This is a genomic window from Streptomyces sp. NPDC012769 (assembly GCF_042901205.1).
In the GTDB taxonomy this organism is placed as follows: Bacteria; Actinomycetota; Actinomycetes; order Streptomycetales; family Streptomycetaceae; genus Streptomyces.
Genome location: NZ_JBIBCP010000005.1, coordinates 589,074 through 643,791, shown reverse-complemented (window position 1 = coordinate 643,791; position 54,718 = coordinate 589,074). Strand labels below are relative to the sequence as shown.

General features: G+C 73.1%; 56 protein-coding genes (2 of these 56 only partly in view). 23 read left to right on the top strand and 33 right to left on the bottom strand.

Annotation, left to right across the window (positions count from 1 at the left end; genetic code table 11):
• Positions 1-837 carry the 5' portion of a sensor histidine kinase gene (locus tag ACFY7C_RS28220; RefSeq protein ID WP_389655558.1) on the bottom strand. It extends 369 nt beyond the left edge of the window, so only the first 837 of its 1,206 coding nucleotides appear in the window; its start codon is at positions 835-837; its stop codon lies off the left edge, out of view.
• A gap of 139 nt (positions 838-976) precedes the next feature.
• Here ACFY7C_RS28220 and ACFY7C_RS28215 point away from each other — a divergent pair, with 139 nt between their 5' ends.
• Positions 977-2,023, top strand: a complete 1,047-nt coding sequence (locus ACFY7C_RS28215; protein ID WP_389655556.1) for an SAM-dependent methyltransferase — start codon at positions 977-979, stop codon at positions 2,021-2,023.
• A 67-nt stretch (positions 2,024-2,090) separates the two neighbouring features.
• A complete protein-coding gene (locus ACFY7C_RS28210; protein ID WP_389655554.1) occupies positions 2,091-3,233 on the top strand; it encodes an NADH-quinone oxidoreductase subunit D in 1,143 nt (380 codons plus the stop codon).
• Between the two features lie 70 nt (positions 3,234-3,303).
• On the opposite strand, the gene ACFY7C_RS28205 is transcribed toward ACFY7C_RS28210, so the two are convergent.
• From ACFY7C_RS28205 to ACFY7C_RS28190, 4 genes are all read right to left on the bottom strand, one after another.
• The gene (locus tag ACFY7C_RS28205) at positions 3,304-4,326 is read right to left on the bottom strand and encodes a hypothetical protein (protein WP_389655552.1); all 1,023 of its coding nucleotides are present in this window, start codon (positions 4,324-4,326) and stop codon (positions 3,304-3,306) included.
• 131 nt (positions 4,327-4,457) lie between these two features.
• Positions 4,458-5,435 carry an ABC transporter substrate-binding protein gene (locus tag ACFY7C_RS28200; RefSeq protein WP_389655550.1) on the bottom strand — a complete coding sequence of 326 codons (978 nt, stop codon included), beginning with the start codon at positions 5,433-5,435 and terminating at the stop codon, positions 4,458-4,460.
• A 4-nt stretch (positions 5,436-5,439) separates the two neighbouring features.
• A complete protein-coding gene (locus ACFY7C_RS28195; protein WP_389655548.1) occupies positions 5,440-6,111 on the bottom strand; it encodes an ABC transporter permease in 672 nt (223 codons plus the stop codon).
• A gap of 1 nt (position 6,112) precedes the next feature.
• Positions 6,113-6,802 (bottom strand): ABC transporter permease, encoded by a 690-nt coding sequence (locus tag ACFY7C_RS28190; RefSeq protein ID WP_389655546.1) that lies wholly within the window; start codon positions 6,800-6,802, stop codon positions 6,113-6,115.
• A gap of 152 nt (positions 6,803-6,954) precedes the next feature.
• Here ACFY7C_RS28190 and ACFY7C_RS28185 point away from each other — a divergent pair, with 152 nt between their 5' ends.
• Positions 6,955-7,953: an ABC transporter ATP-binding protein gene (locus tag ACFY7C_RS28185; protein ID WP_389655544.1), complete on the top strand. Its 999-nt coding sequence runs from the start codon at positions 6,955-6,957 to the stop codon at positions 7,951-7,953.
• Here ACFY7C_RS28185 and ACFY7C_RS28180 read toward each other — a convergent pair.
• Entirely contained in the window at positions 7,940-9,052 is a 1,113-nt protein-coding gene (locus ACFY7C_RS28180; RefSeq protein ID WP_389655542.1) for an alpha/beta hydrolase, read from the bottom strand. The genes ACFY7C_RS28185 and ACFY7C_RS28180 overlap by 14 nt on opposite strands.
• A gap of 172 nt (positions 9,053-9,224) precedes the next feature.
• On the opposite strand from ACFY7C_RS28180, the gene ACFY7C_RS28175 reads away from it, so the two are divergent.
• The 6 genes from ACFY7C_RS28175 (at position 9,225) to ACFY7C_RS28150 (ending at position 14,082) form a co-directional block, all read left to right on the top strand.
• Positions 9,225-11,084 (top strand): phosphatidylglycerol lysyltransferase domain-containing protein, encoded by a 1,860-nt coding sequence (locus ACFY7C_RS28175; RefSeq protein ID WP_389655540.1) that lies wholly within the window; start codon positions 9,225-9,227, stop codon positions 11,082-11,084.
• Between the two features lie 38 nt (positions 11,085-11,122).
• Positions 11,123-11,983, top strand: a complete 861-nt coding sequence (gene folP, locus ACFY7C_RS28170; RefSeq protein WP_389655538.1) for a dihydropteroate synthase — start codon at positions 11,123-11,125, stop codon at positions 11,981-11,983.
• On the top strand, positions 11,980-12,447 hold the full coding sequence (locus tag ACFY7C_RS28165; RefSeq protein WP_389655536.1) for a nuclear transport factor 2 family protein: 468 nt from the start codon (positions 11,980-11,982) through the stop codon (positions 12,445-12,447). The genes folP and ACFY7C_RS28165 overlap by 4 nt, the downstream gene beginning before the upstream one ends.
• Before the next feature lie 132 nt (positions 12,448-12,579).
• Positions 12,580-12,939: a dihydroneopterin aldolase gene (folB, locus tag ACFY7C_RS28160; RefSeq protein ID WP_356698728.1), complete on the top strand. Its 360-nt coding sequence runs from the start codon at positions 12,580-12,582 to the stop codon at positions 12,937-12,939.
• Positions 12,936-13,535 carry a 2-amino-4-hydroxy-6-hydroxymethyldihydropteridine diphosphokinase gene (gene folK / locus ACFY7C_RS28155; RefSeq protein WP_389655533.1) on the top strand — a complete coding sequence of 200 codons (600 nt, stop codon included), beginning with the start codon at positions 12,936-12,938 and terminating at the stop codon, positions 13,533-13,535. Before folB ends, folK begins: the two co-directional genes overlap by 4 nt.
• A 58-nt stretch (positions 13,536-13,593) precedes the next feature.
• The gene (locus tag ACFY7C_RS28150) at positions 13,594-14,082 is read left to right on the top strand and encodes a DUF3180 domain-containing protein (protein WP_389655531.1); all 489 of its coding nucleotides are present in this window, start codon (positions 13,594-13,596) and stop codon (positions 14,080-14,082) included.
• A 16-nt stretch (positions 14,083-14,098) separates the two neighbouring features.
• On the opposite strand, the gene folE is transcribed toward ACFY7C_RS28150, so the two are convergent.
• From folE to dacB, 6 genes are all read right to left on the bottom strand, one after another.
• Positions 14,099-14,704: a GTP cyclohydrolase I FolE gene (gene folE, locus ACFY7C_RS28145; RefSeq protein WP_389655529.1), complete on the bottom strand. Its 606-nt coding sequence runs from the start codon at positions 14,702-14,704 to the stop codon at positions 14,099-14,101.
• A gap of 110 nt (positions 14,705-14,814) precedes the next feature.
• On the bottom strand, positions 14,815-16,839 hold the full coding sequence (gene ftsH, locus ACFY7C_RS28140; protein ID WP_389655527.1) for an ATP-dependent zinc metalloprotease FtsH: 2,025 nt from the start codon (positions 16,837-16,839) through the stop codon (positions 14,815-14,817).
• Positions 16,840-16,994: 155 nt separating this feature from the next.
• A complete protein-coding gene (gene hpt, locus ACFY7C_RS28135; RefSeq protein WP_132917781.1) occupies positions 16,995-17,534 on the bottom strand; it encodes a hypoxanthine phosphoribosyltransferase in 540 nt (179 codons plus the stop codon).
• A 42-nt stretch (positions 17,535-17,576) separates the two neighbouring features.
• Positions 17,577-18,617 carry a tRNA lysidine(34) synthetase TilS gene (gene tilS / locus ACFY7C_RS28130; protein ID WP_389655525.1) on the bottom strand — a complete coding sequence of 347 codons (1,041 nt, stop codon included), beginning with the start codon at positions 18,615-18,617 and terminating at the stop codon, positions 17,577-17,579.
• A 197-nt stretch (positions 18,618-18,814) separates the two neighbouring features.
• Positions 18,815-19,954 (bottom strand): zinc-dependent metalloprotease, encoded by a 1,140-nt coding sequence (locus tag ACFY7C_RS28125; RefSeq protein WP_389655523.1) that lies wholly within the window; start codon positions 19,952-19,954, stop codon positions 18,815-18,817.
• 32 nt (positions 19,955-19,986) lie between these two features.
• On the bottom strand, positions 19,987-21,423 hold the full coding sequence (dacB, locus tag ACFY7C_RS28120) for a D-alanyl-D-alanine carboxypeptidase/D-alanyl-D-alanine-endopeptidase (protein ID WP_389655521.1): 1,437 nt from the start codon (positions 21,421-21,423) through the stop codon (positions 19,987-19,989).
• A 105-nt stretch (positions 21,424-21,528) separates the two neighbouring features.
• On the opposite strand from dacB, the gene ACFY7C_RS28115 reads away from it, so the two are divergent.
• Positions 21,529-22,020 (top strand): inorganic diphosphatase, encoded by a 492-nt coding sequence (locus ACFY7C_RS28115; RefSeq protein ID WP_389655519.1) that lies wholly within the window; start codon positions 21,529-21,531, stop codon positions 22,018-22,020.
• Between the two features lie 136 nt (positions 22,021-22,156).
• Complete coding sequence (locus ACFY7C_RS28110; protein ID WP_389655684.1) at positions 22,157-23,815, top strand: threonine/serine exporter ThrE family protein; 1,659 nt, start codon at positions 22,157-22,159, stop codon at positions 23,813-23,815.
• 32 nt (positions 23,816-23,847) lie between these two features.
• Here the strand turns inward: ACFY7C_RS28110 and ACFY7C_RS28105 are convergent, their stop codons facing one another.
• The gene (locus tag ACFY7C_RS28105) at positions 23,848-24,546 is read right to left on the bottom strand and encodes a DedA family protein (RefSeq protein ID WP_389655517.1); all 699 of its coding nucleotides are present in this window, start codon (positions 24,544-24,546) and stop codon (positions 23,848-23,850) included.
• Between the two features lie 196 nt (positions 24,547-24,742).
• Between ACFY7C_RS28105 and ACFY7C_RS28100 the strand changes: the two genes are divergently transcribed.
• From ACFY7C_RS28100 to ACFY7C_RS28090, 3 genes are read left to right on the top strand one after another with little or no spacing between them, the layout of a single operon-like run.
• Positions 24,743-25,111, top strand: coding sequence for a YbjQ family protein (locus ACFY7C_RS28100; RefSeq protein ID WP_389655515.1), 369 nt, complete (start codon positions 24,743-24,745; stop codon positions 25,109-25,111).
• A 9-nt stretch (positions 25,112-25,120) separates the two neighbouring features.
• Positions 25,121-26,389, top strand: a complete 1,269-nt coding sequence (locus tag ACFY7C_RS28095; RefSeq protein ID WP_389655513.1) for an ion channel protein — start codon at positions 25,121-25,123, stop codon at positions 26,387-26,389.
• A gap of 32 nt (positions 26,390-26,421) precedes the next feature.
• Positions 26,422-27,837 carry a glutamate decarboxylase gene (locus tag ACFY7C_RS28090; RefSeq protein WP_389655511.1) on the top strand — a complete coding sequence of 472 codons (1,416 nt, stop codon included), beginning with the start codon at positions 26,422-26,424 and terminating at the stop codon, positions 27,835-27,837.
• A 35-nt stretch (positions 27,838-27,872) separates the two neighbouring features.
• Here the strand turns inward: ACFY7C_RS28090 and ACFY7C_RS28085 are convergent, their stop codons facing one another.
• From ACFY7C_RS28085 to ACFY7C_RS28055, 7 genes are all read right to left on the bottom strand, one after another.
• The gene (locus tag ACFY7C_RS28085; RefSeq protein ID WP_389655509.1) at positions 27,873-29,126 is read right to left on the bottom strand and encodes a WD40/YVTN/BNR-like repeat-containing protein; all 1,254 of its coding nucleotides are present in this window, start codon (positions 29,124-29,126) and stop codon (positions 27,873-27,875) included.
• Between the two features lie 141 nt (positions 29,127-29,267).
• Complete coding sequence (locus ACFY7C_RS28080) at positions 29,268-30,032, bottom strand: ABC transporter permease (protein WP_389655507.1); 765 nt, start codon at positions 30,030-30,032, stop codon at positions 29,268-29,270.
• Positions 30,029-30,991 (bottom strand): ATP-binding cassette domain-containing protein, encoded by a 963-nt coding sequence (locus ACFY7C_RS28075; protein ID WP_389655505.1) that lies wholly within the window; start codon positions 30,989-30,991, stop codon positions 30,029-30,031. Before ACFY7C_RS28075 ends, ACFY7C_RS28080 begins: the two co-directional genes overlap by 4 nt.
• A gap of 89 nt (positions 30,992-31,080) precedes the next feature.
• On the bottom strand, positions 31,081-31,719 hold the full coding sequence (locus tag ACFY7C_RS28070; RefSeq protein ID WP_389655503.1) for a PadR family transcriptional regulator: 639 nt from the start codon (positions 31,717-31,719) through the stop codon (positions 31,081-31,083).
• Positions 31,720-31,819: 100 nt separating this feature from the next.
• The gene (locus ACFY7C_RS28065; RefSeq protein WP_389655501.1) at positions 31,820-32,368 is read right to left on the bottom strand and encodes a DinB family protein; all 549 of its coding nucleotides are present in this window, start codon (positions 32,366-32,368) and stop codon (positions 31,820-31,822) included.
• A 79-nt stretch (positions 32,369-32,447) separates the two neighbouring features.
• Positions 32,448-33,926 (bottom strand): aldehyde dehydrogenase family protein, encoded by a 1,479-nt coding sequence (locus tag ACFY7C_RS28060; RefSeq protein ID WP_389655499.1) that lies wholly within the window; start codon positions 33,924-33,926, stop codon positions 32,448-32,450.
• Positions 33,927-34,140: 214 nt separating this feature from the next.
• The gene (locus ACFY7C_RS28055) at positions 34,141-35,013 is read right to left on the bottom strand and encodes a helix-turn-helix domain-containing protein (protein WP_389655497.1); all 873 of its coding nucleotides are present in this window, start codon (positions 35,011-35,013) and stop codon (positions 34,141-34,143) included.
• Between the two features lie 347 nt (positions 35,014-35,360).
• Here ACFY7C_RS28055 and ACFY7C_RS28050 point away from each other — a divergent pair, with 347 nt between their 5' ends.
• A complete protein-coding gene (locus ACFY7C_RS28050; protein ID WP_389655495.1) occupies positions 35,361-35,900 on the top strand; it encodes an ATP-binding protein in 540 nt (179 codons plus the stop codon).
• Between the two features lie 138 nt (positions 35,901-36,038).
• Here ACFY7C_RS28050 and ACFY7C_RS28045 read toward each other — a convergent pair whose 3' ends face one another.
• From ACFY7C_RS28045 to rpmG, 5 genes are all read right to left on the bottom strand, one after another.
• Complete coding sequence (locus tag ACFY7C_RS28045) at positions 36,039-36,251, bottom strand: DUF397 domain-containing protein (RefSeq protein WP_356698790.1); 213 nt, start codon at positions 36,249-36,251, stop codon at positions 36,039-36,041.
• Between the two features lie 159 nt (positions 36,252-36,410).
• On the bottom strand, positions 36,411-36,602 hold the full coding sequence (gene rpsR / locus ACFY7C_RS28040) for a 30S ribosomal protein S18 (protein ID WP_352077289.1): 192 nt from the start codon (positions 36,600-36,602) through the stop codon (positions 36,411-36,413).
• Positions 36,603-36,689: 87 nt separating this feature from the next.
• Positions 36,690-37,871: a CobW family GTP-binding protein gene (locus tag ACFY7C_RS28035; RefSeq protein WP_389655493.1), complete on the bottom strand. Its 1,182-nt coding sequence runs from the start codon at positions 37,869-37,871 to the stop codon at positions 36,690-36,692.
• Positions 37,871-38,125 (bottom strand): type B 50S ribosomal protein L31, encoded by a 255-nt coding sequence (locus tag ACFY7C_RS28030; protein WP_389655491.1) that lies wholly within the window; start codon positions 38,123-38,125, stop codon positions 37,871-37,873. Before ACFY7C_RS28030 ends, ACFY7C_RS28035 begins: the two co-directional genes overlap by 1 nt.
• A 3-nt stretch (positions 38,126-38,128) precedes the next feature.
• Positions 38,129-38,293 carry a 50S ribosomal protein L33 gene (gene rpmG / locus ACFY7C_RS28025; RefSeq protein WP_009192555.1) on the bottom strand — a complete coding sequence of 55 codons (165 nt, stop codon included), beginning with the start codon at positions 38,291-38,293 and terminating at the stop codon, positions 38,129-38,131.
• Positions 38,294-38,368: 75 nt separating this feature from the next.
• Between rpmG and rpmB the strand changes: the two genes are divergently transcribed.
• Complete coding sequence (gene rpmB / locus ACFY7C_RS28020; protein ID WP_389655489.1) at positions 38,369-38,605, top strand: 50S ribosomal protein L28; 237 nt, start codon at positions 38,369-38,371, stop codon at positions 38,603-38,605.
• Positions 38,605-38,910 carry a 30S ribosomal protein S14 gene (rpsN, locus tag ACFY7C_RS28015; protein ID WP_389655487.1) on the top strand — a complete coding sequence of 102 codons (306 nt, stop codon included), beginning with the start codon at positions 38,605-38,607 and terminating at the stop codon, positions 38,908-38,910. The genes rpmB and rpsN overlap by 1 nt, the downstream gene beginning before the upstream one ends.
• A 45-nt stretch (positions 38,911-38,955) precedes the next feature.
• On the opposite strand, the gene ACFY7C_RS28010 is transcribed toward rpsN, so the two are convergent.
• The 6 genes from ACFY7C_RS28010 to ACFY7C_RS27985 all read right to left on the bottom strand — a co-directional run bounded on the left by ACFY7C_RS28010 (position 38,956) and on the right by ACFY7C_RS27985 (position 45,807).
• Complete coding sequence (locus ACFY7C_RS28010) at positions 38,956-39,855, bottom strand: hypothetical protein (protein WP_389655485.1); 900 nt, start codon at positions 39,853-39,855, stop codon at positions 38,956-38,958.
• Complete coding sequence (locus ACFY7C_RS28005; RefSeq protein ID WP_389655483.1) at positions 39,852-40,436, bottom strand: SigE family RNA polymerase sigma factor; 585 nt, start codon at positions 40,434-40,436, stop codon at positions 39,852-39,854. The genes ACFY7C_RS28010 and ACFY7C_RS28005 overlap by 4 nt, the downstream gene beginning before the upstream one ends.
• Positions 40,437-40,520: 84 nt before the next feature.
• Complete coding sequence (locus tag ACFY7C_RS28000) at positions 40,521-41,090, bottom strand: hypothetical protein (RefSeq protein ID WP_389655481.1); 570 nt, start codon at positions 41,088-41,090, stop codon at positions 40,521-40,523.
• A 126-nt stretch (positions 41,091-41,216) separates the two neighbouring features.
• On the bottom strand, positions 41,217-43,343 hold the full coding sequence (locus tag ACFY7C_RS27995; protein ID WP_389655479.1) for an FUSC family protein: 2,127 nt from the start codon (positions 43,341-43,343) through the stop codon (positions 41,217-41,219).
• An 887-nt stretch (positions 43,344-44,230) separates the two neighbouring features.
• A complete protein-coding gene (locus tag ACFY7C_RS27990) occupies positions 44,231-45,376 on the bottom strand; it encodes a DUF2786 domain-containing protein (protein ID WP_389655477.1) in 1,146 nt (381 codons plus the stop codon).
• Positions 45,373-45,807 carry a winged helix-turn-helix transcriptional regulator gene (locus ACFY7C_RS27985; RefSeq protein ID WP_389655475.1) on the bottom strand — a complete coding sequence of 145 codons (435 nt, stop codon included), beginning with the start codon at positions 45,805-45,807 and terminating at the stop codon, positions 45,373-45,375. Before ACFY7C_RS27985 ends, ACFY7C_RS27990 begins: the two co-directional genes overlap by 4 nt.
• Positions 45,808-45,893: 86 nt before the next feature.
• Here ACFY7C_RS27985 and ACFY7C_RS27980 point away from each other — a divergent pair, with 86 nt between their 5' ends.
• The 4 genes from ACFY7C_RS27980 (at position 45,894) to ACFY7C_RS27965 (ending at position 51,211) form a co-directional block, all read left to right on the top strand.
• Complete coding sequence (locus ACFY7C_RS27980; RefSeq protein ID WP_389655473.1) at positions 45,894-46,730, top strand: NAD(P)H-binding protein; 837 nt, start codon at positions 45,894-45,896, stop codon at positions 46,728-46,730.
• A 205-nt stretch (positions 46,731-46,935) separates the two neighbouring features.
• The gene (locus ACFY7C_RS27975; protein ID WP_389655471.1) at positions 46,936-47,823 is read left to right on the top strand and encodes an ABC transporter ATP-binding protein; all 888 of its coding nucleotides are present in this window, start codon (positions 46,936-46,938) and stop codon (positions 47,821-47,823) included.
• On the top strand, positions 47,817-50,153 hold the full coding sequence (locus ACFY7C_RS27970) for an FtsX-like permease family protein (RefSeq protein WP_389655469.1): 2,337 nt from the start codon (positions 47,817-47,819) through the stop codon (positions 50,151-50,153). The genes ACFY7C_RS27975 and ACFY7C_RS27970 overlap by 7 nt, the downstream gene beginning before the upstream one ends.
• Before the next feature lie 437 nt (positions 50,154-50,590).
• Positions 50,591-51,211: a hypothetical protein gene (locus tag ACFY7C_RS27965; RefSeq protein ID WP_389655467.1), complete on the top strand. Its 621-nt coding sequence runs from the start codon at positions 50,591-50,593 to the stop codon at positions 51,209-51,211.
• A 68-nt stretch (positions 51,212-51,279) separates the two neighbouring features.
• Here ACFY7C_RS27965 and ACFY7C_RS27960 read toward each other — a convergent pair whose 3' ends face one another.
• On the bottom strand, positions 51,280-51,807 hold the full coding sequence (locus tag ACFY7C_RS27960; protein WP_389655465.1) for a DUF4265 domain-containing protein: 528 nt from the start codon (positions 51,805-51,807) through the stop codon (positions 51,280-51,282).
• A gap of 119 nt (positions 51,808-51,926) precedes the next feature.
• Entirely contained in the window at positions 51,927-52,844 is a 918-nt protein-coding gene (locus ACFY7C_RS27955; RefSeq protein WP_389655463.1) for an NADP-dependent oxidoreductase, read from the bottom strand.
• A 212-nt stretch (positions 52,845-53,056) separates the two neighbouring features.
• Here ACFY7C_RS27955 and ACFY7C_RS27950 point away from each other — a divergent pair, with 212 nt between their 5' ends.
• Entirely contained in the window at positions 53,057-54,319 is a 1,263-nt protein-coding gene (locus tag ACFY7C_RS27950) for a LuxR C-terminal-related transcriptional regulator (protein WP_389655461.1), read from the top strand.
• A gap of 85 nt (positions 54,320-54,404) precedes the next feature.
• Positions 54,405-54,718 carry the 5' end (the start) of a bifunctional 3'-5' exonuclease/DNA polymerase gene (locus tag ACFY7C_RS27945; RefSeq protein WP_389655459.1) on the top strand. The gene runs 1,423 nt beyond the window's last position, so only the first 314 of its 1,737 coding nucleotides appear in the window; it begins with the start codon at positions 54,405-54,407; its stop codon lies off the right edge, out of view.

The following is a 54,718-nucleotide window of genomic DNA, read 5'->3' as shown; positions in this document are numbered from 1 at the left end:
GACCTGCTCGACCAGGTCCTCGATCTGCTGGACGTCGGGCTGCGGCACGTACTCGCCGGCCTCCTGGTGTTCGCCGGTGCGGAGGATGCCGAGCAGCCGCCGCATCTCGGCGAGGGCCTGGCGGCCGGTGCCGGAGATGGTCTCCAGGGCCTGCTTGGCGGTCTCCGGCGAGGAGTCCATGACGTAGGCGGCGCCGTCGGCCTGCACCACCATCACGGAGACGTTGTGGGCGACGACGTCGTGCAGCTCGCGGGCGATCCGGGCGCGTTCGGCGGCGACGGCGACCTTGGCCTGCGCCTCGCGTTCCTTCTCCAGGCGGGAGGCGCGTTCCTCCAGCTGGGCGAAGTAGGCGCGGCGGGTGCGCAGGGAGTCGCCGAGGACCCAGGCGAGCGCGAAGGGCACGGCCATCATGATCGTGAAGAAGATCTTGGCGGCGAGCGAGTCGCTGCCCTCCTGCACCGGCCAGCGCAGCTGGGAGAGCGTGCTGGCACTCAGCCCGCCGACGAGGGCGAGCCGGGAGGCCCAGCGCGGCCCGTCGTGCGCGGCGACGGTGTAGATGATCACGAGCATGGCGAAGTCCGCCATGAAGGGGATGATCCCGAAGGCGAGCTGGGCGAGGCCGAGAGCGACCGTGAGCAGCAGCATCTTCTCGGGCATGCGCCGCCGCAGGGCGACGACCAGGGAGAACAGCGCGCCGACGACCGCGTAGGGGACGGGCTCGACGACCGCCGGGACGGACGAGGCCACCCACAGCAGGGAGAACCCGAAGAGGACGACGGCCCAGAAGGTGTCGACGCCCGTCGGGTGTCTGCGGAGGAAGTCGTAGAGGCGCTGCACGTGACCCAGCGTAGGGAAAGGGGATAGGTGCAGGGGTCAACCGTGGGGTCGATCCTTCCCTCGAGGCCCGTACTCCCCAAGGTGGAGACTGGGGCACGTGACGGATGAGACGTGTCAATGGCAGGGCTGGCGGGACGCCATGGAGCGGGCACTGTACGGCCCGGGGGGCTTCTTCCTGCGACCGGAGGGGCCGGCCGGCCACTTCCGTACGTCGGTGCACGCGTCACCGCTGTTCGCCGGCGCGGTGGCGCGGCTCCTGGTGCGGACGGCGCGGGAGCTGGGCACGGACGAGGTCGCGTTCGTGGATGTGGGCGCGGGGCGGGGCGAGCTGCTGACCGGCGTGCTGGCGGCGGTCCCCGCGGGTCTGCGGGTCCGTCCGTACGGGGTGGAGCGCGCGGCCCGCCCGGAGGGCCTGGACCCGGCGATCAGCTGGACGGAGCGGGTGCCTGAAGGTGAGCGGGGGCTGCTGTTCGCGAACGAGTGGCTGGACAACGTGCCGGTGGAGGTGGCGCAGGTCGACGAGGCGGGCACGGTGCGCTACGTGGAGGTGGACGGGGCCGGTCGTGAGCGGCTGGGCGGGGCCGTGTCGGGGCCGGACGCGCGGTGGCTCGAGCGGTGGTGGCCGCTGCGGGAGCCGGGCGAACGCGCGGAGATCGGCCGCCCCCGGGACGCGGCCTGGGCGACGGCGGTGACGTCGCTGGCGGCCGGCACGGCGGTGGCCGTCGACTACGCCCACCTCGCCTCCGCCCGCCCCCTCTTCGGCACCCTCACCGGCTTCCGCTCCGGCCGCGAGGTCCCCCCGGTCCCCGACGGCACCTGTGACCTGACGGCCCACGTGGCCCTGGACGCGTGCGCGGCGGCGGCCACCGGGCCGACGGCCACGGCCGGGACCGAGGACGCCGGAGCCACGAGCGCCGGGACCGGCACCGGGACGGCGCCCGACTCCGGCGGCACCGGGGCGGCCCGCACCAGGGCCGGTCGGCCGCCCCGGCCCGCGCCCGAGCTGCTCACCCAGCGGGAGGCGCTGCGGGGACTCGGCGTGTCCGGCGAACGGCCGCCCCTGGCCCTGGCCTCGACCGACCCCGCCGGGTACGTCCGCGCGCTCGCCTCCGCCGGGGAGGCCGCGGAACTGACCGCACCGGGCGGTCTCGGGGACTTCCTCTGGCTGGTCCAGCGCGTGGGCTGACCGGCCACCGCGCCGCCGGGTGCCGCCCACGCCCACCGCCCGGGGCACGCGAGGGATACTGTCCGGCATGACGGAGACGACGGTCGGCATCGGTGGCGCGGCGGAGAGCACCGACATGGTGCTCAACATCGGGCCGCAGCATCCCTCCACGCACGGTGTGCTCCGGTTGCGGCTCGTGCTCGACGGCGAGGTGATCCGGGAGGCCGAGCCGGTCGTCGGGTACATGCACCGGGGTGCCGAGAAGCTGTTCGAGGCACGGGACTACCGGCAGATCATCATGCTGGCCAACCGGCACGACTGGCTGTCCGCGTTCTCCAACGAGCTCGGTGTCGTCATGGCCGTCGAGCGGATGCTCGGCATGGAGGTCCCGGAGCGGGCCGTGTGGACGCGGACGCTGCTCGCCGAGCTGAACCGGGTGCTCAACCACCTGATGTTCCTCGGCTCGTATCCGCTGGAGCTCGGCGGCATCACCCCCGTCTTCCACGCCTTCCGCGAGCGCGAGGAGCTCCAGGCCGTCATGGAGGAGGTCTCCGGCGGCCGGATGCACTACATGTTCAACCGGGTCGGCGGCCTCAAGGAGGACCTGCCCGCCGGGTGGCTGGGCCGGGCCCGGCAGGCCGTCGCCGACGTGCGGTCGCGGATGGACGTGTACGACCGGCTGGTGCTCGGCAACGAGATCTTCCGGGGCCGCACCCGCGGGGTCGGCGTCCTGTCCCAGGAGACCGCGCACGCGTACGGGGTGTCGGGACCCATCGCCCGTGCCTCGGGGGTGGACTTCGACCTGCGCCGGGACGAGCCGTATCTCGCGTACGGGGAGCTGCGGGACACCCTGCGGGTGGTGACCCGGACCGAGGGCGACTGCCTGGCCCGCTTCGAGTGCCTCCTCGATCAGACGCACAACTCCCTGGAGCTCGCCGACGCCTGCCTTGACCGGATCGACGAGCTGCCGCAGGGGCCCATCAACCAGCGGCTGCCGAAGGTCCTCAAGGCACCGGAGGGACACACCTACGCCTGGACCGAGAACCCGCTCGGCATCAACGGCTACTACCTGGTCTCCAAGGGCGAGAAGACCCCGTACCGGCTCAAGCTGCGCTCGGCCTCGTACAACAACATCCAGGCGCTGACCGAGCTGCTGCCGGGGACGCTGGTCGCCGACATGGTGGCGATCCTCGGCTCGCTCTTCTTCGTGGTCGGCGACATCGACAAGTGACCCCACGACGCGGGAAGGCGCCGGCGGATCGTGTCCGCCGGCGCCTTCCGCGTATACCTCGGGGTGTGCCCTACGAGTTGACCGCGCCGCGCAGCTCGGCCACGTCGAGCTGCTCGGTCTCGTCGTGCGCGGTCAGGTCGATGACCTGGCCGATCGCCCGCTGCTCGGGGGCGGCCGGCTTGGCGGCGTCGGCGAGGACCTCCTCGCCCACGACGTCGGCGAGGTCGGCGTCCTGCACGGCCTCGATCGCGGCGGCCGCCTTCTTGGCGCCCAGCGCGGCCCGCGTGCCGGACGTGCCCTGCGTACCGAAGTAGTCGAAACCACCCGTGGGTCGCTGGACGGGCCGGCGGGCGGCGTAGGGGGCGATCGCCGCGGCGGCGGGCACGGTGCGCAGGGCGGCGGCGCCGGTGGTCTTCGTGTGCTGCTCGTTCTCCTCGTCCCGCTCGTTCCGCTCGTTCCGAGCCGCCTCCGCCTCCGCCTCGGACTCGGCCCCGGGCGCCGGCTCGGGCTCCGCGTCCTCCTCGGCCTCGCCTCCCGCCTTCGCCGCGAGGTTGCGCAGGGCCTCCGCGGCCCTGCGGTACGCCTCCGGGGTCGGGGTGGAGCCGGCCGCGGGCAGGGCCTTCGTCCCGGTGGACGCGCTCGTCTCCAGGGCGAGGACGCGGCGGCCCTCCAGCGCGCTGGCCCGCTCGGTCTCGGCGGTGGCGTAGCGGCGCAGGAGGTCGGCGTGCTCGCTGCGGAGCCCGGCCAGCTCGACCCGCTTGGCGCGCAGCTTGGCGTCGAGGCGGGCGCGCAGCTCGCGCGACTCCTCGAGGTCGGACTCCAGCTCGGCGATCCGCTCCTCGGTCTTCCACTGGTCGGCGGTGCGGGCCCGGTTCAGCTCGGCGACCTGACGGCCGGCGCTGCGGTCCCAACTGCGCATGAGAACGGCGCCGGTGACGGCGGCGGCCGCCGCGGCGGCCACGAGCAGCCGCAGCACCAGGGGATCACCGAGCAGCCAGGCGCCCGCGGCACAGACGACCGAAGCCCCGGCGACCGCGGAAGGCGGCAGAAGCTTGTGCAGAGGTGGGGAATGGCGGTGACGTCCACGTGGCATGGCCTGAAATTTACCGTGCGTAGGCGCCGTATGGGGGGTCGGCCCGGCAATCTCTTGGCGAGTTCTCGCCGTCACCGGTCCGGGCCGTCCCCATTCCCGGACGGCCCCGCCCGACTCCCCTTACCGGGCGCCTACTTCTTGAGCAGCCCCTTCGACTCCAGATAGGCCTTCGCCACGTCCTCGGGCTTCGCCCGCTCGGCGTCGACCTTACGGTTGAGTTCGGCGAGATCCGCCGTCGTCAGCACCTTGGTGATCTTGTCCAGGGCGGCGGCTATCTCCGGGGAACCGGCGTCCTTCGCATGGACCACGGGCAGCACGTTGTCCGCGTTCTGGAGCTTCTTGTCGTCCTCGAGGAAGACCAGTCCGAAGGACTCGACGGTCGCGTCCGTGGTCGTGGTGAGGACGAGCTGGTCCACCCCGTCCTTCACGGCCTGCTTGGCCTGCGGGGTGCCGACTCCCTTGGGGTCCACGCCGATGACGTCGATCCCGTAGGTCTTCTTCAGGCCCGGCGCGCAGAAGGGGCGGATCTCGCATTCGTCGCCGGCCGCGATCTTCACCTTCAGCTTGGCGCGGCCGAGATCGGAAAGCGTCCGCAGCTTGTTCTTCTCCGCGAATTCCCTGCTCACGGCGAAGGCGTTCTGGTCGACGGCGGCGCCGAAGGCGAGCACCTTCAGTCCGCGCGGTTCGGCGAGCTTCTTCAGCGCCTCGGTGGTGGCGACCGGGTCACCGGAGGCGACCGGCTTCTCCTCGGGCGCCTTGGGGCCGTTCGCCTTCGCGTTGAGGAATTCCGCGAGCGTCGCCGCGTATTCCGGTACGACGTCGATCTCGCCCTTCTCCAGGGACGGTTCGTACAGCTCGCGATTCTTCACCGTGGTGACGCTCGCGGAGTATCCGGCGTCGTCGAGGATCCCGGCGTAGAGCTCGGCGAGGACCTTCGACTCGGTGAACGCGGCGGCGCCGACGACGATCGAGCCCTTGCCTCCGCCCCCGTCCGGGGCCGCGCCCGGCTTCGTCTTCTCCAGGCTGTCGCCGCCTGCGCACGCGGTCAGCGAGACGGCGAGTGCCGCCGCGCCCAGTGCCGCACCCGTGATGCGCGAGGTCCTGACCACAAGATCATCCCTTCAGTCGTCCGCCGCGGCCGACGAGCCGGTCCGCGGCCACCAGGAGCGCCTCCACGAGGAGGGCCAGCAGGGCCACGAGCACGGCGCCGGCGACCACCTGCGGTGTGTCGTACGTGTTGAATCCGGCGGTGATGATCCGGCCGAGGCCGCCCTGGCCGACCATGGCGGCGATCGTCGCGGTGGCGACGACCTGCACGGCCGCCGAGCGCAGACCGGCCATCAGCATCGGCCGGGCCAGCGGCAGTTCCACCCCGCGGAAGAGCTGGCCGCCGGACATGCCCATGCCCCGGGCGGCCTCCACGACCGCGCGGTCCACCTCCCGTACGCCCACATAGGCGTGGGTGAGCAGCGGCGGTATCGCGAACAGCACGAGCGCGGCGACGGTCGGCACGTAACCGGCGTTGCGCAGCGGGGAGACCATGAACAGGGCGAGGACGGCGAAGACCGGGATCGCCCGGCCCGCGTTGGACACGTTCACGGCGAGCGCGCCGCCCCTGCCCAGGTGCCCGAGCCACAGGCCGAGCGGCAGGGCGACGGCGCAGGCGAGGAGCAGGGCGGCCCCGCTCACGTACAGGTGCTCGCCCAGCCGGTGCCAGACGCCGCTCTCGCCCGACCAGTTCGCGCCGGTCGCCAGCCAGGACCAGGCATCCACGAGGACACTCATCTCACGCGCCTCCCGCCCGGCCGGGCCGTGTCCGCGCCCAGGGCGTGAGGAGCCGCTGGAGGCCGAGGAGCAGCAGGTCGGCGGTGACGGCGAGCAGCACACACAGGACGGAGGCGGCGAGCACCTGGGCCTTGAAGAAGGTGGGCAGCGCGTCCTCGATGAGGTTGCCGAGGCCGCCGCGGCCGACGATGGAGCCGACCGTGGTCAGCGCGATCGTCGAGACCGTCGCCATCCGTATGCCGGCCATCAGGGCGGGCAGCGCGAGCGGGAGTTCGACCTCCCAGAGGAGCCGGCCCGCCCCGTACCCCATGCCCCGGGCGGCCTCCCGGGTCTCCGCGGGCACGGCCGCGAGCCCGGCGAGGATGCCCCGCACCAGGATGGTCAGCGAATAGAGCACGAGTCCGGTCACCACGAGCGCCGACGACAGCCCGAGGAAGGGCAGGAGCAGCGAGAACATCGCGAGTGACGGGATCGTGTAGAGCAGGGTGGTGAGCCCGAGGACGGGGCCGGCGAACCGCGGCCTGGCCCGCACCAGCAGGGCGAGCGGGAAGGAGACGGCGAGGCCGAGCAGCACCGACACCACGGTGATGCCCGCGTGCTGGAGGGTGGCGTCGGTCAACTCCTGCGAGCGGGTGCGCAGATACTCGCCGCAGATCCAGTCGTTCGTCACCAGGCAGTTCGCCGCGGCCATGCACACACCCCCGTCCTCACCCGTCGTCGAACATCCGTCTGACGACCCTAGCCCGAGCCACCGACAATCGGCCGACGATCACCGAGGAACGCCACGATGTGGAAATACTTCCTTCACACATGACCGGCCGCGGCGGGCCAGAATGGGGAACCATGATCCGGTTCGAGCACGTGACCAAGCGGTACGAGGACGGCACCACCGCCGTCGACGACCTCGCCTTCGACGTCGCCGAAGGCGAACTGGTCACGCTCGTCGGCCCGTCCGGCTGCGGCAAGACGACCACCATGAAGATGGTGAACCGGCTCGTCGAGCCCACCGAGGGCCGGATCCTGCTCGGCGGCGAGGACGTCTCGGCCGTCGACCCCGTCCGGCTGCGCCGCACCATCGGCTACGTCATCCAGCAGGTCGGCCTCTTCCCGCACCGCACCGTCCTCGACAACACGGCCACCGTCCCGGCCCTGCTCGGCTGGAAGAAGGCGAAGGCCCGCGAGCGCGCCGCCGAACTCCTCGACCTGGTCGGCCTCGACCCCACCACCTACGGCCACCGCTACCCCGAGCAGCTCTCCGGCGGCCAGCGCCAGCGCGTCGGCGTGGCCCGCGCCCTCGCCGCCGACCCGCCCGTCCTCCTCATGGACGAGCCCTTCGGCGCCGTCGACCCGGTCGTCCGCGAACGGCTCCAGACGGAGTTCCTGAACCTCCAGGCCACCGTCCGCAAGACGGTGCTGCTCGTCACCCACGACCTGGAGGAGGCGGTCCGGCTCGGCGACCGGATCGCCGTCTACGGCCAGGGTCGCATCGAGCAGTTCGACACCCCCGCCACCGTCCTCGGCGCCCCCGCCACCCCCTACGTCGCCGACTTCGTCGGCGCGGACCGCGGACTCAAGAGGCTCGCCGTCACCCCCGTCACCGAAGCCGACCTGGAACCCGCCGACGGCCCCGCCGGGGCCACCCCCGGGCAGGCCCCCGCGCCCCTCCCCCTCGGCACCTCCCTCAAGGACGCCCTCGCCGTCCTCCTCCAGCACGACTCCGGCCGACTCGCCGTCCACGCCCCCGGCGACCCCGGCCGCGTGCTCGGCACCCTCACGACGGAGGGCGTCCACCGCGCCCTGCGCCGTACGAGCCCCCGGGAAGCACCCGTCAGCTCGCGCTGAGCCGCCCGCTCATCCACACCAGACCCGGCGGGATCTCCCGGTTCCAGGTGTTGAAGTTGTGGCCACCGCTCTCCAGCGTGATGGAGGAGACCCGCGCCGGGGCCTTCACCTTCTTGATGAAGTCACGCGTCCCCTTGAGGTTCCCCTCGCCCTGCTTCGACGTCGTCACCAGGAACGAGGAGTTCCCCTGCGGCAGGTGGTCCAGGCTCCACAGCAGGTCCGCCCGCTTGCGCGCCTTGTCGTCGCCGTGGAACAGATCGCCGGTCGTCACGTCCTCGGCCGCCTTGTAGTACGCGGAGAAGCCCGCGCCCGCCGCGAACCGGTCCGGGTGGTGCAGCGCGATCTTCAGGGCGCAGTAGCCGCCGGTCGAGTTCCCCATGAAGCCCCAGTTCCGCGGCTTGGTACCCACCCGGTACGTCTCCGAGATCGCCTTCGGCAGGTCCTCGGCGAAGAAGGTCTCCGTCTGCGGGCCGCCCGGGATGTTCACGCACTCGGTGTCCCGCGGCGGCGCCACCGTCGGCCGCAGCATCACCAGGATCATCGGCTGCATCTTCTTGTCCTTGGCCTGCTGATAGGCCGTCTTCGGGTACTTCAGCCCCTTCAGCAGGTTCTCCGCCGTACCCGGGTAGCCCGTCAGCACCACCGAGGCGGGAAAGGTGGACTTCGCGTACCGGCCCTGGAAGTACTCCGGCGGCAGGTACACGTACGCCGGCGAGTCGATTCTCGACTTCTCGCCGGCTATGACGACCTTCTGTATCTGCCCGCCGACCGAGGGACGGCCGCCGCCGGGCACGTCCAGCGCCTGCTTGCCGACGACCTTCACGTCCTTGGAGCCGGCCGAGTGGTCCACGACCACACCCAGGTCCTGCTCCTGACCGAACAGGTCGGCCCAGGAACCGTAGAAGAGGAACGAGTTGTTCGCCGCCAGACCGACCGAGGCGAAAAGCGCCAGCTGGGTGGCGAGCAGCAGCCCGATCCGCCCCAGGACGGACTTCCAGCCGCCGCGCGCGAGCCGCGGCCACAGCCAGATCGTGGCGACGAAGAACACCACGGCCAGCACGACCGCCAGAGCGAGGACCTTGTTGCTGGTGAGACCCATGAGACGTCCGAGCTTTCTTCCTGATTTTTCCCTGAAAATTTCCCTGACGGCGAGTGAACCCGCCCCATCGCTGATCCGTCCTAGAAGGCGCAAACCTCCGGTACGCCCGCCCGACCAGCGTGGACCACCGGATCAACGATCTCTTGCGAAGTCACGGGAAGCACGGGAAGCGATGTCTGTCACGGTAGATGGGGACAAAACCGGATCGGTTCCGGATCGCGTACGCCGGATTCTGCGCGGACCGCGCCCCGAGAAAGTCCCCGCGCTCGTCGGAACGGCCTGCACGCTCATCGGCCTGATCGACATCGCCGCGGGCGTCTTCCCGCGCTTCCGCGCCAGCCGCATGCACGCCATCGCCGAGGTCCTCCCCGGCACCCTCGGACCGCTCTCCGCGGCCCTCTCGCTCAGCGCCGGCGTCCTGCTGCTGCTCCTCGCCCACGGCCTCAAGCGCAACAAGCGCCGCGCCTGGCGCGCCGCCGTCGTCCTGCTCCCCCTCGGCGCCGTCGCCCAGTTCGTCTGGCGCCACTCCCTCGCCGGAGCCCTGCTCTCCCTCGCCCTCCTCGCCCTCCTCGTACGCCACCGGGACGAGTTCGCCGCCCTGCCCGACCCCCGCAGCCGCTGGCGCGCGCTCGCCAACTTCGTCGTCATGGGCGCCGGATCCATCGCCCTCGGCCTCGTCATCGTCAGCGCCCACCCGCGCCGCGTCGTCGGCAGCCCCAGCCTCACCGACCGCCTCGAACACGTCCTCTACGGCCTGTTCGGCATCGAAGGCCCCGTCGCCTACACCCGCGGCGTCGACTGGACCGTCGGCTACTCCCTCGGCGCCCTCGGCATGCTCACCGCCCTCACCACCATCTACCTCGCCTTCCGCCCCGAGCACCCCGCCGCCCGACTCACCGAGGACGACGAGACCAGGCTCCGCGCCCTCCTCGACAAGCACGGCGCCCGCGACTCCCTCGGGCACTTCGCCCTCCGCCGCGACAAGGGCGTCGTCTTCTCCCCCAGCGGCAAGGCCGCCGTCTGCTACCGCGTCGTCTCCGGCGTCATGCTCGCCAGCGGCGACCCCATCGGTGACGTCGAAGCCTGGCCCGGCGCCATCGAACGCTTCATGGACGAGGCCAAGGCCCACTCCTGGACCCCCGCCGTCATGGGCTGCTCCGAGACCGGCGGCCAGGTCTGGACCCGCGAGACCGGGCTCGACGCCCTCGAACTCGGCGACGAGGCCATCGTCGACGTCGCCGACTTCTCCCTCTCCGGCCGCGCCATGCGCAACGTACGCCAGATGGTCAAGCGCATCGAACGCAACGGCTACACCACCAAGGTCCGCCGCGTCGCCGACCTCAGCGACGGCGAACTCGAACGCATCCGCCGCGCCGCCGACGACTGGCGCGGCACCGACACCGAACGCGGCTTCTCCATGGCCCTCGGCCGCATCGGCGACCCCGGCGACGGCGAGGCGGTCATAGCCACCGCCCACAAAGAGGACGACCCCGACGCCTCCGGCACCCACTCCCCCTACGGCGACCTGAAGGCGATCATCCACTTCGTCCCCTGGGGCCCCGACGGCATGTCCCTGGAACTCATGCGCCGCGACCGCGCCGCCGACCCCGGCATGAACGAACTGCTGATCGTCGCCGCCCTCCAGAACGCCCCCCGCCTCGGCATCGAACGGGTCTCCCTCAACTTCGCCATGTTCCGCGCCGCCCTCGCCCGCGGCGAGAAGATCGGCGCCGGACCCGTCCTGCGCCTGTGGCGGGGACTCCTCGTCTTCCTCTCCCGCTGGTTCCAGATCGAGTCCCTCTACAAGTTCAACGCAAAATTCCAGCCCCGCTGGGAACCCCGCTTCGTCGTCTACCGCAAAAGCCGCGACCTCCCCCGCATCGGCTTCGCCGCCATGCAGGCCGAAGGCTTCGTGAACCTCTCCCTGCCCCGCCCCCTCGCCCGCCTCACCCGGCGCACCCACACCGCCGCACCCCGCCCCTGCGCCCACATCGTCCCCACCCAGACCGAGCACGAGGTCCGCGCCGCCTGACCCGGGCCGCCCACCAGGCCAGGCCCTAGGCTGGACGCATGAGTACGACGAACGACCGGGGCACGGCGCTCGGCCTGCCGGAGTGGGACCGCTGCGCGGTCATGGGCGTGGTCAACGTGACCCCCGACTCCTTCTCCGACGGCGGCCGCTGGTTCGACACCACGGCCGCCGTCAAACACGGCCTCGACCTCGTCGCCGAAGGCGCCGACCTCGTCGACGTCGGCGGCGAATCCACCCGCCCCGGCGCCAGCCGCGTCGACGAGGACGAAGAACTCCGCCGCGTCATACCCGTCGTCCGCGGACTCGCCGCCGAAGGCGTCACCGTCTCCGTCGACACCATGCGCGCCACCGTCGCCGCCCGCGCCGTCGACGCCGGCGCCCGCCTCGTCAACGACGTCAGCGGCGGCCTCGCCGACCCCGCCATGGTCCCCGCCGTCGCCGCCGCCGAAGTCCCCTTCGTCGTCATGCACTGGCGCGGCTTCAGCAAGGACATGAACAGCCTCGCCGTCTACGACGACGTCGTCCGCGAAGTCGTCACCGAACTGCGCACCCGCATGGAAGCCGTCATCGACGGCGGCATCGCCCCCGAACGCCTCGTCGTCGATCCCGGCCTCGGCTTCGCCAAGCTCGCCCCCCACGACCTCGCCCTCGTCGCCCACCTCCCCGAGCTCCGTGCCCTCGGCCGCCCCCTGCTCGTCGCCGCCTCCCGCAAACGCTTCCTCGGCCACGTCCTCGCCCACGACGGCGCCGCCCCGCCCCCCGCCCGCGAACGCGACGCCGCCACCGCCGCCGTCTCCGCCATCGCCGCCCACGAAGGCGCCTGGGCCGTCCGCGTCCACGAGGTCCGCGCCACCGCCGACGCCGTACGGGTCGCCCGAGCGGTCGAAGGAGCCAGGTGACCCACGCCTCCCGCCGGACCGACCGCACCGCCGTCGAAGCCGCCAACACCGCCTTCTACGAGGCGATGGAACAGGGAGACTTCGACGCCGTCACCGACCTCTGGCTCGACGACGGAGCCACCCCCGTCTCCTGCGTCCACCCCGGCTGGCCCGTCCTCACCGGCCGCGGCGAGGTGCTCCGCTCGTACGCCCTGATCATGGCGAACACCGACTACATCCAGTTCTTCCTCACCGACGTCGAGATCTCCCTCGCCGGCGACGTGGCGGTCGTCACGTGCACCGAGAACATCCTCAGCGGCGGACCCGCCGAGGACGGCGCCGAGCTCGGCCCCCTCGTCGGCGAGCTCGTCGTCGCCACCAACGTGTTCCGCCGCACGTCAGACGGCTGGCGCCTCTGGTCCCACCACGCCTCCCCCGTCCTCCCCGAGAACGACGACAGCGACGCGCCCGACACCGACGACTGACGCCACCGCCCCCACCCCCGAACGGAGGCGCCGCCCCGGCTGTCGGTGCCCGCAGGTAGATTCGATGCTGGACACCCGGCCGTCCGCACCCGGCTGCGTGGCCACCGAACTACGACAGCAGGAGTGATTCGCGTGGATCGTGTCGCGCTGCGCGGCCTCAAGGCCCGAGGACACCACGGCGTCTTCCCCAAGGAACGCGAGGAGGGGCAGACCTTCATCGTCGACCTCACCCTCGGCCTGGACACCCGCGCCGCGGCCGCCGACGACGACCTGACCAAGACCGTCCACTACGGCGTGGTCGCGGAAGAAGTCGTCGACGTCGTCCAGGGCGAGCCGGTCGACCTCATCGAGACGCTCGCCGAGCGCATCGCCCAGCAGTGCCTCAAGCACGCCGGCGTCCAGGAGGTCGAGGTCGTCGTCCACAAGCCGGACGCCCCGATCACCGTCCCCTTCGACGACGTCACCGTCACCATCACCCGGAGCCGCGCATGAAGCCCCAGCACAGCGACCCCACCGTGCAGCCCGTACCGGCCGCGGTGACCGCCGCCGTCGACGCGGCCGACGTCACCCTCTCCAACCCGAAATGGGCCGTCCTCGCCCTCGGCGCCAACCTCGGCAACCGCCTGGAAACCCTCCAGGGCGCCGTCGACGCCCTCGAAGACACCCCCGGCCTGCGCGTCAAGGCCGTCTCCCCCGTCTACGAGACCGAGCCCTGGGGCGTCGACCCCGGCTCCCAGCCCTCGTACCTCAACGCCGTCGTCCTCGTGAAGACCACCCTCCCCCCGGCCTCCCTCCTCGAGCGCGCCCACGCCGTCGAAGAGGCCTTCCACCGGGTCCGCGAAGAGCGATGGGGCGCCCGCACCATCGACGTCGACATCATCACCTACGCCGACGTCGTCTCCGACGACCCCGTCCTCACCCTGCCCCACCCCCGCGCCCACCAGCGCACCTTCGTCCTCGCCCCCTGGCACGACGTGGACCCCGAAGCCCGGCTCCCCGGCCACGGCACCATCGCCGACCTCCTCGCCGGCCTCGGCCACGAAGGCGTCGCGCCGCGCACCGACCTGGAACTCCGACTCCCCGAGTAGTCGTTACGCTCCTTGGAGACAACACGGACAGGCGCTCGGACCACACGAAGGACACCCGGTGAAACAACTGCGGCTCAAGGTGCTCGCCGGACTGTTCATCGCGGCCGGCATCCTCTCCTGGGGCGCCGCCCGACTGTGGGACTCGGTCGGCACGCTGCCCAGCGTGCCGCTCGCCGCCCCCATCGTCCTCGCCGCCATCGCCGCCGTCCTCGCCGCCACGGCCCTCTCGCTGCGCGCCCGCCTCAAGGCCCAGCGCGAGCGCCGCCCCGGCGCCAAGGGCGTCGAACCCCTGATGGCCGCCCGCGCGGTCGTCTTCGGCCAGGCCAGCGCCCTGGTCGCCGCCCTGGTCGCCGGCATGTACGGCGGCGCGGGCGTCTTCCTCCTCGGCTCCCTCGACATCCCGGCCCGCCGCGACCAGGCCGTCTACGCCGCCTTCGCGGTCCTCGCCGCCTTCGCCGTCATCGCCGCCGCCCTCTTCCTGGAACACGTCTGCAAGCTCCCGGAGGACGACGAGAACGGCGAAGGCCCGGGCGCCGCCCGGGCCTGAGACCGTCGGCGCGCGGTCAGTGCGCCATGATCAGGCTCATCGCCTCGGCGCGGGTCGCGGGGTCACGCAGCTGGCCGCGGACCGCCGAGGTGATGGTCTTGGCGCCCGGCTTGCGGATGCCGCGCATCGACATGCACATGTGCTCGCACTCGAAGACCACGATGACGCCCCGGGGCTCCAGGATCTCCATCAGGGAGTCGGCCACCTGGGTGGTGAGTCGTTCCTGCACCTGCGGGCGGCGGGCGTAGACGTCGACCAGCCGGGCCAGCTTCGACAGACCGGTGATCTTTCCCGTGGTGGACGGGATGTACCCGACGTGGGCGACGCCCCGGAACGGGACGAGGTGGTGCTCACATGTCGAGTACACCTCAATGTCCTTGACCAGCACCATCTCGTCGTGGCCCAGGTCGAACGTGGTCGTCAGCACGTCCTCCGGCTCCTGCCACAGGCCCGCGAATATCTCCCTGTACGCCCGCGCCACCCGCGCCGGCGTCTCACGCAGCCCCTCGCGATCAGGGTCCTCGCCGACCGCGATGAGGAGCTCCCGTACGGCGTTCTCGGCGCGCTTCTCGTCGAACTCGCCGATCGTGCCCTCGCCGTCCAGCGTCACCGGGTCGGTCATCTGTGCCTCGTTCCGTCTGTCTGACATGACGCGAAAAAGCCGCGCCCCCACAGGCTAGAACCTGCGGGGGCGCGGCTTCCATTCCGGGCCCGTCGTCGGACCTGCGGAGCCTAAGGCTCCGGGGTGTCCTCGGGGGCGACCTCGATGGCCTTGGTGGTGTCCACCGAGGGGGTCGTCGAGGAGGAGCCGTTGGCGCTGTTGGTCAGGGCCAGCTCCTTCGGGGAGAGGACGGGCGGGCGGGTGGAGGGGGTGCGGCGGGAGGAGCCGGTCCAGGCCGGGCGGGCCGGGCGCTTGACGATGGGGGCGAAGATCTCGGCGATCTCCTCCTTGCCCAGGGTCTCCTTCTCGAGGAGGGCCAGGACGAGGTTGTCGAGGACGTCGCGGTTCTCGACGAGGATCTCCCACGCCTCGTTGTGCGCGGTCTCGATGAGCTTCTTGACCTCTTCGTCGACCAGCGCGGCGACCTCTTCCGAGTAGTCGCGCTGGTGCGCCATCTCGCGGCCGAGGAAGGGCTCGGTGTTGTCGCCGCCGAACTTGATGGCGCCGAGCCGCTCGGTCATGCCGTACTGGGTGACCATCGCGCGGGCCGTGGCGGTGGCCTTCTCGATGTCGTTCGCCGCGCCCGTGGTCGGGTCGTGGAAGACGAGCTCCTCCGCGGCGCGGCCGCCCAGCATGTAGGCCAGCTGGTCGAGCATCTCGTTGCGGGTGGTCGAGTACTTGTCCTCGTCCGGGAGCACCATCGTGTAGCCGAGGGCCCGGCCGCGGGACAGGATGGTGATCTTGTGGACCGGGTCGGAGTTCGGCGAGGCCGCCGCGACGAGGGCGTGGCCGCCCTCGTGGTACGCGGTGATCTTCTTCTCCTTGTCCGACATGATGCGGGTCCGCTTCTGCGGGCCCGCGACCACGCGGTCGATCGCCTCGTCCAGGGAGTGGTTGTCGATCAGCTTCTTGTCCGAGCGGGCGGTGAGGAGCGCCGCCTCGTTCAGGACGTTGGAGAGATCGGCTCCCGTGAAGCCCGGGGTGCGGCGTGCGACCGCGCCGAGGTCGACGTCGGGGGCGACGGGCTTGCCCTTCTGGTGGACCTTGAGGATCTCCAGTCGGCCCTGCATGTCGGGGCGGTCGACGGCGATCTGCCGGTCGAAGCGGCCGGGGCGCAGGAGGGCGGGGTCGAGGATGTCGGGCCGGTTGGTGGCGGCGATCAGGATGACGCCGCCCTTCACGTCGAAGCCGTCCATCTCGACGAGGAGCTGGTTGAGGGTCTGCTCGCGCTCGTCGTGTCCGCCGCCGAGGCCGGCGCCGCGGTGGCGGCCGACCGCGTCGATCTCGTCGACGAAGACGATGGCCGGGGCGTTGGCCTTGGCCTGCTCGAAGAGGTCGCGGACGCGGGAGGCGCCGACGCCGACGAACATCTCGACGAAGTCGGAGCCGGAGATCGAGTAGAACGGCACTCCGGCCTCGCCGGCGACGGCGCGGGCGAGGAGGGTCTTGCCGGTTCCGGGCGGGCCGTAGAGCAGCACGCCCTTGGGGATCTTGGCGCCGACGGCCTGGAACTTGGCCGGCTCCTGGAGGAACTCCTTGATCTCCTGGAGTTCCTCGACCGCCTCGTCGGATCCCGCCACGTCGGCGAAGGTCGTCTTGGGGGTGTCCTTGGTGATGAGCTTGGCCTTGGACTTCCCGAAGTTCATGACGCGGGAGCCGCCGCCCTGCATCTGGTTCATCAGGAAGAGGAAGACGACGACGATCAGGACGAAGGGCAGCAGGGAGAGCAGGACCGAGAGGAACGGGGACTGCTTCTCGGGGGAGACGGTGTAGCCGCCCTCGATCTGGCCGGCCTCGAACTTCTCCTGGAGCTTGTCGGCCAGGTCGGCGCCCTGGGTGCCGATGTAGCTGGCCTGGACCTTGCTGCTCTTGTCGATCTTCTGGCCGTCGACGAGCTCGATCTTGACGACCTGCTCGTCACCGGTGGTGAGTTTTGCGCTTTTGACCTGGTTCTTGTCGATCGCCTGGACGACCTTGCCGGTGTCCACCGTCTTGTAGCCCTCGGACGAGCCGACGACCTGCATCAGCACGACCACGGCGAGGACGGCCAGCACGATCCACATGACCGGCCCGCGGAAGTATCGCTTCACGTCCATCCATACGGGGCGCGCTCGGCGCCCCGTCCCTCCTGCCCGTAGGTAAATGCTGCTGTGTGAGAAAAGAACTGTTCTTCGGACGGTACCCCAGCATTGTCGCCCGCGACCGTCTTCCCTTGCTTCAACGGTGGGAAGACGGTACGGGTTCCCTTGCGTCAGCCGCCGTAGACGTGGGGGGCGAGGGTACCGACGAACGGAAGGTTGCGGTACTTCTCGGCGTAGTCGAGGCCGTATCCGACGACGAACTCGTTGGGGATGTCGAAGCCGATCCACTTGACGTCGATGGCGACCTTGGCGGCGTCCGGCTTGCGCAGGAGGGTGCAGACCTCCAGGGAGGCCGGCTCGCGGGAGCCGAGGTTGGACAGGAGCCAGGACAGGGTCAGGCCCGAGTCGATGATGTCCTCGACGATCAGGACGTGCTTGCCCTTGATGTCGGTGTCGAGGTCCTTGAGGATGCGGACCACTCCGGAGGACTGGGTGCCGGCGCCGTAGGAGGAGACGGCCATCCAGTCCATGGTGACGGGGGTGGACAGCGCGCGCGCCAGGTCCGCCATCACCATCACGGCTCCCTTGAGGACGCCGACGATGAGCAGGTCCTTGCCCGCGTACTCCGCGTCGATCTTCGCGGCCAGCTCGGCCAGCTTCGCGTCGATCTCTTCCTTGGTGATGAGCACCGACTTGAGGTCGGTGCCCATGTCCTTCTCGTTCACCCGGGTCACTTTCGTTGCAGCCTTGCGTCAGCCTTGCCGAATGACCAGTCTGCCACCCTGCCGCCGCGCTTCGACGCGGCCGGGCAGGTTGATGGCTCCCTGGCCGCGCCAGCCGGTGATGAGGCGGTCGAGTTCCTCGATGTGACGGGCGAAGAGGGAGCCGGCGGGGGCGCCCTCGGCGATGACGGCGCGACGCAGGACGCGGCGGCGTACGGCGGGGGGCAGTCCGAAGAGCTTGGCGCATTCGAGGCGGCCGGCTTCGTCGCGTACGGCGGCTTCGACGTCGGCGGCCCAGGAGTCGAGGGCGTCGGCGTCGTCGCGGGAGAGCTGGGCCGTGCGGGCGAGGGCTTCGACGACGCCCTTGCCGAGGGCTTTCTCGAGGGCGGGGAGGCCTTCGTGGCGGAGCCGGGAGCGGGTGTAGGCGGGGTCGCTGTTGTGGGGGTCGTCCCATACGGCGAGTTCCTGGGCGATGCAGGCCTTGCGTACGGTCTGGCGGTCGAGCTCCAGGAAGGGGCGGCGGTAGCGGCGGCCGGTGCCGGAGACGGCGGCCATGCCGGACAGGGAGCGGATGCCGGAGCCGCGGGCGAGGCCGAGCAGGACGGTTTCGGCCTGGTCGTCGCGGGTGTGGCCGAGCAGGACGGCGGTGGCGCCGTGGCGTTCGGCGGCGGCGTCGAGGGCGGCGTAGCGGGCGTCGCGGGCGGCGGCTTCGGGTCCTCCGTCGCGGCCGACGGTGACGGCGATGGCTTCGACGGGGTCGAGGCCGAGTGCGGTCATGCGGTCGGCGACTTCGGCGGCGCGCTGGTCGGAGCCGTCCTGGAGGCCGTGGTCGACGGTGATGCCGCCGGCGCGGACGTCGAGTTTGCGGGCTTCGAAGGCGAGCGCGGAGGCGAGTGCCATGGAGTCGGCGCCGCCGGAGCAGGCGACGAGGACGAGGGGGTGCTCGCCGGGTGTTCCGTGCGGGGTGGTGTCGGGGGTGGGGTGCGGGGTGGTCCGGTGTTCGGTGAGGACGTCGTGGAGTACGCGGCGGACCGCCAGGCGTATCGCCGCGACCGCAGGATGGGGACCCATGTCCGGTGCCCTTCGTGGAGAGAGTGGGGTGCCTCGGTCGGAGTCTTAACGGTCGGAAGTGGGGGTTCGGTCACTGAGAGTGCGTCGATGGTGACAGAACCTGGCCGTTACCCGAGCATTGCACGCCTTACCCGCCGTCTACGGTCCCTCGGATGGGTGATTGGTGGGGTGTTGTTCGGTCATGCGACGCACCTGTCTCAGGAGTCTGCCTTACGGTGCACCCTCGCCACCCAGTCGGCGGGCTTGGCGATCTCGGACTTGGTGGGGAGCGTGTTGGGGGAGGTCCACACGCGGTTGAAGCCGTCCATACCGACCTGGTCGACGACGGCGCGGACGAAGCGTTCGCCGTCGCGGTACTGGCGGAGTTTGGCGTCGAGGCCGAGGAGCTTGCGCAGGGCGAGGTCGAGGCGGGAGGCGCCGCGGGCGCGGCGCTGCTGGAACTTCTCGCGGATCTCGGCGACGGAGGGCACGACGTCGGGGCCGACGCCGTCCATGACGTAGTCGGCGTGGCCTTCGAGCAGGGACATGACGGCGGTGAGGCGGCCGAGGATCTCGCGCTGTTCGGGGGTCTGGACGAGTTCGACGAGGGAGGGGGCGGGTTCGCCCTGTTCGCCTTCGGGGCGGCCGCCGACGAGGGCCTGGGCGGCTTCGCGGAGGCGTTCGACGACGGTGGAGGGGTCGACGTCGGTGGCGGCGAGGAATGACTGGATCTCGCCCTGGAGGTGGTCGCGGAGCCAGGGGACGCCGGTGAACTGGGTGCGGTGGGTCTCTTCGTGGAGGCAGACCCAGAGCCGGAAGTCGTGGGGGGAGACTTCGAGCTCGCGCTCGACGTGGACGATGTTGGGGGCGACGAGCAGGAGGCGGCCGGCGCCGTCGGTGCCGGCGGGCAGTTCGCGGGTGGCGGGGGCGAAGGTCTCGTACTGGCCGAGGATGCGGCTGGCGAGGAACGACAGGAGCATGCCGAGTTCGACGCCGGTGACCTTGCCGCCGACGGCGCTGAGGACGGTGCCGCCGGGGGTGGCGGCGCGGCGTTCCTGCATCTTGTCGAGGAGGGGGGAGAGCAGTTCGCGGAAGCCGGCGACGTTGGCCCTGATCCAGCCGGCGCGGTCGACGACGAGGACGGGTGTGTCCTCCGGCTGGTGGCCGTCGGGGATCATCCGGGTGTAGCCGCGGACGTGTTCCTCGGCGGCTTTGGCGTGTCTGCGGAGTTCGGCGACGACCGCGCGGGCCTCGTCCCTGGTCACCTCGGGGCCCGGGCGCACCAGGCGGGTCGCCGTCGCGACGGCGAGATTCCAGTCGACCATCCCCGATGTGCCTGCACCACCGATGCTCGTCATGCGTCAACCGTACGTTCTCGGCGCGGGTTCGGTCAGGGTTCGGGCGAGTGGCGTGGGGCGAGGGCGGCGGAGAGGCGGTCGAGGGCGGGCTGGGCGGTGGCCGGTGAGCTGGTGCGGCCGGCGAGGAAGGCGAAGGCGAGGAGGCGGCCGTCGGCGGTGACGACGGTGCCGGCGAGGGTGTTGACGCCGGTGAGGGTGCCGGTCTTGGCGCGGACCAGGCCGGCGCCGGAGGCGGTGGTGTCGCTGCCGAAGCGGTCGGTGAGGGTGCCGCTGAAGCCGCCGACGGGCAGTCCGGTGAGGACGGGCCTCAGCTGGGGGCGGGCGGGGTCGGCCGCGCGGGTGAGGATGCCGGTGAGGAGGGCGGCGGTGACGCGGTCGCGGCGGTCGAGGCCGCTGCCGTCGGCGAAGCGGGCGCCGGCGAGGGGGAGGCGGAGGCGGGCGAGCTCGTCGTGGACGGCCTGGGCGGCGCCGGTGAAGCTCGCGGGCCGGCCGTGGGCGAGGGCGGTCTGCCGGGCGAGGGCCTCGGCGAGGTCGTTGTCGCTGTGGGTGAGGGTGCGTTCGACGAGGTCGGCGAGGGGTGCGGAGTCGGTACGGGCGAGGGGCACGGCCCGGTCGCCCTTGGGGGCCTTGCCGGGGGTGGGGGTGTCCTTGACGGTGACGCCGGCCTTGCGGAGGAGCTCGGCGAAGGCGGTGGCGGTGTCGCGGGCCGGGTCGGCGGTGCGGGGGGCGGGTCCGCCGCGGCTGTCGTCGAGGCGGCCGGCGTCGGTCATGAGGGCGCTGACCGGGGCGAGGTTCTCGTTGGGTCCGATGGGGTGGCGGGCGGGGCCGGTGTAGAGGCCGGCGTCGTAGGCCAGTCGTACGGTCGTTGCGCGGCGGGTCTTGAGGGCGCGGGCGGTGGCGTCGGCGAGGGCCGCCAGGCGGGCCCGGTCGAGGGTGGGGTCGCCGCCGCCGACGAGGGTGACGGTGCGGCCGTCGGTGCTCGTGACGGTCGTGGTGGCGATGCGGTGGTCCGGGCCGAGGGCGGAGAGCGCGGCGGCCGTGGTGGCGATCTTGATGGTGGAGGCGGGGGTCATCGGGGTGCCGGCGCCCTCGCCGTACAGCTGCCGGCCGGTGGCGGCGTCGACGACGGAGGCGGTGCGCAGCGGGCCGAGGCCGGGGTCGGCGAGGAGGGGGACCAGGGTGGCGGCGAGGTCGCCCGGTCGGGTGGTCGTGCCGGTGGTCCCGGCGGCTTCGAGGGCGCGGAGGACTCCGGCGGCGCTGGGGGCGGGTGCGGGGCGGCGCGGGGCGGGTGCGGCGGGGGCGCCGGCGTGATGTGCGCCACCTGTCGTTCCGAGGGTGACCGCTCGGGCCCGCTCGGCCTTACGCTGACCCGTGTCCCACGGGCCGGCCGCGGCCACCGCTCCGGCGGCCAGGGCCAGACCGAGTACGGCGGAGCCCGCCACGAGCTGCCAGGTTCTCGGCTCCGGCATGTGATGACCAGCCCCTTTCGCGATCAGGCCCCTGCGTGAGGGACACTTAACCACCGCGCGTCGTCGCGAGCATTGACATGTGTTGATTCAGGAGGAGATCCACCCGTGGAGTTCGACGTTCTCATCGAGATCCCCAAGGGATCGCGGAACAAGTACGAGGTCGACCACGAGACCGGTCGGATCCGCCTGGACCGCCGTCTCTTCACCTCGACCGCCTACCCGACGGACTACGGCTACGTCGAGAACACCCTCGGCGAGGACGGCGACCCGCTGGACGCGCTCGTCATCCTGGACGAGCCGACCTTCCCGGGCTGCCTCATCAAGTGCCGCGCCATCGGCATGTTCCGCATGACGGACGAGGCCGGCGGCGACGACAAGCTGCTGTGCGTCCCGGCGACGGACCCGCGCATGGAGCACCTGCGCGACATCCACCACGTGGCCGAGTTCGACCGCCTGGAGATCCAGCACTTCTTCGAGGTCTACAAGGACCTGGAGCCCGGCAAGTCCGTCGAGGGCGCCGACTGGGTCGGCCGCGCCGAGGCCGAGGCCGAGATCGAGAAGTCGTACAAGCGCTTCAAGGAGCAGGGCGGCCACTGAGGTCCTGCTCGGCTGAGCCTGTGAGGGCGGTGCACCTGCTGAGGTGCGCCGCCCTTCGCGCGTCCATACTGGGCTGGAGTCGGGCCCGTATGGGGTCCGGGCGTGCGGGTACCAGGCCGGAATGAGGGCGAACAGAGTGGTGGCGAGGCCGGACGGGTCCGAGGAGGCTCCGGAGGACCGGAAGCCGCCGTCGGACGAGGCGCGCAGCGCGTTCGTCCCGCCGGCCGGTGTGGAGCCGCCCGAGCCGGTGGAGGAGGAGCACCCGACGTCCGAGTTCGCGCTGCCGGAGGGGCTCGCTCCGGAGCCGCCGGTGGAGCAGGAAGGTTCCGCCTTCGCGCCGCCTTCGACGTACTCGGTCAAGGACTCCCCGCCGGCGTTCACTCCCGCGTACGGCGTCCCGCTGATCAAGATGGCGCAGGACGCGCCGTGGCAGGACCGGATGCGGACCATGCTGCGGCTTCCGGTGGGTGAGCGTCCGGTGCCGGAGGCGCCGCGCAAGGCGGACGAGGCCGGGCCGCCGGTGCCGCGCGTGCTCGACCTGACCCTGCGTATCGGCGAGCTGCTGCTCGCGGGCGGGCAGGGTGCGGAGGACGTCGAGGCGGCGATGTTCGCGATCTGCCGCTCCTACGGTCTCGACCGCTGCGAGCCCACGGTGACGTTCACGCTGCTGTCGATCACGTACCAGCCGTCGCTGGTGGACGACCCGGTGACGGCGAACCGTACGGTACGGCGCCGGGGCACCGACTACACCCGTCTGGAGGCGGTGTACCAGCTGCTCGCGGACATCAACGACCCGGACCACGAGGTGTCGCCGGAGGAGGCGTACCGGCGGCTGGCGGAGATCCGGCGCAACCGGCACCCCTATCCGGGCTGGGTGCTGACGAGCGCGGCCGGGGCCCTCGCGGGGGCGGCGTCGGTGCTGGTGGGCGGCGACGCCACGGTGTTCTTCGTGGCCGCGCTGGGCGCGATGCTGGGCGACCGGCTGGCGTGGCTGTGCGCGGGGCGCGGGCTGCCGGAGTTCTACCAGTTCCTGGTGGCGGCGATGCCGCCGGCGGCGCTGGGGGTGGCGCTGACGATGCTCCACGCGGATCTGCGGCCCTCGGCGGTGATCACGGGTGGCCTGTTCGCGCTGATCCCGGGGCGGGCGCTGGTGGCGGCCGTGCAGGACGGCCTGACCGGCTTCTACATCACGGCCTCGGCGCGGCTGCTGGAGGTCGGCTACTTCTTCGTGGCGATCGTGGTGGGCGTGCTGTCGGTGCTGTACATCGCGGTGCAGTTCGACGCCCAGCTCAACCCGGAGGGGGAGCTCAGTCCGGTCGAGCGGCCGGAGGTGCAGATCGCGGCCTCGATGGTGCTGTGCGCGACCTTCGCGATCCTGCTCCAGCAGTCACGGGCGACGGTGCTGTTCGCGACGCTGAACGGCGGGGTGGCGTGGGTGATCTACGCGTCGATCGCGGTGACCGCGGACGGTTCGACGGTGCTGGCGACGGCGGTGGCGGCGGGTCTGGTGGGCCTGTTCGGGCAGCTGATCGCCCGCTACCACCACACGTCGTCCCTGCCGTACGTGACGGCGGCGATCGGGCCGCTGCTGCCCGGTTCCGCGACCTACTTCGGTGTCCTTGCGATCGCCCAGAACAGGCTGGACCAGGGCTTCACCTACCTGGCGAAGGCGGCGGCCCTGGCCCTGGCGATCGCCATCGGGGTGAACCTGGGAGGCGAGCTGGCCCGCCTCTTCATGCAGGCCCCGACCACGGCGGCGGCCCGCCGCGCGGCGAAGCGGACCCGCGGGTTCTAGCCTGCCGGGGGCCGGTCCGGCCCCCGGCTGCCTCAGCGCTTGGCGTGGCGGCCGCGCTCGGTCGGGGGGTTGGGGGCGCCGGGGGCGTCGTGGCCGTTGTTCTGCTGCTTCTTCGACTGGGAGCGGGCGCGCAGGTACTCGATCACGATCGGGATCACGGAGATCAGCACGATGAGGATGAGGATCGCCTCGATGTGCTTGTGGACGAAGTCCACCTTGCCGAGGGACGCGCCGAGCAGCGTCACGCCCGCGCCCCACAGGACGCCGCCGATGACGTTGAAGATGATGAAGGAGCGGTAGTTCATCCGGCTGACGCCGGCGATGATCGGCGTGAACGTGCGGACGATCGGCACGAAGCGGGCCAGGATCAGGGACTTCGGGCCGTGCTTCTCGAAGAAGTCGTGCGCCTTCTCGACGTTCTCCTGCTTGAAGAGCTTGGAGTCGGGGCGCTTGAAGAGGGCCGGGCCGACCTTGCGGCCGAAGAGATAGCCCACCTGGTCGCCGATGATGGCCGCGGCGACGATCAGCGTGCACACCAGCCACAGCGGCTGGTCCAGCTTGCCGGTGGTGACGAGCAGGCCGGTGGTGAAGAGCAGGGAGTCACCGGGCAGGAAGAAGCCGATGAGCAGTCCGGACTCGGCGAAGACGATGACGAGGACACCGATGAGACCGAAGGTCTGGATCAGATAGTCCGGGTCCAGCCAGCTCGGTCCGAGGGCAAGCGTGTTCACGGGTTCCGGGCTCCTGCGGTCGGTGGGGGCGGGAAGGTCACGTGGGGGATTGTCGTACGGGACTGCCGCCCCAAGCTATCAACGCGGGGTGAACCCGACTGGTTCCACCCGCCTCCCACCCGGCTCCCGCCCGGCCCTCCACCGGATGCGCGCGGGCCCCGAGGGCCCCAGGCTGAGGCGCAGGAGGTGGATGCGCATGAGCATCGACGAGTACGGCGGCGGCCAGGTGGCCCAGTCGGATGTGCTGGTGGTCACCACGAACGACGTGCCGGGACACGACGTACGAGAGGTGATCGGCGAGGTCTTCGGGCTGACCGTCCGCTCGCGGCATCTGGGCAGCCAGATCGGCGCGGGCCTGAAGTCGATGATCGGCGGGGAGCTGAAGGGGCTGACGAAGACCCTGGTGCAGACCCGTAACCAGGCGATGGAGCGGTTGGTGGAGCAGGCGCGGGCGCGCGGCGCGAACGCGGTGCTGATGTTCCGCTTCGACGTCACGGAGGCCGCCGACGTGGGCACGGAGGTCTGCGCCTACGGCACCGCCGTGGTCATCACGCCGCGCGCCTAGGCGCGGCCCGTGGCCATCGACGCACGGGCGCCCGAGGCGCCCGTACGGGTCCTGCTGCCCCAGATCCTGCCCGCGCTCGTGGTGGGGGTGGGGGCGGGGCTGCTGTTCCTGGGGATCAGTGCCCTCGCGGAGAGGTTCCAGGGTGTGCTGTGGGACACCCTGCCGGACGCGCTCGGTGTCGGCGGCCACTCCTCCCTGTGGATCGTCGTCATGCTGACGGCCACCGGAGTCGCCGTCGGGCTGGTGGTCTGGAAGGTGCCGGGGCACGCGGGTCCCGACCCGGCGGCCCTGGGGCTCGGCGGGCCGCCGCTGCCTCCCGGTGTGGTGCCCGGACTGCTCCTCGCGAGCGTGCTGGGGCTGGCCGGCGGGGTGAGCCTCGGGCCGGAGAACCCGATCATCGGCGCGAACGTCGCCCTCGCCTACTGGCTGGGCCGCCGGGCCGCCCCCGCGGTGCCGGGCGCCCTGTGGGTGGCGCTCGCCTCCGCCGGCACGATCGGCGCCCTGTTCGGCACACCGGTCGCGGCGGCGCTGCTGCTGTCGGAGGCACTCACCCGGAAGGCGGGGTCCGGCTCGCTGTGGGACCGGCTGTTCGCCCCGCTGGTCGCGGCGGGGGCGGGCGCCATGACGACGCAGCTGCTCGCCCACCCCAGCTTCGCCCTGGGGCTGCCGACCCTGGCCGACCCCGGCTGGGCCGACCTGCTGGCCGCGATGGCCGTCGCGAGCCTCGCCGCCGTCTTCGGGCTGCTGGCCTGCCACGCCTTCCCGTATGCGCACCGCGCCTTCGGCCGGCTGCGCCATCCGATGCTGATGCTGCCGCTCGGCGGTCTGGTCCTCGGCCTGCTGGGCGCTCTGGGCGGGCATCTGACGCTGTTCAAGGGTCTGGAGGAGGTCAAGGAACTGGCCTCGGGCATCGGCTCCTGGTCGTCGGGCGAGCTGGCGAAGCTGGCGGTGATCAAGCTCCTGGCCCTGCTGGTCGCCGCCTCCTGTGGTTTCCGCGGCGGCCGGATCTTCCCTGCGGTGTTCATCGGTGCCGCGTTCGGGCTGTGCGTCCAGGCCCTGGTGCCGGAGATCCACCCGGCGGTCGCGGTCTCCTCCGGTGTCCTCGGCATCCTGCTCGCCACCACCCGGCAGGGCTGGGTGAGCCTGTTCACGGCCGCCGTCCTCGCCGCCTCCCCGGGGATGCTCGTCGTGCTGTGCCTCGCCTCCCTGCCCGCCTGGCTGATCGTCACCGGCCGCCCCCAGCTCGAACTCGACGAGGACGGCCGCGCCCTGCGCTGAGCCGACACATCCCCTCCCCGGAAGGAGCCCCCGTGGCGCTGCACAAGGGTCCCGACGACCAGGAGAGCGAGCCCTTCCGCCGCCTCGCCCTCAACCCGTTCTACGGCGAGGCCGACCCGGTCGGCGGCATGACCGAGGCCCCGCCCCGGCACCGCCTGCCCGACGGGCCGCTGCCGCCGACGACCGCCTACCGGCTCGTCCACGACGAGCTGATGCTCGACGGCAACTCCCGGCTCAACCTCGCCACCTTCGTCACCACCTGGATGGAGCCGCAGGCCGGGGTGCTGATGGGCGAGTGCCGCGACAAGAACATGATCGACAAGGACGAGTACCCGCGCACCGCCGAGCTGGAGCGGCGCTGCGTCTCCATGCTCGCGCAGCTGTGGAACGCCCCCGACCCCTCGGCCGCCGTCGGCTGCTCCACCACCGGCTCCAGCGAGGCCTGCATGCTCGCCGGCATGGCCCTCAAGCGCCGCTGGGCGAAGCGGAACGCCGACCGCTACCCCGGCGCCCGGCCCAACCTGGTGATGGGCGTCAACGTCCAGGTGTGCTGGGAGAAGTTCTGCAACTTCTGGGAGGTCGAACCCCGGCTGGTGCCCATGGAGGGCGACCGCTTCCACCTCGACCCGGCCTCGGCCGCCGCGCTCTGCGACGAGAACACCATCGGTGTCGTCGCCGTCCTCGGCTCCACCTTCGACGGCTCCTACGAACCCGTCGCCGACATCTGCGCCGCCCTCGACGACCTCCGGGCCCGCACCGGCCTCGACATCCCCGTCCACGTGGACGGCGCCTCCGGCGCCATGATCGCCCCCTTCCTCGACGAGCACCTGGTGTGGGACTTCCGGCTCCCCCGCGTCTCCTCGATCAACACCTCCGGCCACAAATACGGACTGGTCTACCCGGGCGTCGGCTGGGCGCTGTGGCGCACCGCCGCCGAACTGCCCGAGGAGCTCGTCTTCCGGGTCAACTACCTGGGCGGCGACATGCCGACCTTCGCCCTCAACTTCTCCCGCCCCGGCGCCCAGGTCGTCGCCCAGTACTACACGTTCCTCCGGCTGGGCCGGGAGGGCTACCGGGCGGTCCAGCAGACCACCCGGGACGTCGCCCGCGGCCTGGCCGAACGCATCGAGGCCATGGGCGACTTCCGTCTGCTGACCCGGGGCGACCAGCTGCCCGTGTTCGCCTTCACCACCGCCCCCGACGTCACCTCCTTCGACGTCTTCGACGTCTCGCGCCGGCTGCGCGAACGCGGCTGGCTCGTCCCCGCCTACACCTTCCCCCCACACCGGGAGGACCTGTCCGTGCTGCGCGTCGTCTGCCGCAACGGCTTCTCCGCCGATCTGGCGGGCCTCCTCGTCGAGGACCTGAACCGGCTCCTTCCCGAACTACGGCGCCAGCCGCACCCCTTCACCCAGGACAAGGACGCCGCCACCGCCTTCCACCACTGAACCGCCGCCCGCCGGACCACGCGCCCGAAAAGGCCCTACGCGCCGCCGACCGGGTCCTCGCAGGCCAGCCGGAACTCCGACCAGCGCACCCCGTCCCGCGTCGTCGCATAGGCGCAGCGGTCGCCGCCCTCCCGCAGCAGCCCGATCCCGGTGCGCCGCACCCAGGAGGAGCCCCACTCCGTGGCCCGGAAGGTGCGGCCGCCGTCCCCGCTCGCGTACACCCTCGGCTCCGCGTCGACCCGCACCCGGCCGCCGGGACCGGGCACCGGCAGGCCCATGAGGCTGCGCGGCTCCGCGACGGGACCGGTGGTCCACACGCGGGTCCAGGTGCGGCCGCCGTCGGGCGAGCGGTGCAGGGCCCGCAGCGGGTTCTTCACCGGCTCGCCGCCCTCCAGCTCCCCCAGCTCGGCCGCGTACACCGCGTCCGGGCCGACCGCGACCACGGCACCGCGGGCGGGAAGGGTGCCCGTGCCCGTAACCGAGACCGAGATCGGCAGCGGGCTCGGCGTCCAGCTGCGGCCCGCGTCCCGGGAGACGGCCAGCGCGAGCCTTCCGGTGACGGGGTCGGTGCCCGAGGCCCACCACGAGCCGTCCGGCTCCGCCACGGCCGCCGGCCACGGGTGCGCCCCGAGCGCCGGCACCCGGGCCAGTGCCCGGCGCCGCCCGTCCTGCGGCGAGATCACGACCAGCCGCTCGCGGGCACACTCGTCGGGCGAGGCACCGGCGGGCGCCACGCACGCCGTGGTCAGGACCGCGCCGACGGGTATCAGCGGGGTCGTGCCGACCGTGCGCCGGTCGACCGCGCGCCAGCTGCGGCCCCCGTCCCCGGTGAACCAGGTCCGCTCCGGCTCCTCCCCGCCGCCGTCCTCGATCAGGGCGCGCCCAGGACCGAGCACCGTCAGCCCCGCCGAGACGCCCCGCGACGGCGGTATCTCCGGCAGCGGCGACCGCCGCAGCGCCCAGGACCGCGCGCCCCGGTCGAGGACGGCGACCTGCTGACGGCAGAAGCCGCTCGCCGGCCGTGCCTCGTCCGTCACGCACTGGACCAGCAGCACGAAGCCGCTGCCGTCGGCGGCGAATCCCAGGCTGTGCGCCCACCCGGGAAGCCCCGGCGCGGACGGTATCCGCGCCGGAGCCCCGTACGGCCCCGACGCCGGACCACCGGACGGCCCGCCGGACCCTCCCGACGGCCCACCTGTCGGGCCGGCCGGCCGGGGCGGTGACCCCGTGCAGGCGGCGAGCACCAGCAGAAGCAGGGCGGCACAGGCCGCCGTCCAGGAACCGCGCATCGAACTCCCCCTGTCCCTCGGTCCGTTCGCGGAGAAGACCCGCTGCCTCTGTTACACCGCTCACCGCCTCCGGGTTCCCACCTCCGCCCCGCTATTTCCCGAAGCAGTTTCCCGAAGCCGTTTCGCGAGCCCTTCCCGCGGCTATTTCCCGAGCCGGCCGAACCTCCGTACCGCCAGCGGGAAGAACACCGCCGTCAGCACCAGCGGCCACAGCACCGCGGCGCCCACCCAGCCCGGCTCACCGCCCGGGCCGCCGCACAGGTCCCGTACCGCCGTCGCCGTCGCCGACATCGGGTTCCACTCCACCACCGCGCCCAGCCAGCCCGGCATGGCGTCGGGCGAGGCGAACGCGTTGGAGAGGAAGCCGACCGGCCAGACCAGGATCTGCACCGCCTGCACCAGTTCCGCGCGCCCCGCGACCAGGGCCAGGTAGATCCCGATCCACAGCATCGCGAACCGCAACAGGAGCAGCAGCCCCATCGCCCCCAGGAAGGCCGCGAGGCCCCCGTGCGCCCGCCAGCCGATCGCGTGGCCGACGCCCGTCATCAGGAGCAGGCCCACCGTCGACTGGAGCATGTCGGCGGCGGCCCGCCCCACGAGCACGGCACCGTCCGTCATCGGCATGGACCGGAAGCGGTCGATCACACCCTTGTTCAGGTCCCGCGTCACCGCCGTCATGGTGCCCTCGAGCCCGAACACCATGGTCAGGGTGAGCATGCCGGGCACGAGGAAGTCGACGTAGTCGCCCTCGATCGCCCGCCCGCCGCCGACCAGATAGCCGAACATCAGCAGCATCATGACCGGGAACACGAGCCCGACCACGACCTGCACGGGCTGCCGCGCCCAGTGGGCCAGCTCCCGCCGGGTCATCGTCCAGCAGTCGCTCACCGCGTACGCCGCGCTCATGCCGCCACCTCCGTCTCGCGCTCACCGGTCAGATGCAGGAAGACCTCGTCGAGCGTCGGCCGCCGCAGCGCGATGTCCTCCGCCTCGATCCCGGCCGTCTCCAGGGCCCGTACGGTCTCCGCGAGGGAGGCCATCCGGTCGTCCACGGGCGCGCTGACGCGCCGCCGGTCGGGGTCGACCTCCGCCTCGCCGGGGCCGAAGGGGAGCACCTTCACCGCCTCGTCGAGCCGCGCCCCGTCCCGTACGACCACGTCGATGCGGTCCCGGCCGACCCGGGTCTTCAGTTCGCCCGGGGTGCCGTCGGCGACCACCCGGCCGCGGTCGACGACCGAGATCCGGTCGGCGAGCCGGTCGGCCTCCTCCAGGTACTGGGTGGTCAGCAGCACCGTCGTCCCGCCGCCCACCAGGGAGCGCACGGACTCCCACACCTCGCCCCGCCCGCGCGGGTCGAGTCCGGTGGTCGGCTCGTCGAGGAAGAGCACCTCCGGATCGGTGATCAGCGACGCGGCCAGGTCGAGCCGCCGCCGCATGCCGCCGCTGTACTGCCGTACGGGCCTGCGGCCCGTGTCCGCGAGCCCGAAACGCTCCAGGAGCTCGTCCGCACGGCGCCCCGCGCCCCGCGCCCCCAGGTGGTGCAGCCGCCCGAACATCTCCAGGTTCTGCCGGCCGGACAGGTCCTCGTCGAGGGCCGCGTGCTGGCCGAGCAGTCCGATCCGCCGCCGGACCTCTGCTGCCTCCCGGCGTACGTCGTGGCCGGCGACCCGCACCACGCCCTCGTCGTGGCGGAGGAGGGTGGACAGGACCCGTACGGTCGTGGTCTTCCCGGCACCGTTGGGGCCGAGCAGGCCGTGCACCGTGCCGCGCCGGACGGCCAGGTCGAGGCCGTCGAGCGCCTTCTTCTCGCCGTAGCGCTTGTGCGCGCCCTCCATGAGGATCGCGTGTTCCGCGTTCACTGACATACCCGTTCCTCCCGAAAAACCCGTAGTCAAATTTGACCACTCGCCCGCGCCGCGAGGTTATGCCCGGAGATCGGGTTAGTCAAACTTGATTAGCCGTCCTGATGGGAAGCGCCCGTCGCGTACGGGTTCTCCTGGCCGTCCGCGAGGATTCCGACGAAGGGCTCGCCGCCCTCCCCCGCGAAGGAGTACGCCCCCGCCTCGATCCGGTCGATCAGGCCCAGGGTCCACTCCCGGCCCGCGTCGGCCGAGTGCACCCAGAGGTGCATGATCTCCCCGATGTGGCCGAGCTGCTCGGGCCCGCCCTCCGGCGTGTAGTACTCGGTGACCGACGCACGCCACGCGTCCAGGCCCCGCACCCGGGCCCGCAGCAGCTCCACGGCCTCCGCGCGCGGGAGGTCCACGATGAAGCCGATGGCCGAGGAGAGCACGTCCATCTGCTGGTCGTACGTGGACAGGGCCTCGCGCAGCAGCCGGAGGTACTCCTCCCGGCCCGCGTCCGTGATCTCGTACTCGACCCTCGGCGGGCCGCCCGCCGTGCTCGGCGCGATCTCGTCGGCGGCCAGCAGTCCCTGCTTCGCCATCTGCTTGAGCGCGTGGTAGATCGAGCCGGGCTTGGCGTTGGACCACTCGTGCGCACCCCAGAACTCGAGGTCGTTGCGCACCTGGTAGCCATGGGCGCGGCCGTGCTGCTTGACCGCACCCAGGACGAGAAGACGGATCGCTGACATGCTCCGAGTCTAGTGAGGCACTGGTCAACCTTGACTAGGCCCCGCCGACCCGACCCTGACGGGAAGGCGGGCCCCGACCAGGAAGAGGCCCACCGGTTCGCTAGCTCTTGGCCGCGGCCTTCTCCAGCTCGATCAGCTCGAAGGACGCCTTGCCGTCCAGGGACTCCCGCACGATGTCCGCGTGCCCGGCGTGCCGGCCCATCTCCTGCACCAGGTGGAGCAGCATCCAGCGGACCGAGACCCGACCGTCCTTGGGGAACCAGGGCGCCGGCGGCAGCGGGAAGGTGTCGTCCAGGCTCGGCACGCTCCGGACGAACTCCTCGGTCTCCTTGGCCACGCCCTCCCAGAAGGCCAGCGTCTCCGGGACGGTCTCGCCGTCCACGAGCCGGAAGGCCTCGCCCCAGGTCTCCTGGGTCCGCTGCCGCTCGTTCGGCCGCTGCTGGGCGAGCCGCAGCCAGTTCAGCTCGACCTCCGCGCAGTGCTTGATCAGCCCGGAGAGGGAGAGCTCGCTGGCGCTGGGGCGGGCCGCCGCCTGCTCCTCGCTGAGCCCGTGGGAGGCCCGGACGATCGCGGCCCGCTGCACCTCGATGAAGTTGAGGAACGCGCCGCGCTCGTCACCGGGAGCCTCCGAGGGAACAAGAGCAACCATGGTGTCCGCCTTCCGTACGGGCTTACGTGAACCTTCTCGACACCGACCACGCTACGGACCCTTGCGGACAGCCACGGTCCTAAAAGGGAAACCGGCTGCGCCCGTGCTGGATCGAGATCCACTTCTGGGTGGTGAACGCCTCGATCATCGCGTCGCCGTTGAGCCGGCCGACGCCCGACCGCTTCTCGCCGCCGAACGGCACGATCGGCTCGTCGTGCACGGTCCCGTCATTGATGTGGATCATGCCGGTGTGGATGCGCCTGGCGATCCGCACGCCCCGCTCGATGTCGCCCGTGTGCACGGCGCCGCTCAGTCCGTACGGGGTGTCGTTGGCGATCCGCACGGCCTCGTCCTCGCCGTCGAACGGCACGATCAGGGCGACCGGCCCGAAGATCTCCTGGCCGAGGACGGGCGCGTCGGGGGCGATGCCGGTGAGGACGGACGGGGAGACGAGGCTGCCGTCGACCGAGCCGTGCAGCAGGGCGGTCGCGCCGGCGGCGACGGTCTGGTCGACGAGCGAGGAGACCGCCTCGGCGTGCTGGGAGTTGATGAGCGGGCCGATGTGGGTGGCGGGGTCGGCCGGGTCGCCGACCCGCAGGGTCCTCACCTTGGCGACGAACTTCTCGGTGAACTCCGCCTCCAGGGTGCGGTCCACCAGGATGCGGTTGGCGGCCATGCAGACCTGCCCCTGGTGCACGAAACGGCTGAAGACCGCCGCGTCCACCGCGTAGTCGACGTCGGCGTCGTCGAGGACGATCAGGGCGCTGTTGCCGCCGAGTTCGAGCACCGCCTGCTTGAAGTGCTGCGCGCAGACCGTGGCGACGTGGCGGCCGGTGCGGTCGGAACCGGTGAAGGAGATGACCTTGGGAACCGGGTGGGTGAGGAGGGCGTCGCCGATCTCGGCGATGTCGGTGACGACGACGTTGAGCAGCCCGGCGGGCAGCCCGGCGTCCTCCAGGACCTTCGCGACCAGGGTGCCGCCGCAGACGGGGGTGTTCTGGTGGGGCTTGAGCACGACGGCGTTGCCGAGGGCGAGGGCAGCGGCCACCGACTTGATCGACAGCAGGAACGGGAAGTTGAAGGGGGAGATGACGCCGACGACGCCGACCGGGAGGCGATAGACCCGGTTCTCCTTGCCGTCCACCGGGGAGGGCAGGATGCGGCCCTCGGGCCGCAGCGCCAGCTGGATCGCCTCGCGCAGGAACTCCTTGGCCAGGTGCAGCTCGAAGGCGGCCTTCAGCCGCGTCCCGCCGAGCTCGGCGACGATCGCCCCGGCGATCTCCTCCTCGCGGTCCTCGACGATCCGCAGCGCCCGCTCGAAGACGAGCCGGCGGGTGTACGGGTTGGTCTCGGCCCACGCGGCCTGGGCACGCTCGGCCGCCCGGTAGGCGCGGTCGACCTCGCCGGCGGTCGCGACGGTGATGGCGGCCAGCTTCTCCCCGGTGTAGGGGTTGAAGTCGATGATGTCCCACGAGCCGCTGCCGGGCTTCCACTCCCCGTCGATGTACTGGTGGGCCAGCTCGGTGAAGTAGTCCCTGGACGAGGAGGACGCTGCCATGGAACGAGACCCCTTACCCGCGGTGGCGGACGTCGGCACGGACGGCTGCCGCTGTCACAGCCGCCTCACTGATGTCTCGTCATCGTACTGACGTATCACCAGAGTTGTAGGGCCTGTGGACAAGGGACTCGGGACCTCGAAGGGACCTCGCGTCTTCGAAGGGACCTCGCGCCCTCGAAGGGACCACGGGTCTTCGAAGGGACCACCAGGCTCCTCAGGAGAGCTGGATGAGCCCCCGGAGCAGATCGCGGCTCTCGGCGGGGTCCGGGCTGTCCTCCTGCAGCCGCTCCATCACGCGCGCGTACTGGGCGACCTCCTCGCGCTTGTCGAGGTAGAGGGCGCTGGTCAGCTGCTCCAGGTAGACGACGTCGGAGAGGTCGGACTCGGGGAAGCTCAGCATGGTGAAGGCGCCGCTCTCGCCGGCGTGACCGCCGAAGCTGAAGGGCATGACCTGGAGCGTGATGTTGGGGTGCTCGGAGACCTCGATCAGATGCCTCAACTGCCCCCGCATCACCGACCGGTCGCCGTACGGGCGGCGCAGCGCGGCCTCGTCGAGGACGGCGTGGAAGTGCGGCGCGTTCTCGGAGACGAGGACCTTCTGGCGCTCCAGGCGCAGCGCGACCCGGCGCTCGATCTCGGCGCGCGTGGCGTCGGGCATGCCGCGGGTGACGACGGCGTGGGCGTAGGCCTCGGTCTGCAACAGGCCGTGGACGAACTGGACTTCGTAGACACGGATGAGGGAGGCGGCGCCCTCCAGGCCGATGTAGGTCTGGAACCAGCCCGGCAGCACGTCGCCGAAGCTGTGCCACCAGCCGGCGACGTTGGCCTCGCGGGCCAGGCCGAGGAGCGAGCCGCGCTCGGCCTCGTCGCTGACCCCGTAGAGCGTGAGCAGGTCCTCGACGTCCCTGGCCTTGAAGCTCACCCTTCCCAACTCCATACGGCTGATCTTGGATTCGGACGCCCGGATCGAATAGCCGGCCGCCTCCCGGGTGATGCCACGGGACTCACGCAGTCGCCTCAACTGCGAGCCCAGCAGGATGCGGCGCACCACACTCCCGCTCGCCCCGCTCGATTCGCCTGCCGTCACGGCTCCAGCCTCCCCTTCGCGGTGCTGCTCTCGCTCTCGAGCCCCCGTCGAGCCCCGGATTCTGCCACTAAACGCTTCAGCGCGTACACATTCGATTACGGATAGACGGCGGGTTCCGGGCACCCTCCACGCGATCGGTGGACGACTTATGCACAGATTCCGCACGTCGACGGACAGGTCCGGCGCGTGCACGTGCATCTGCCCTTGCATCCCTTGGATGCATTCGGAACCATGGTGCTCGCGCAGCCGCGTACTCGCGCGGTGCCGCACCGCTTTTCGCACGTCGCCACACCGCCTTGTCGCACCGCCTTGTCGCACCACCGCCGCGATTCCCGGGAGTGCCTCGCATGGGACCGAATGGATCGACCATGCTCGAGCCGTTACGGCAGGGGCTTCCGCCGATCGATCCCGCGACCGTCTCCAACTCGGCCTCCTGCGCCCTGCCACCCCGCTACGAAGCGGTGCGCGGCGCGCGGAAGTTCACCAGCCAGACGCTCAGCAACTGGGATCTCGCCGACCGTTTCGACGATGTCGCCCTGGTCGTCTCCGAGCTCGTCACCAACGCGCTGCGCCACGCGCTGCCCGCGGAGGCGGGGGCCGGGGCCGGGGCGGGAGCGGCGGACGGGAGGGACCGCGGTGCCGAGGAAGGCCTGAATCCGCCCGTCCGGCTGCACCTGATGCGCTGGGCATCGCGCCTGGTGTGCGCCGTGCGCGACCCCAGCCGCGAGAGCCCGGAGGCGCGGCAGGGCGAGGAGGACTTCGCCGCCGAGTCGGGGCGCGGGCTGTTCCTGGTGGAGTCGTTCAGCGACAGCTGGGGCTGGCACCCGCTCGCGGGCACGCTTCAGGGCAAGGTGGTGTGGGCGCTGTTCCGGCTGGGCCCGGAGTAGCGCCCGCGGAACCACCCGCTGCACCCCATGACGTACGGCAGGGAACGGAAGGGCCCCGGTGGCGGTCGCCACCGGGGCCCCTTTCGTCCGCCTCGTATGCCTCGTATGCCTCGTATGCCGGCGCTCACGGCGGGGCCCTCAGACCAGGTGGTCGAACTCCCCGTCCTTCACGCCCAGGATCAGCGCCTCTATCTCGGCGGGCGTGTAGACGAGCGCGGGCCCGTCGGGATGGCGCGAGTTGCGCACGGCGACGTTCCCTCCGGGAAGTTTCGCGAACTCGACGCAGGAGCCCTGGGAGTTGCTGTGCCTGCTCTTCTGCCACACGACACCACGAAGCTCCGTGGCCGCCATGCCGTTGTACGCGTGGTGCGCGTGATGCACTGGTAGCTCCCCGAGAAGTGTGGTGCAGGTGTCAACTTCCTCGGATCATAGCTGTGTTCATATGCCGATGCGTGGGCATATGCATGAGCAGATGCACGTGCACGGGGGGTCGCGTAGTGACTACGCGACTCAGCGTGCTACCGACGAGTACGGCAGCAGCGCCATCTCCCGGGCGTTCTTGACGGCACGGGCGATCTGCCGCTGCTGCTGGGCGGTCACCCTGGTCACCCGACGGCTCCTGATCTTCCCCCGGTCGGAGATGAACCTCCGCAGCAGGTCGGTGTCCTTGTAGTCGACGTACGTGATGCCGGCGGCGTCCAGCGGGTTGGGGCGAGCGGCGCCGGACCTGCGCCCGGCCTTGCCGGTCTTCGAAGGCTTGGGCGCCTTGGGGGGCTTGGGGGACACGGGTCAGACCTCCAGGAGGGTGTCGAAGTCGGACGGCAGCCGCTTCCAGGCGTCGCGCCCGGCGGCGTACTCGGCGTCGGTGAGCAGGCAGGAGTCGAGGAGCTCGGCCAGGCCCTCACGGTCCAGGCCGGGCGAGGTGAAGACGAGGTGCTGGCAGCGGTCGCCGTGCTCCGGGTGCCAGTCGAGCGCGGCGGCGGCCCGGCGCATCGGCGGGACCATCTCCCAGGCGGCGTCGGGCAGCGAGGCCAGCCACGGCCCGGCGCTCTCCACGCACAGCGCGCCGCCCGCCGCGTCCCAGCCGAGCAGCGTGTCCGGACGGTCGGCGAGGTAGAAGCGGCCGCGGCTGCGGGCGGCCGCACAGGTCAGGTCCTCCAGCGCGGCGTACAGCCGGCCGGGATGGAAGGGCCGGTGGTGGCGCCAGACGAAGGTGGCGACGCCGTGCTCGTCAGCCTCCTGCGGCAGCCGCGCGCACGACGGGTGCTGGGCCGCGGCGGCGGCCTCCACGTCGAAGCCGGCGAGCGCTGCGGCGGCGAGGGCGCCCGGCTCGTCCACCGGGACCCGCAGGGCGGTCGGGTGGAGCTGGGCGAGCAGGGCGCGGTCCTCGTCGTCGGCCTCGGGGCTGTCGACGACGGCGAGCACGGGCGCGTACTCCAGCTGGCGCGCCCAGGTGTCGGCGACGGTCCGCTGGTCGGTGGCGGCCGCGGCGAGGCCGGCGTCGGCGAGGTCGTCGCCGTTGCCGAGGTACGGAAGGAGCAGGGCCGGGTCGACGGCGGTGACGACGCCGCCGATGCGCAGCCCGGCGGCGGCGACCACCTCGGCCATCGCCTTGGGCTCGACGGAGTCCCACAGTTCGACGACCGCGAGCCGGGTGCGGCCGGCGGGGGCGCCGTCGGCGAGCCGCTCCAGCTCGGGAACGAGGTCCTCGCGCAGGGCGCAGCAGGCGCAGTCGTTGACGAGCGGTGTCTCGCCGGTGGAGAGCGGGCCGCCGGCGTCGCGGACGGTACGGGTGACGGTCCCGGTCCGCGGCGCCGTGGACAGGTCGTGGTGCAGGGCCACGCTGCCGGGGACGGCGGCGAGCAGCCGGTCCACGGCGGCGCGGCGGGCGTCGGAGTGGAGTCCCCCGACGAGGACGACGGAGAAGGGGGGCGACGAGGCGGGCGGTGAGGCCCCCGGCGGTACGGACATCAGCGGGCCTCGCGCCGTCCGTAGCGCTTCTCGAAGCGCTCCACGCGGCCGGCGGTGTCGAGGACGCGCGCCGTGCCGGTGTAGAAGGGGTGGCTCGCCGAGGAGATCTCGACGTCGACGACGGGGTAGGTGCGGCCGTCCTCCCACTCGACCGTCTTGTCGCTGGTCATGGTCGAGCGAGTGAGGAAGGCGAGGCCGCCGGCCCGGTCGCGGAAGACGACGGGGCGGTAGTCGGGATGGATGCCGGGCTTCATGGCTCAGCGCTCCTCTCGGAAGTCGACGTGCCGGCCGACGACCGGGTCGTACTTGCGCAGGGTGAGACGGTCGGGGTCGTTCCTGCGGTTCTTGCGGGTGACGTAGGTGTAGCCGGTGCCGGCGGTGGACCGGAGTTTGATGACGGGTCGGAGTTCGTTGCGGGCCATGGTGTGTACAGTAAATGAAAACGATTCCCATTACCAATGCCTTCTCGTGGAGGCCCTGGAGAGGTAGGTCACCCCTTGTCCGCCCACTGCCAGCTCACCGGAGCGCAGCCCGGCTTCGGCAACCGCGTCTCGCACTCCCACCGCCGCACCTCCCGCCGCTTCGACCCCAACATCCAGCGCAAGCGCTACTGGCTGCCGAGCGAGGGCCGGTACGTCCGGCTCACCCTCAGCGCCCGCGCGATCAAGACCGTCGACACCATCGGCGTCGAGGCGGCCGTGGCCCGCATCCGCGCCCGGGGGGTGAAGGTCTGATGGCCAAGGCGAGCAAGATCGCGCGCAACGAGCACCGCAGGGCCGTCGTCGCCCGCTACGCGGTGCGCCGCGCCGCCCTCAAGGCGATCATCCGCGACCGCTCCGTCCCGGAGGCCGAGCGCGAGGCCGCCGCCCGCGAACTGCGCCGTCAGCCGCGCGACGCGAGCCCGACCCGCGTCCGCAACCGGGACTCGGTCGACGGCCGCCCGCGCGGCCACCTGCGCAAGTTCGGCCTGTCCCGGGTCCGCGTACGGGAGCAGGCGCACGCCGGTTTCCTGCCGGGGGTGCGCAAGTCGTCCTGGTGAGGCCCGGACAGGGGGCGGGGAGCGGGGGTCGTGGGTCGTGGGGGGCTACGGGGTGCCGGGGGAGCCGTCGAGCCCGGCGAGGCGCTTGCCGGTGCGGTCGTAGAGGGCCACGTCCGGGGTGCTGCCCGGGTCCTTCCCCGAGGGAGGGGTGTACGCGTACCAGACACCCCACCCCGGGCGGCCCGGCAGCTCCAGGAGGGCCGCGGCGATCGTCCGGCCGTCCGCGTCGGTCAGTTCCACCCGGCCCACCGCTCGGGTGCCGTAGTAGAGACCGGAGTTGAAGAGGCCGGACGGGCCGCCTTCCGACTGGTGCGAGACGCCCGGCTCGGACGTCCTCACGTTGCCGTCGACGACGCTGCGGAAGTTCTCGTCGCCCTCGGGCCCCGACCAGTGCTTGCCGTCCTCGGTCAGCCACAGCCGCCGGCCGCGGCCGGCGTCCACCCGCTCGCCGGACCGGACCACGCGGACCTCGGTCACCGGCGGCCGCGCGACGGCCGTGGGCAGCGGCGGTACGGGCGGGACCAGCGGGTCGACCGGGCCGTGCCCGGCCGGCTGCACCGGCCGCTGGCCGGGCACGGGCAGGGTCAGCGCCGCCACCGTCGCCGCGCCGGACACCGACAGCACCGTCAGGGCCACCAGCGCCACCGCGCGGCGCCGCCGGTGGGCCCGTCCGCCGCTGCGGACGGCCGCGAGGGGCACGGGCCCGGGCGTGATGTCGAACGCGGTCCGCGCGAACGCCGCACGGAGACGGTCCTCCACGTCCGGGTCGAACACGTCGGTCGCGTCGGTCGCGTCGGTCGTGTCGGTCGTGTCGGGTGCGTCGGTCGTGTCGGTCGTGTCGGTCGTGTCGGTCGTGTCGGGTGCGTCCTTGTCGGGCACGTCGTCCGGATCGGGGACGTCCGGATCGGCGCCGGGGGCGGACGCGGCGCCGGGCTCGGGGGTCATGGTCGGGCTCCGGTGGGGGTGAGGGGGGCTGTGGGAGCGGAGGAGGGGCGGTGGGGAAGGGTGAGGCCGGGGTGGGCCCGCAGAGCGGCGAGTCCGCGCCGGGCATGCGTCTTGACCGTACCGATCGAGCAGTTGAGCACCGCCGCGATCTCCGGCTCGGTCAGGTCCTCCCAGTACCGCAGGACCATCACGGCCCGCTGCCGCGCCGGCAGGTCGGCGAGCGCCGCGAGGAGCGCGGTGCGTTGCTCGACCGCGTCCGCGTGGCCCGCGTGGGCGTGCCGTACGGACTCGGGAAGCACCGGCGTCAGCAGGTGCACCACCCGCTTCCGGCGGAGGCGGCTGAGGTTGTTGTTGATCAGGGCCCGGCGCACATAGAGGTCGATCTCCTCGCGCGGGACCCGGCGCCAGCGGCCGTACACCTTGGCGAGCGTCGTCTGCACCAGGTCCTCGGCCTCGTGGAAGTCCCCCGTCAGAAGCTGTGCCGTACGCACCAGCCGGGGCCAGGCGGCGACGGCGAACGCGGCGAAGCCGTCGTCCTCGTCCTCGCCGGCGGACTCCTGCGGTGCGGGCTGGTACGACACGGTGAAGGACCTCGGGCTCGCTGAGGGAAGGAGGCAGGGCCCGCCCCGTGCCGGGCCCTGCCGTGGAACACGCACGACCGGCCGTCAGGCGTTCCAGCCCGGCAGCTCGGCGAGCAGCCGTCCGTTGCGGTCGTGGAGCGCGACGGAGGCGCCCCCGTCGTTCTCCGGCCCGGTGTGCGCGTACCAGACGCCCCAGCCGGGACGTCCGGGCAGTTCGAGCAGGGACGCCGTGGTCCTCGTGCCGTCCGTGCCGGTCAGGACGACCTTCCCGACCTTCTTGGTGCCGTAGTAGAGGCCGGAGTGGAAGACGCCGGCCGGGTCGCCCTCCGACTGGTGGCTGACGCCGGGCCGGGACAGGTCGATGTTGCCGTCGACGACGCTGCGGAAGTTCTCGTAACCCTCGGGTCCTGACCAGTGCTTGCCCTCCTCCGTCAGCCACACGGTCCAGCCGCGGCCGGCGTCCACGCGCTCGCCGGACGCGACGACGCGGACGGAGGACGCGGGGGCGGTGAGGGCGGAGGGGCTGGAGGATGCGGAGGGGGCGGTGGATGCGGTGGATGCGGAGGGGGCGGTGGCGGGTGCGGCGACGGCGGGTGCGGCGAACGTGGCGCTCACGGCCACGACCACGGCCGCGGCTGGCAGGTACTTCTTCATGCGCTTGCTCCTGGATCTGGGGTCGCGATGAGACGAAGAGCGGCTCTCATCCCTTCCAACTCCGGGCGCGGCCGGTTCGGATGACAGGGCGTCGGCCTTTCCTCGCCCGGCCTCCGCCTCGCCCGCTCACCGCGCGAGCGCGGCCGACAACTCGTCCAGCTCCTCCAGGAGCAGCACCGCCGCCTTGCGCAGCAGGAAGTGGTCCGGCGCCCCTTCGCCCCGCTCCCAGGCTTCGACGGTCTCCCGCAGGTCGTCCCAGCGCGGCACCTTCCGCTCCCGCAGTTCCCTCGCACCCCGCTCCGTCGACCGGCGCAGCGCCTCCGCGAGGACCGCGGCCTCCGGTACGGGCGGGGCCCCGCGCTCCGGGAGATGGGCCTCCAGGAGCATCGCGACCCGCCCGAACTGCGCCAGCGCGTGCTCCGCGTCGCCCGCCGCCGTGTGCGACAGGCCCCGGTGGCGCACCGGCTCGTGGGAGGCCCGGGCCAGGCCGTCCTGCCAGGCGATCCGGGCCTCCCGGGTGCCGAGCAGCGCCTCGCGGACGTCCGGGGAGGCGGGGCCGGCCGGGTGGGCCGGGTCGGGCGGGTCGGCCGGGCCAGCGGGGTCGGGCGGCTCGGGCGGGCCAGCGGGGTCGGGCGACTCGCGCGGGTCGGCATAGTGGGCGACGACGGAGGCCGCGTACCGGCCGTCCGCCGTCAGCCAGTCGGCCAGCCGGCCGCGCAGCCGCGGGGTCTCCCAGGCCGGGTAGACGGCGTAGGACAGCATCGCGAGCACCCCGCCGAGCAGGGTGAGCAGGACGCGTTCGCGGACGGTCTGGGTGAGTCTCGCGCCGTCCATGCCGAGCAGGAAGACCACGTACGCGGCGACGAAGACCTGGCTCGCCGCGTACCCCGTCCGCATGAGGAGGTACATCCCGAAGGCGCAGAGCACGGCGAGGGCGCCGGAGAGGTACGTGCCGGGGTGCGCGGCCTGGACCACGCCCGTGGCGAGGGCGACGCCGAGGAGCGTGCCGCCGAACCGGGCCACGGAGCGGGCGTACGTCTGCGAGAAGTCCGGGCGCATCACCATCACCGAGGCCATCGGCGCCCAATAGCCGTGGCCGAAGGGGAGGGCGGTGCCGAGCGCGTAACCGGCGGTCGCCACCGCCGTGACCCGCAGCGCGTGCCGCAGGATCGGCGACTCGTGCCGCAGTTCGGCCCGCATCCGGGCGAGCGCGACGGGGACGAGCCGGACCAGGGTGGGCCGGCTGCGGGCCTCGGCGGCCGTCTCCGTGCGCGGCTCCGCCGTCTCCACGACGTCGCCGAGCAGCGCGGCGAGCCGGGCCGCGGCCCGGCGGGGCGCGCCGGACAGGATCGCGCCGGTGTCCGGCGTACGGAGGGCGGCGAAGGCCGGGGGCGGGAGGTCGACCGGTTCGCCGCGCCGGATCGCGTGCGCGCACGCGTCGAGGACCTCGCCCGCCGCACCGAGCAGTTCCCGCACCCGGTCGCGCTGCGGGCCCTCGGCGGGCGCGCCAACCGCCGGGTCCGCGAGCGAGGCGAGCACCGGACGGATCCGTTCGGCGAGCCCGCGGGCGCCGTGCAGTTCGGCGGGGCGGCGGCGGGCCTGGCGCGGGGTGACGGCGGCGGCGCTGCGGGCCGTCATCAGCGGTACGGGGTCGAAGGAGGCGGTCGGGTCGTGGCGCAGCCGGCGGGCGTAGTCCGCCTCGGCGGCGAGCGCGTCGGCGAGGGCGTCGCGCTGGGCGCCCCAGCGGCGGACCGGCAGCAGGACGATCAGCGCGGCCTGCACGAGGCCGCCGACCGCGATCATCGCGGCGTGGCCGGCGGCGGTGGCGACGGAGGTGGGGAGGGTGACGGTGACCAGCATGATCGCCACGTTGGACGAGGCGATGATGCCGACGGTCGGGCCCGCGGCCCAGGCCATCCCCGAGAGGAAGGTCCACAGGGCGAGCAGCGCGAGGAAGAGGGCCGGGTGGGCGCCGATCAGGTACCCGAGGAACGTCGACACGGCGAGGCTGGCGCCGGACGCGAGCGCGAGGGTGGGGCGGGGGCGGTACGAGCGCTGGAAGGTCGCGATGGCCGCCTGGAACGCACCCAACGCGGACGACACCGCGACCGCGGGCCCGAACAGCGCGAGCGACCCCCCGACCACGACCGCGAGCCCGAGCGCCCCCCGCCCGGCGACGACCGGCTCCAACCGCCGCCGCTCGACCCGGAACCCGGAGCGGGCGGTCTGGTTCAGCGCGCGGAGCCAGCCCATGGGGGGAGCGTAGCGGTGACGGGGGGCGAATCGGACATACGGGGCGGGCGGGTGCGTCCGCCTCCGCCCATGGCGGGAACCGTGCGGGCCACCGTCCTGCTGGGCCTGCGCCCCGCACCCGCGTAGGCCGCGCCCACTCGCGTATGGCGGGCCACCCGCCCATGTGGGCCCCCACCCGCGCCCCGGTGGCCCGCGCCCGCGCGCGCCAAACCGCCGCCTCGGCCCCGGCCGCGTGGCCGCCGCCCCGCGCCCGTGTTGGCCGCCCAGGGGCCGCGCCCGCCCGTGCATGTTGGGCCCGCCGCCTCGCCAGCCCGTGCGGCCGCGCTCTGTTGAGCCGCCGCCCGTGCCCGTGTGGGCCTGCGGCCCGCCCGGTGGGCCGCGCCCGCGCGTGCAAGCCGCCACCCCGGCCCCGGCCACGTGGCCGCCGCCCCGCGCCCGCGCGTTCACGTTGGGCCCGCCGCCTCGCCGGCCCGTGCGGGCCGCGCTCTGTGGCGCCGCCGCCCGCGCCCGTGTGGGCCCGCCGCCCGCTCGCGTACGGCCCGTCGCCCCGGCCCGCGCCCGTGTGGGCAATCGTCCCGCAGGGCGGGACGGGTGGGCACACGGGACGGCGCCCATGCGGGCGCGTTCCGCACCTGCACCTAGCCGCACCACGAGCACGGCGCACTCGTGGTGCTGGTCAAGGCGCAGGGGGCCTAGGCCCGGCAAAGGGCGCCGTTCCGTTGTGCCCACCCGTTCCGCCCCAGCGGAACGAATGCCCACAACGGGGGGAGGGGCGGGCACCGCCCCAGTTGGGCGCGGCCCGCACGGGCACCGGGGGCACCGGTCCGGCGGGGCGCAGGCCCACGCCCCGGGCGGGCGGGCACCGCCCCTGCGCGGGGCCGGGGCCGCTATGGGAGGCGGGGAGGGGAGGGGAGGAGGCCCGCGTGGTCGGCGGCGGTGGTGCCGTGGGTCCACCCCGCCTCGTCCCACGCCGCCCGCACCCGGCTCGTGCGCGTCTCCGGAAAGAGCTCGTCCGTGCGTGCCGTCACCGCCACCTCGCGGGACGCCAGCGCCGGCAGCAGCGTCGGGGTCTCGGCGGCCACCCGCCGGCTGGTCGACGCGAGCCGGGCGCCGAGCCGGTTCGCGTAGGCCAGCAGGAAGGACTGACGGAAGGACTTGGTCCGCTTGCGCCCGCCGGCCCGCTGCTCCGCCTCCGCCCGCGTCATCGCCGCTGTCCCCTGGACGAGCAGCGACGTGTAGAGGAGCTCGACCGGCTCCAGGTCGGCCTCGAAGCCGACGACCGTCGAGAAGCCGAAGCCCTCGTTCCACACCGCCCGGCAGTGGTTCGCCGTCGCCACCGCGTCCAGGAGGATCGCCTTGGCCTGCTCGTAGGGCGGATCCACCCCGATCCGCACCGCCCCCGGCGTCTCCGGCGAGGGCACACCGGCCGCCAGGGTCACCTCGTCGAGGCTGTGCCGGGCCATCAGCTCCTGCGCCTTGGCGGTGAAGGCCTCGGCCTCCTCCGCGTACGTCGTCGCCTCCGCCTTGGCGAGCAGCGCCCTGATCTTGGACAGCGTCTTCGGCTCGCCCGCGACGGCGGGCGGCAGGGCCTCCCCCGGCACGGGCCCCACGGCGTCGAGGCGCGGCAACCGGACGAGGAGCCGGTACAGCTCCAGGACCGCGGTCGCGTACGAGAAGCGGTCGGGCGCCCTCCAGGGCGTCAGGTCGTCGAGCGCGTCGAGCTGCGCCTGCCAGCGGTGCGGGAGCCGCTCGTACCGCGCGGTCTCCGACCTGACGATCCCGGCGAGCAACCGCACGTGCTCGTCGGACAGTTCGCGGCGGGCCATCCGCACCAGGTCGGCCGGCTGCCAGCCCCGGGCCCACAGGGAGCGGACGAACTCCACTCCGCGCCGGTCCAGTTCGGCGTCGGCCGAGCGGTCGGCGGCGAGCAGTGAGGCGGCCGCGTCGAGGGCGTGGTCGTCTCCCCTGCCCCTGCCTCCATCCCTGTCCCCGTCCCCGTACAGCGCCTTCAGGGCTTCTTCGACCGTGCTCATGCCGGGTGCCTCGCGTCCCATTCCTCGCGGGAGCGGGCGATCGTCGACCGGTGGTCGAGGGACCAGTCGATCAACTGCTTGATCAGGTGCGTCATGCTGTGCCCGGTCTCGGTGAGGGAGTACTCGACCTGCGGCGGAGTGGTCGGGTACACCTGCCGCGACACCAGTCCGTCCCGCTCCAGGCGGCGCAGGGTGAAGGTCAGCATGCGCTGCGACACGCCCTCGACGAGCCGCTGCAGCTCCTTGAAGCGGCGCGGCCCCGCCGCGAGCTCCACGACCACGTGGACCGTCCACTTGTCGCCGAGCCGGTCCTGGACGTCCCGCACCCCGCACTCCTCGGCGCAGCTGACGATCGGCACATCCGGCACATCCGGCACCTCCGGCCCTGCCGGCCCTGCCGACGTGGTTACGTCCGTGTGCCCCTCCGACATCAATGTGCCTCCTTCCAAGATCGCGCCCGCGACGCAACGATGGTCCCAGGCACCTCGCCGTCACCACCAATCCTCAGGGGGAATCCATGCTGCTCGTCACCGGGGTCTCCGGCGCACTCGGCTCGCTCGTCGCGGAGCGGGTCGCGGGCCGCGACGACGTCGTCCTCGGCACCCGGGGCGGGCAGCCCGGCACCCGGCTGGTCGACTTCGACGACCCGTCGACCCTCCCGGACGCCTTCGCCGGCATCGACACGCTGCTGCTGATATCCGCCGGGTACGGGGAGGACGACGTCGTCGTCGCCCGCCACGAGGCCGCCGTCTCCGCCGCCGAGCGGGCCGGCGTCGGCCACATCGTGTACACCAGCCTCTCCGGCGACGGCGATCACCTCACGTACGCGCTCCCCCACCGCTGGACCGAGCGGCGGCTCCAGCGGTCCACGGTGGACTGGACGATCCTGCGCAACGGCCTCTACGCCGAGTTCCTGACCTGGATCGCCACCCCCGACGCCGACAACCGCATCACCGGGCCGCTCGGCGAGGGCGGGCTCGCGGCCGTGGCGCGCGCCGACCTGGCCGACATCGCGGTCTCCGTCGCCACCGACCCCGCGCCCCACGCGGGCCGCGTCTACGAGCTCGTCGGCGAACGCCCGTTGGGCGGCGCCGATCTGGCGGCGGCGCTGGGTGCCACGTACGCGCCGGTGACGCTCGCGGAGGCCCGTACCGCCATCGCAGCCTCCGGCGCGCAGGCCTTCCAGGTGCCGATGCTGGCCGGCACGTACTCGGCGATCGCCCACGGCTTCATGGACGGCTCGGGCGTGAAGAGCGACCTGCGCGAGCTGCTCGGCGGGCGGGAACCGCTGGACGCCCTGGAGGTGTTCGTCGCGGCCGTACGGGCCGAGGCGGCGGCCGGGGTGCGGGGGTAGGCCTGGCCCTACCCCGAGGACGCCCGCTGGTGGTCGTGATCGGGGCGGGCGGAAAAGGTTCGCTGGAGGCATGACCTCGACGAACACCGCAGCCGAAGCCCCAGCCGCCGGCAGAGCCGGAGCCCGAGCCGAATCCGAAGGCGGAGCCCGAGCCGGAGCCGAAGCCGAAGCCGGAGCCGGAGGTACGGAGGGGGCCGCCCCCGCCGTGCGGCTCCGCGGAGTGCGCCGGCACCACCGGGACGTCCGCGCCCTCGACGGTGTCGATCTCGACTTCCCCGCCGGGACGTTCACCGCCGTCATGGGCCCGTCCGGCTCCGGAAAGTCCACGCTGCTCCAGTGCGCGGCCGGCCTCGACCGGCCGACGGCCGGCAGCGTGGAGATCGACGGCATCCCGCTCGCGGGCCTCAGCGAGCGGCGGCTGACGCTGCTGCGCCGGGACCGGATCGGTTTCGTCTTCCAGTCCTTCAACCTGCTGCCCTCGCTCACCGCCGCCCAGAACGTGGCCCTCCCGCTCCGCCTCGCCGGCCGCCGTCCGTCCCGTACGCAGGTGCGCGACGCGCTCGCCCGGGTCGGCCTCGCGGGCCGTGAGCGGCACCGCCCCGGCGAGCTCTCCGGCGGCCAGCAACAGCGCGTCGCCCTCGCCCGCGCGCTGATCACCCGGCCCGCGGTGCTCTTCGGCGACGAGCCGACGGGCGCCCTCGACTCCACCACGGGCCGTGAGGTCCTGACCATGCTCCGCGAGCTCGTCGACCGGGACGGCCAGACGATCGTCATGGTCACCCACGACCCGGTGGCGGCGGCCTGGGCCGACCGGGTGGTGTTCCTGGTCGACGGCCGGTCGGCCGGCGAGCTGTACGCGCCGACGACGGACGCCGTGGCGGCCCGGATGGCCGGGCTCGAGGGCGGCAGCGGTCCCGCGCGCCGCGCCGCCGCCCCGGTATCGGCCCCGTCGGCGGCCCCACCGACCGTCCCACCGACCGTCCCACCGACCGTCCCACCGATGGTCCCGCCGACCGTCCCGCCGACGGTCCTTGAGACGAGCACGACCGCCTCGGTGGCGACGGCGATCACGACGGCGGGTGGCCCGTGCTGACCGTCGTGCTCGCCGGGATGAGGGCCCGCTGGGCCTCCTTCGTCGGCGGATTCACCGCGCTCGCGCTCGGCGTCGGGCTGGTCGCCGTCATGGGGCTCGGGCTGTCCGCGACCCTGAACGCGCCCGAGCGCGCGCCGGTGCGATTCGCGTCCGCGCCCGTCGTCGTGCAGGGTCAGGACCGGCTCGCCGTCGAGGTGCGACGAGGGCCGGAGACGGCGATCGCGACCGCGCCGCTGGACCGTCCACAGCCTGTGGACGGAGAACTCCTGCGCGAACTGCGCGCCCGCTGGCCCGTCACCACCGCCGACACCTCCACCAGTGCCACCCACCCAGCCGGCCCGGACGCGGTCGGGGTCCACGCCCCCGCGGCGGAGGTCCGGGCCCTCGTCGGCGACCGGGCGCGGGTCCTGACCGGGCCCGAGCGGCGGGCGGTCGACCCGGAGGCCGCCCGGGACGCCCGGGCCCTCGTGACGCTCAACGCCCTGCTGGGCACCGCGGGCGGCGTCACCGCCTTCGTCTCGGTCTTCGTCGTCGCCTCCACCTTCGCCTTCGCCGTGGCCCTGCGCCGCCGCGAGTACGGCCTGCTGCGCACCGCCGGCGCCACGCCCGGCCAGGTCCGGCGGATGTTGCTCGCCGAGGCGGCGGGCGTCGGCGTCCTCGCCTCGGTCAGCGGGTGCCTGCTCGGCGCGTGGGGCGCGCCCCTGCTCGCCCGGGCGCTGGTGGACGGCGGTGTGGCCCCGTCCTGGTTCTCGATCGGGACCGGTGGCGGGTCGTGGCCGTTCCACACCGCCCACTGGGTCGCCTTCTGCACGGGAGTGACCGTCGCCCTCGCGGGCGCCGTCGCCGCCTCCCGGCGGGCGGGGCGGGTCGGTCCCACGGCCGCCCTGCGCGAGGCGGACGTCGACACCGACGTCCTGCCGCGCGGCCGGGCGCTGTGCGGCGCGGCTCTGCTGCTGGTGGGGATCGGCCTGCTGGTGTGGACGTGGGCGACGGACCCGTCCGCGCTCCTGAAGCGCAAGACGTACACCACCCAGCCGATGCTGCTGATCACCGGCGTCGCGCTGCTCGCCCCGCTCCTCGTCCGGCCCGCCGCCCGTGCGCTGCGGCTGCCGGGGGCGGTCGGCACCCTCGTACGGGAGAACAGCGCCGCGGCCGTACGCCGTACCGCCGCCGTCGCCGCCCCCGTCCTGGTGACGGTCGCCCTCGCCGGCACCCTCCTCGGCTCGGCGGCGACCGTGACCGCGGCGAAGGCGGCGGAGGCCCGGCAGCAGACGACGGCGGCCTACGTGACGACCGGCCGCGACCTGCCCCGTACGGGTGCTGGCACGGCCACGGGTGCGACTTCCCTGTTCGTACGGGACGGGGCGGAGGCCCTGGTCAAGTACGGGGCACGGGCCGTGGCCGACCCCGCCGCCTGGGCCTCCTCCACCCGCCTGCCCGTGGTCGCGGGCGACCCGCGGAGCCTGGACGACCGGTCGATCGTCGTGAACGAGGAGTTCGAGCGACGGACCGTCGGCGAGACCGTGGAGGTGTGGCTCGCGAACGGCCACGGCCCGGTACGCCTGCGCGTCGCGGCGGTCCTGGCCCGCGGCACGGGCGACAACGGCCCGTACGTGACCTGGCCGAACGCCCCGGGCGCGACGGCGGACCGGATCGACACGGACCGTATCGACACCGGCCGGGCCGACACGGGCCGAACGAGGACGGAACGGACGAGGACGGACCGGGCCCACACGGACCGGCCGGAGACGAGCGGGGCCGACGAGGCCGCGGTTGCCACGGGCCGGGCCGGCATCGGCTCAGGCGCGGACGCGAGGGCCCGCGCGGGCACGAACGCGGAGGCCCGCGCGCACGGGGGTGTCGCCGGAACGGCGCCGGGCAGCGTCGGCACGGTGCCGGGCGGTGTCACCAGGACCGTCGACGCCTGGGCCGCCGCCACCCACCCGGCCACCACCCCGCAGACCCGCCTCGGGCTGCTCCTGGTCCTCGGCATCGCGCTGGTCTACACGGTGATCGCGCTCGCCAACACCCTGCTCATGGTCACCTCGGTGCGCGGCACCGAACTCACCGCGCTGCGCCTGGCCGGCGCCACCCGGGCGCAGGTTCTGCGGGTGGTGGCGGGCGAGTCGCTGCTCGCGGTCGGCATCGGCACGGTCCTGGGCCTCGGCGTCACAGCCGTCTGCCTGGTCGGCCTGGGGGCCGGTCTCGCGGCCCTCTCCGCGCCGGTGGCGCTCACCCTCCCCTGGGGGACGGTCGGCGCGGCGGCGGGGGTGTGCGCGGTGGTCGCGACGGCGGCCTCGGTGCTCCCCGCGTGGCGGCTGACCCGCTGAGGGGTGAGGCTGGTGAGTCGGGACGGGACAGGGACCGGGGTCGGAGCCGGGTCCCCGTCCCGTCCCGCCTGTCCCCCTGCCGCCCTGACGGCGCCGACCCGCCTGTCGGCGCGTGCGGTGACCGCGTGCAGTCACCGGTCACCAGTCACAGTGGTCCGCCCCCGTCATCGGTCGCCGTCCCCCGCTCGCCGCCGCCTCTTCGCCGTCACCAGGCCCCGTCCCCCGCTCGCCTTCGCCTCCTCGCCGTCACCAGGCCCCGTCCCCCGCTCGCCATCGCCTCCTCGCCGTCACCAGGCGCGGTCCCCCGCTCGTCGTCAGCCGCTCGCCGTCACCGGTCACCATCACCCGCCCCCCATCCCCTCCCCGCCGTCACCCACACGGGTAGTCATATGCCATAGGCATCTCCCCCGACCCCCTCCCCGCCCTACCGTGCGCCCATGCTCACGCTCCCCCGCTTCACCCCGACCCCCGTCTTCCGCCTCCTGGGCCTGCCCCGCCCGCCCGAGGCCGTGGTCCAGGTCCTGCCGCCCGCTCCCGGTGTCGACAGCGTGCTGCGGATCATCCCGCCCTCGCCGGGCCGGGCGTTCGTCCTCGCCCTGGACGTGCGGGGGCGCCGGGATCCCGGGCGGGCCAGGGCCTGGACGGCCTGCCTGCCGAGGCTGCGGGAGCGGTACGGCGCCCCGGCCGTCCTCCTCGCCGTCTGCTCCGACCGGTCCACGGCCACCTGGGCGGCGGGGCCCTTCACCACCGGTCTCGGCTGCTGGCCCGCCCTGAGCCTGCGCCCCCTGGTGCTCGGCCCCACGGACACCCGGCCCGTCACCACCGCGCCGGCCGCGACCGCCGACCTCGCCACCGCCACGCTCTCCGCCCTCGCCCACGCCCGCGGGTCCCGCGCCGGCGCCGCCCTCGCCGCGCTCTCCGAGGCCCTGAGCACGGCGGCCCCGGAGACCCGCGCTTACTGCTCCACCCTCCTGGAGACCGGACTCGGCGACAGCCTCGCGGGAGCGGCCTGGCGGCGGCTCACGGGGCTCCGCCGCGCTGTCGGCGGCGGCCGATGACGTGCCCGGAAGGCGTCCGCCGCCTCACGCCAGGCGCAGGAGCCGATGACGTACGCCTCGGCCGGCGCTCACGCCGCGTTCCACGCGTCCGTGGTGCAGCCGGTCTCCCAGTGCCACCAGCCGTCCTGCGTGCCCCGTTCGAGGAGGGCCTTGATCTCCGTCAGCGGGGCGTCGACCGGCACGGTCAGGGCCACCAGCGGGAACTCCGCGCTGAACGACTCGCCGCCGAGGCCGAAGGGGGCGAACCGCTCGTGCACCGCGCGGGCGCTGGGCCCGAGCGGCCCGGAGCGCTCGGGCAGGACGCGGACCGTGACGTTCCCGGAGGCGGCGGCCCGGCCGGTCGCCCAGTGCAGGCCCTCTCCGTCCGTCCTGTACCGGACCACGTCCCCCTCGGCCACGCCGTCCTGGAGGAACGGCACATTGGCCACCCGCGCCGTGTCCACGCCCACCCGTTCGGCCCACAGCCCCTCGGTGTCCTGCGGCAGCCAGCCCTCACGGGGAACGAAACGGAACCAGATCTTGATGCGGTCGCGGTCGCGGTCACGATCCGGGCCTTCGTCGCGGTCGCGGTCACGGTCGCCGTACGTCTCGGTCACCCCGCGAGGGTAGCCCTGGGACGCCGCCCCACCAGGCCCGACGGGCCGGGCGAGCCGGGCGGGCCGGGCGAGCCGGCGGGGTCGGACCCCGCGGGAACCGCTCCCCCCGCCCGCCTCTCCTACGGCAGCAGGACCAGCTTGCCCCGCACGTGCCCCGACTCGCTCAGCTCCTGCGCGCGGGCGGCCTCCTTCAGGGGGAAGGTCTCCGCGATGTCGATCCGGAGCCCGCCCTCGGCGGCCAGCGCGGCCAGCTCGGTCAGCCAGGCGCGGGCGGTCGCCGCCTCGACGACGACGCCGGAGAAGACGATGCCGTGATCGGCGGCGTCCGGTGCGGCGATGGTGACGATCCGGGCGGTCTCGCCGCCGAGGAGCTCGATCGAGACGGGCAGGGTGTCGTGGCCCGCCGCGTCGAAGACCGCGTCGACGCCCTGCGGGGCGGCCGCGCGGACCCGGTCGGCCAGGCCCTCCCCGTACGCCACCGGGATCACGCCAAGCCCGCGCAGGAACTCGTGGTTGCGCTCGGAGGCGGTGCCGACCACCGTCACGCCCTCCGCCACGGCGAGCTGGGCGGCGATCGCGCCGACCGCGCCCGCCGCGCCGTGCAGGAGCAACGTCTCGCCGCGCGTCACGCCGAGCAGCTCCAGGACGCGTCGGGAGGTCTCGCCGGCGACCGGGATGCTCGCGGCGAGCTCCCAGGAAAGCCCGGCGGGCTTGCGGGCGACGGTGTCGGCGATCGCGTACCCGGCGTAGGCGCCGGTCTTCGTCCAGCCGAACACCTCGTCCCCGACGGCCAGTTCGGTGACCCCCTCGCCGAGCGCGTCGACCGTTCCCGCGAACTCCAGGCCGGGGACGGCCGGGAAGGTCGTCGGGTAGAACTCCTCCACCCAGCCGTAACGCCGCTTCCAGTCCACCGGGTTGACGCCGACGGCCGCCACCTTCACCCGCACCTCGCCCGGTGCGGGCTCGGGGACGGTCACACCCGACGCGTGGCGCAGCACCTCGGGGCCGCCGAACTCCTCGTACACGATCGCTTCCATGGTTCCCCCTCGTGGTCCCTGTGATCTGCCTGATCCTTGTGATGCGGTGATCCCTTGATTCATCGGGATGGATCGAGTCCTTGCGATGAATCCAGTCCTTGCGATGGATCACGTTCCTGCGATGGATCAAGCTTCGGCCCCGCACCACCCCGTACCGGCCAGTCGAACGGACAGTCCCACCTGGCCGAAAGGACAGCCGTACCCTGACACCCATGGAACTGACGCCGATCGGGGCCCTGTTGGCGGCCCACGACATCATCCGGCAGCCGCTCGGCGAGATCCTTCCCCGTCTCTCCGAGGTCCTGTCCCCGCTGATCCCGCACCTGGCCGCGGCGGAGCTCTCCACCCACTGCGCGCACTCGCCGTTCAAGCGGACCGCCACCGACCTGCCCTTCACCGCCGCCGAGCTCACCCCGCTGCTCGCCGCCGGCAGCCCGGGCCGGCCGTGGCAGGGGCGCGCCTCGGTCGGTGGTGCCGAGCGCGAGGTGATCGCGGTACGGAGCGACGCCACGCCCCGCGGCTCGGTCCTGGTCCTCGTACGGGAGGACGGCGCCGGGCCGGCCGACGAGGCGGGCCTCGCCGTGGCGCAGGCCCTGTGGGACCTGGTCACCGGCCACCTCGACCGGTTCTCGAGCGAGGCGGTGCCCGGTGCGCTGGCCCGCTCGCGGGCGGCGGCCGACACCCGGGCGCGGGTCACCGCCGAGTTGACCACCGCGCACGCCGCCGCGCTCTCCGGCGTGCTCGGGGTGCTGCGCAGCCGCGCCCTGGACGACTCCGCGGCCCGCGCGACCGCCACCGACCTGGCCGTGTCGGCCCTGATCGAGCTGCGGGCGGAGTCCGAGCGGGACCGCTCGGTCGCCGAGGAGCCCGCCTTCGAGGCCTTCGCCCGGCTCGCGGACGCGCTGCGCCCGATGCTGCGGCACAGTCCCGTACGGCTCGAACTCGGTCCTCCGGAAGGCCCGGACGCCACCCGCACCCTCCCCGCCGACGTGGCCCACGGCGCCCGCGCGATCGTCCGGGCGCTGCTCCTGGTGATCCTGGAACAGGAGGCGGTGTCCCGGGTGCACGTGGGCTGGACGCTGACCGAGAACGAACTGCGCGCGACGGTGCGGGACGACGGCCCCGGGCTCCTCGACGCCTGCCCGCTGGGCGCGGGCAGCATCACCGACCGCCTGGAGGTGCTGGGCGGCCGCCTGGACATGGACGCCGTCCCGGGCTGGGGCACCACCCTCACCGCGACCGTTCCCCTCTCCACGCCGGACCCGCCGGCCTCCGCGATGGACCCCCTGAGCGAGCTCGGCGAACGCGAGCTGGAGGTCCTGACCCACCTGGCCCTCGGCCACCGCAACCGGCAGATCGCGCAGGAGCTGCACATCAGCGAGTCCACGGTGAAGTTCCACGTCGCGAACATCCTCGACAAGCTCGGCGTCGGCTCGCGCGGCGAGGCGGCGGCGCTGTTCCACCGGGCGGCCTAGCCCGCGCCCACTGCGCCCCGTCCTCCCCCGGCGCGCGAGACGCGTCGCGGCGGCGTTGTCAGTGGCGGGTGCCAGACTCGCACCCGTGAACGAAAGGTGGGCTCTCGCGCCCGAGCCGGAGGGGGACGGGGCGCTGCTCGTCGCCCTCGGGGGCGACGGGCGGCCCGTCGGGGAGGTGCGGCGGGAGCCGGATCTGGTGGCGGCCGTGCGGGCGCGGCCGGACGTCACCCGGTGGGTGTGGCGGTCCACCGCCGAGGTGTATCCGCGGCTGCTCGCCGCGGGGGTGCGGATCGAGCGGTGCTACGACGTGGAGGCGGCCGAGCAGCTGCTCCTCGGCCACGAGGGGCGTCTCGGCGAGCCCCGCTCGGCCGCCGCGGCCTGGGCACGGCTGCGGAACGG

Excerpts from the sequence above, each read along its gene's own strand:
- tilS (WP_389655525.1), bottom strand. The coding sequence starts at position 18,617 with ATGGGTCCCCATCCTGCGGTCGCGGCGATACGCCTGGCGGTCCGCCGC.
- rpmG (WP_009192555.1), bottom strand. The coding sequence starts at position 38,293 with ATGGCCCGCAACGAACTCCGACCCGTCATCAAACTCCGGTCCACCGCC.
- ACFY7C_RS28060 (WP_389655499.1), bottom strand. The coding sequence starts at position 33,926 with ATGGCAGCGTCCTCCTCGTCCAGGGACTACTTCACCGAGCTGGCCCAC.
- ACFY7C_RS27950 (WP_389655461.1), top strand. The coding sequence starts at position 53,057 with ATGGAACTGACGCCGATCGGGGCCCTGTTGGCGGCCCACGACATCATC.
- ACFY7C_RS27955 (WP_389655463.1), bottom strand. The coding sequence starts at position 52,844 with ATGGAAGCGATCGTGTACGAGGAGTTCGGCGGCCCCGAGGTGCTGCGC.
- ACFY7C_RS28190 (WP_389655546.1), bottom strand. The coding sequence starts at position 6,802 with ATGGCCGCGGCGAACTGCCTGGTGACGAACGACTGGATCTGCGGCGAG.
- ACFY7C_RS28205 (WP_389655552.1), bottom strand. The coding sequence starts at position 4,326 with ATGCCACGTGGACGTCACCGCCATTCCCCACCTCTGCACAAGCTTCTG.
- ACFY7C_RS27995 (WP_389655479.1), bottom strand. The coding sequence starts at position 43,343 with ATGGGCTGGCTCCGCGCGCTGAACCAGACCGCCCGCTCCGGGTTCCGG.
- folP (WP_389655538.1), top strand. The coding sequence starts at position 11,123 with ATGAGTACGACGAACGACCGGGGCACGGCGCTCGGCCTGCCGGAGTGG.
- ACFY7C_RS28185 (WP_389655544.1), top strand. The coding sequence starts at position 6,955 with ATGATCCGGTTCGAGCACGTGACCAAGCGGTACGAGGACGGCACCACC.
- ACFY7C_RS28210 (WP_389655554.1), top strand. The coding sequence starts at position 2,091 with ATGACGGAGACGACGGTCGGCATCGGTGGCGCGGCGGAGAGCACCGAC.
- rpsN (WP_389655487.1), top strand. The coding sequence starts at position 38,605 with ATGGCCAAGGCGAGCAAGATCGCGCGCAACGAGCACCGCAGGGCCGTC.
- ACFY7C_RS28080 (WP_389655507.1), bottom strand. The coding sequence starts at position 30,032 with ATGAGCGCGGCGTACGCGGTGAGCGACTGCTGGACGATGACCCGGCGG.
- ACFY7C_RS28050 (WP_389655495.1), top strand. The coding sequence starts at position 35,361 with ATGGGACCGAATGGATCGACCATGCTCGAGCCGTTACGGCAGGGGCTT.
- ACFY7C_RS28085 (WP_389655509.1), bottom strand. The coding sequence starts at position 29,126 with ATGCGCGGTTCCTGGACGGCGGCCTGTGCCGCCCTGCTTCTGCTGGTG.
- hpt (WP_132917781.1), bottom strand. The coding sequence starts at position 17,534 with ATGGGCACCGACCTCAAGTCGGTGCTCATCACCAAGGAAGAGATCGAC.
- ACFY7C_RS28045 (WP_356698790.1), bottom strand. The coding sequence starts at position 36,251 with ATGGCGGCCACGGAGCTTCGTGGTGTCGTGTGGCAGAAGAGCAGGCAC.
- ACFY7C_RS28030 (WP_389655491.1), bottom strand. The coding sequence starts at position 38,125 with ATGAAGCCCGGCATCCATCCCGACTACCGCCCCGTCGTCTTCCGCGAC.
- dacB (WP_389655521.1), bottom strand. The coding sequence starts at position 21,423 with ATGCCGGAGCCGAGAACCTGGCAGCTCGTGGCGGGCTCCGCCGTACTC.
- ACFY7C_RS28075 (WP_389655505.1), bottom strand. The coding sequence starts at position 30,991 with ATGTCAGTGAACGCGGAACACGCGATCCTCATGGAGGGCGCGCACAAG.
- ftsH (WP_389655527.1), bottom strand. The coding sequence starts at position 16,839 with ATGGACGTGAAGCGATACTTCCGCGGGCCGGTCATGTGGATCGTGCTG.
- ACFY7C_RS27985 (WP_389655475.1), bottom strand. The coding sequence starts at position 45,807 with ATGTCGGAGGGGCACACGGACGTAACCACGTCGGCAGGGCCGGCAGGG.
- ACFY7C_RS28215 (WP_389655556.1), top strand. The coding sequence starts at position 977 with ATGGAGCGGGCACTGTACGGCCCGGGGGGCTTCTTCCTGCGACCGGAG.
- ACFY7C_RS28100 (WP_389655515.1), top strand. The coding sequence starts at position 24,743 with ATGAGCATCGACGAGTACGGCGGCGGCCAGGTGGCCCAGTCGGATGTG.
- ACFY7C_RS28000 (WP_389655481.1), bottom strand. The coding sequence starts at position 41,090 with ATGAAGAAGTACCTGCCAGCCGCGGCCGTGGTCGTGGCCGTGAGCGCC.
- folK (WP_389655533.1), top strand. The coding sequence starts at position 12,936 with ATGAAGCCCCAGCACAGCGACCCCACCGTGCAGCCCGTACCGGCCGCG.
- ACFY7C_RS28010 (WP_389655485.1), bottom strand. The coding sequence starts at position 39,855 with ATGACCCCCGAGCCCGGCGCCGCGTCCGCCCCCGGCGCCGATCCGGAC.
- ACFY7C_RS28065 (WP_389655501.1), bottom strand. The coding sequence starts at position 32,368 with ATGGTTGCTCTTGTTCCCTCGGAGGCTCCCGGTGACGAGCGCGGCGCG.
- folE (WP_389655529.1), bottom strand. The coding sequence starts at position 14,704 with ATGACCGACCCGGTGACGCTGGACGGCGAGGGCACGATCGGCGAGTTC.
- ACFY7C_RS27980 (WP_389655473.1), top strand. The coding sequence starts at position 45,894 with ATGCTGCTCGTCACCGGGGTCTCCGGCGCACTCGGCTCGCTCGTCGCG.
- ACFY7C_RS28175 (WP_389655540.1), top strand. The coding sequence starts at position 9,225 with ATGTCTGTCACGGTAGATGGGGACAAAACCGGATCGGTTCCGGATCGC.
- ACFY7C_RS28180 (WP_389655542.1), bottom strand. The coding sequence starts at position 9,052 with ATGGGTCTCACCAGCAACAAGGTCCTCGCTCTGGCGGTCGTGCTGGCC.
- ACFY7C_RS28125 (WP_389655523.1), bottom strand. The coding sequence starts at position 19,954 with ATGACGAGCATCGGTGGTGCAGGCACATCGGGGATGGTCGACTGGAAT.
- ACFY7C_RS28195 (WP_389655548.1), bottom strand. The coding sequence starts at position 6,111 with ATGAGTGTCCTCGTGGATGCCTGGTCCTGGCTGGCGACCGGCGCGAAC.
- ACFY7C_RS28070 (WP_389655503.1), bottom strand. The coding sequence starts at position 31,719 with ATGTCAGCGATCCGTCTTCTCGTCCTGGGTGCGGTCAAGCAGCACGGC.
- ACFY7C_RS28035 (WP_389655493.1), bottom strand. The coding sequence starts at position 37,871 with ATGTCCGTACCGCCGGGGGCCTCACCGCCCGCCTCGTCGCCCCCCTTC.
- ACFY7C_RS27965 (WP_389655467.1), top strand. The coding sequence starts at position 50,591 with ATGCTCACGCTCCCCCGCTTCACCCCGACCCCCGTCTTCCGCCTCCTG.
- ACFY7C_RS27990 (WP_389655477.1), bottom strand. The coding sequence starts at position 45,376 with ATGAGCACGGTCGAAGAAGCCCTGAAGGCGCTGTACGGGGACGGGGAC.